Source organism: Haloarchaeobius sp. FL176 (assembly GCF_024609245.1).
Classification (GTDB): Archaea; Halobacteriota; Halobacteria; order Halobacteriales; family Natrialbaceae; genus Haloarchaeobius.
Genome location: NZ_JANJYH010000008.1, coordinates 113,700 through 157,599, shown reverse-complemented (window position 1 = coordinate 157,599; position 43,900 = coordinate 113,700). Strand labels below are relative to the sequence as shown.

At 61.0% G+C, this 43,900-nt stretch carries 31 protein-coding genes and 5 pseudogenes; 20 read left to right on the top strand and 16 right to left on the bottom strand.

Annotated elements, in window-relative coordinates:
- Positions 1-86: 86 nt before the first annotated feature.
- Entirely contained in the window at positions 87-581 is a 495-nt protein-coding gene (locus NO978_RS20005) for a histidine kinase N-terminal 7TM domain-containing protein (protein ID WP_369684149.1), read from the bottom strand.
- Between the two features lie 171 nt (positions 582-752).
- Between NO978_RS20005 and NO978_RS15040 the strand changes: the two genes are divergently transcribed.
- From NO978_RS15040 to NO978_RS15015, 6 genes and pseudogenes are all read left to right on the top strand, one after another.
- Entirely contained in the window at positions 753-13,505 is a 12,753-nt protein-coding gene (locus tag NO978_RS15040; RefSeq protein ID WP_257300412.1) for a hypothetical protein, read from the top strand.
- Complete coding sequence (locus NO978_RS15035) at positions 13,498-13,944, top strand: hypothetical protein (RefSeq protein ID WP_257300411.1); 447 nt, start codon at positions 13,498-13,500, stop codon at positions 13,942-13,944. Before NO978_RS15040 ends, NO978_RS15035 begins: the two co-directional genes overlap by 8 nt.
- Before the next feature lie 168 nt (positions 13,945-14,112).
- Positions 14,113-15,790, top strand: a pseudogene (locus NO978_RS15030) (transposase).
- A gap of 596 nt (positions 15,791-16,386) precedes the next feature.
- Positions 16,387-17,082, top strand: coding sequence for a nucleotidyltransferase domain-containing protein (locus tag NO978_RS15025; protein ID WP_257300410.1), 696 nt, complete (start codon positions 16,387-16,389; stop codon positions 17,080-17,082).
- A complete protein-coding gene (locus NO978_RS15020; protein ID WP_257300409.1) occupies positions 17,075-17,584 on the top strand; it encodes a DNA-binding protein in 510 nt (169 codons plus the stop codon). The genes NO978_RS15025 and NO978_RS15020 overlap by 8 nt, the downstream gene beginning before the upstream one ends.
- Before the next feature lie 25 nt (positions 17,585-17,609).
- Positions 17,610-18,030: pseudogene (locus NO978_RS15015) on the top strand (site-specific integrase); the annotation flags it as partial.
- A gap of 495 nt (positions 18,031-18,525) precedes the next feature.
- On the opposite strand, the gene NO978_RS15010 reads toward NO978_RS15015, so the two are convergent.
- Positions 18,526-19,203: an IS6 family transposase gene (locus NO978_RS15010; protein WP_257300408.1), complete on the bottom strand. Its 678-nt coding sequence runs from the start codon at positions 19,201-19,203 to the stop codon at positions 18,526-18,528.
- Between the two features lie 247 nt (positions 19,204-19,450).
- Between NO978_RS15010 and NO978_RS15005 the strand changes: the two genes are divergently transcribed.
- Positions 19,451-20,899, top strand: coding sequence for a cytochrome ubiquinol oxidase subunit I (locus NO978_RS15005; protein WP_369684148.1), 1,449 nt, complete (start codon positions 19,451-19,453; stop codon positions 20,897-20,899).
- Entirely contained in the window at positions 20,892-21,887 is a 996-nt protein-coding gene (locus tag NO978_RS15000) for a cytochrome d ubiquinol oxidase subunit II (protein WP_257300406.1), read from the top strand. The genes NO978_RS15005 and NO978_RS15000 overlap by 8 nt, the downstream gene beginning before the upstream one ends.
- A gap of 61 nt (positions 21,888-21,948) precedes the next feature.
- Here NO978_RS15000 and NO978_RS14995 read toward each other — a convergent pair.
- Positions 21,949-22,544, bottom strand: a pseudogene (locus NO978_RS14995) (hypothetical protein).
- Positions 22,545-22,692: 148 nt separating this feature from the next.
- On the opposite strand from NO978_RS14995, the gene NO978_RS14990 reads away from it, so the two are divergent.
- Positions 22,693-23,019 (top strand): hypothetical protein, encoded by a 327-nt coding sequence (locus tag NO978_RS14990; RefSeq protein WP_257300405.1) that lies wholly within the window; start codon positions 22,693-22,695, stop codon positions 23,017-23,019.
- A 120-nt stretch (positions 23,020-23,139) separates the two neighbouring features.
- Positions 23,140-23,954 (top strand): annotated as a pseudogene (locus NO978_RS14985) (transposase); the annotation flags it as partial.
- Between the two features lie 16 nt (positions 23,955-23,970).
- Here the strand turns inward: NO978_RS14985 and NO978_RS14980 are convergent.
- From NO978_RS14980 to NO978_RS14970, 3 genes are all read right to left on the bottom strand, one after another.
- A complete protein-coding gene (locus tag NO978_RS14980; RefSeq protein WP_257300404.1) occupies positions 23,971-24,897 on the bottom strand; it encodes a MarR family transcriptional regulator in 927 nt (308 codons plus the stop codon).
- Between the two features lie 452 nt (positions 24,898-25,349).
- A complete protein-coding gene (locus NO978_RS14975; protein ID WP_257300403.1) occupies positions 25,350-26,939 on the bottom strand; it encodes an oleate hydratase in 1,590 nt (529 codons plus the stop codon).
- Between the two features lie 186 nt (positions 26,940-27,125).
- Positions 27,126-27,767 (bottom strand): helix-turn-helix domain-containing protein, encoded by a 642-nt coding sequence (locus tag NO978_RS14970; protein WP_257300402.1) that lies wholly within the window; start codon positions 27,765-27,767, stop codon positions 27,126-27,128.
- A 326-nt stretch (positions 27,768-28,093) separates the two neighbouring features.
- On the opposite strand from NO978_RS14970, the gene NO978_RS14965 reads away from it, so the two are divergent.
- Both NO978_RS14965 and NO978_RS20000 read left to right on the top strand, forming a co-directional pair.
- Positions 28,094-28,531 (top strand): hypothetical protein, encoded by a 438-nt coding sequence (locus NO978_RS14965; RefSeq protein ID WP_257300401.1) that lies wholly within the window; start codon positions 28,094-28,096, stop codon positions 28,529-28,531.
- Between the two features lie 627 nt (positions 28,532-29,158).
- On the top strand, positions 29,159-29,239 hold the full coding sequence (locus tag NO978_RS20000) for a hypothetical protein (protein WP_369684150.1): 81 nt from the start codon (positions 29,159-29,161) through the stop codon (positions 29,237-29,239).
- An 88-nt stretch (positions 29,240-29,327) separates the two neighbouring features.
- Here NO978_RS20000 and NO978_RS14960 read toward each other — a convergent pair whose 3' ends face one another.
- The gene (locus tag NO978_RS14960; RefSeq protein ID WP_257300400.1) at positions 29,328-30,443 is read right to left on the bottom strand and encodes an NADH:flavin oxidoreductase; all 1,116 of its coding nucleotides are present in this window, start codon (positions 30,441-30,443) and stop codon (positions 29,328-29,330) included.
- Positions 30,444-31,001: 558 nt separating this feature from the next.
- Between NO978_RS14960 and NO978_RS14955 the strand changes: the two genes are divergently transcribed.
- Positions 31,002-32,678: an ATP-binding protein gene (locus NO978_RS14955; RefSeq protein ID WP_257300399.1), complete on the top strand. Its 1,677-nt coding sequence runs from the start codon at positions 31,002-31,004 to the stop codon at positions 32,676-32,678.
- 123 nt (positions 32,679-32,801) lie between these two features.
- Here the strand turns inward: NO978_RS14955 and NO978_RS14950 are convergent, their stop codons facing one another.
- Together NO978_RS14950 and NO978_RS14945 are read right to left on the bottom strand one after the other, a co-directional pair.
- Positions 32,802-33,296 carry a hypothetical protein gene (locus tag NO978_RS14950; protein WP_257300398.1) on the bottom strand — a complete coding sequence of 165 codons (495 nt, stop codon included), beginning with the start codon at positions 33,294-33,296 and terminating at the stop codon, positions 32,802-32,804.
- Between the two features lie 130 nt (positions 33,297-33,426).
- A complete protein-coding gene (locus tag NO978_RS14945; protein ID WP_257300397.1) occupies positions 33,427-34,110 on the bottom strand; it encodes a sensor domain-containing protein in 684 nt (227 codons plus the stop codon).
- Positions 34,111-34,399: 289 nt separating this feature from the next.
- Here NO978_RS14945 and NO978_RS14940 point away from each other — a divergent pair, with 289 nt between their 5' ends.
- The 3 genes and pseudogenes from NO978_RS14940 (at position 34,400) to NO978_RS14930 (ending at position 37,785) form a co-directional block, all read left to right on the top strand.
- Positions 34,400-35,332, top strand: coding sequence for a DUF5995 family protein (locus NO978_RS14940; RefSeq protein ID WP_257300396.1), 933 nt, complete (start codon positions 34,400-34,402; stop codon positions 35,330-35,332).
- Positions 35,333-35,563: 231 nt separating this feature from the next.
- Positions 35,564-36,394, top strand: a pseudogene (locus NO978_RS14935) (hypothetical protein); the annotation flags it as partial.
- Between the two features lie 212 nt (positions 36,395-36,606).
- Entirely contained in the window at positions 36,607-37,785 is a 1,179-nt protein-coding gene (locus tag NO978_RS14930; RefSeq protein ID WP_257300394.1) for an inorganic phosphate transporter, read from the top strand.
- A gap of 89 nt (positions 37,786-37,874) precedes the next feature.
- Here NO978_RS14930 and NO978_RS14925 read toward each other — a convergent pair whose 3' ends face one another.
- Positions 37,875-38,138 (bottom strand): hypothetical protein, encoded by a 264-nt coding sequence (locus tag NO978_RS14925; protein ID WP_257300393.1) that lies wholly within the window; start codon positions 38,136-38,138, stop codon positions 37,875-37,877.
- Positions 38,139-38,292: 154 nt separating this feature from the next.
- Between NO978_RS14925 and NO978_RS14920 the strand changes: the two genes are divergently transcribed.
- Both NO978_RS14920 and NO978_RS14915 read left to right on the top strand, forming a co-directional pair.
- On the top strand, positions 38,293-38,499 hold the full coding sequence (locus tag NO978_RS14920) for a cold-shock protein (protein ID WP_089735669.1): 207 nt from the start codon (positions 38,293-38,295) through the stop codon (positions 38,497-38,499).
- A 177-nt stretch (positions 38,500-38,676) separates the two neighbouring features.
- Entirely contained in the window at positions 38,677-38,850 is a 174-nt protein-coding gene (locus NO978_RS14915; RefSeq protein ID WP_257300392.1) for a multidrug transporter, read from the top strand.
- An 89-nt stretch (positions 38,851-38,939) separates the two neighbouring features.
- On the opposite strand, the gene NO978_RS14910 is transcribed toward NO978_RS14915, so the two are convergent.
- The 3 genes from NO978_RS14910 to NO978_RS14900 form a co-directional block, all read right to left on the bottom strand.
- Positions 38,940-39,317 carry a winged helix-turn-helix domain-containing protein gene (locus NO978_RS14910; RefSeq protein ID WP_257300391.1) on the bottom strand — a complete coding sequence of 126 codons (378 nt, stop codon included), beginning with the start codon at positions 39,315-39,317 and terminating at the stop codon, positions 38,940-38,942.
- A 157-nt stretch (positions 39,318-39,474) separates the two neighbouring features.
- Positions 39,475-41,013, bottom strand: coding sequence for a bacterio-opsin activator domain-containing protein (locus NO978_RS14905; RefSeq protein ID WP_257300390.1), 1,539 nt, complete (start codon positions 41,011-41,013; stop codon positions 39,475-39,477).
- 70 nt (positions 41,014-41,083) lie between these two features.
- Positions 41,084-42,130 (bottom strand): HAMP domain-containing sensor histidine kinase, encoded by a 1,047-nt coding sequence (locus NO978_RS14900; RefSeq protein WP_257300389.1) that lies wholly within the window; start codon positions 42,128-42,130, stop codon positions 41,084-41,086.
- Between the two features lie 427 nt (positions 42,131-42,557).
- Here NO978_RS14900 and NO978_RS14895 point away from each other — a divergent pair, with 427 nt between their 5' ends.
- Complete coding sequence (locus NO978_RS14895) at positions 42,558-42,752, top strand: hypothetical protein (protein ID WP_257300388.1); 195 nt, start codon at positions 42,558-42,560, stop codon at positions 42,750-42,752.
- 15 nt (positions 42,753-42,767) lie between these two features.
- On the opposite strand, the gene NO978_RS14890 is transcribed toward NO978_RS14895, so the two are convergent.
- Positions 42,768-43,022: a hypothetical protein gene (locus tag NO978_RS14890; RefSeq protein WP_257300387.1), complete on the bottom strand. Its 255-nt coding sequence runs from the start codon at positions 43,020-43,022 to the stop codon at positions 42,768-42,770.
- Positions 43,023-43,385: 363 nt separating this feature from the next.
- Between NO978_RS14890 and NO978_RS14885 the strand changes: the two genes are divergently transcribed.
- The gene (locus NO978_RS14885; RefSeq protein ID WP_257300386.1) at positions 43,386-43,517 is read left to right on the top strand and encodes a hypothetical protein; all 132 of its coding nucleotides are present in this window, start codon (positions 43,386-43,388) and stop codon (positions 43,515-43,517) included.
- 1 nt (position 43,518) lies between these two features.
- Here NO978_RS14885 and NO978_RS14880 read toward each other — a convergent pair whose 3' ends face one another.
- A complete protein-coding gene (locus NO978_RS14880) occupies positions 43,519-43,692 on the bottom strand; it encodes a hypothetical protein (protein WP_257300385.1) in 174 nt (57 codons plus the stop codon).
- A gap of 30 nt (positions 43,693-43,722) precedes the next feature.
- Positions 43,723-43,899 (bottom strand): hypothetical protein, encoded by a 177-nt coding sequence (locus tag NO978_RS14875; protein WP_257300384.1) that lies wholly within the window; start codon positions 43,897-43,899, stop codon positions 43,723-43,725.
- Position 43,900: the final 1 nt, after the last annotated feature.

Below are 43,900 nucleotides of genomic sequence, written 5' to 3'. Positions count from 1 at the left end.
ACGGGATGGGCTCCGCGACGGAGCCCATCCCTGTGGATCATCACGAACCTCCGCTGCCAGCTCATACAGCCCGATTTGTGCGCCTCCTATGAGATGGTGGCGAAATCAGCTCGGGCTAAACACATACGGACAATCCATCTCTCGAATGTCACGTTCAGTACGGTCATCGGGCCCTGATATACGATCCCGTCGACTGTCTGGAGAAATTTAGGGTTGAGGGCCGTCAGCGTGCCGATTACGAGAACGTGGGCAAAAAATAGGCCCCAGACCACTCGAATACGGCGTTGGCTCGACTCAGCATACGCTAATGCAAACCACACTAACGACCACGTAAACAGCGGAATGAGTACCACGAGAGTGAGGTGCAACAGCCACACTGTTGGCGATAGGCCCGTGAAGAGGCGTCTGAGAACATCTGCGAGTTGCCAGAGCGCGATTGCGGTCATTAGCATGGTGAATGCTAACACTACCTGGCGACGACCCTCTCGGAGGTACAGAACACCTCCGTACCCTGCCAGTGAAGCCGCGAGCAGGAAAATAGGAATATTGACCAATAGCGACGGCGTAACCTGGAACGACATTGGTCCCCACGTTAGACTATGGAAATATCAAACTACCTGTAAACGGAGACTAATTCGGCCAACTTCGTTGAATGGGGTCTGCGATGTGATCCACTTACTCAAGTGTTAGTTCTGGCTTTAGCTACAGTAATCTGATATTTATATACTCGGGTCGGCTTAAAACTCGTAACAGTGAATACTTCGCTACGATTGGGAGTCGCTTTTTTTACACTCATTCTGATCCTCACGGGTGTCGTAATCGGTAGTTCCGTTGCTGCAACTGATACTGACGGCGATGGATTGACTGATGAGACTGAAATCGAACTCGGTACCAATCCTAACGCTGTCGACAGCGACGGGGACGGCATCAACGATAGTGTTGAGACGAACAACGGATCTGCTATCGATACAGATGGCGACGGGACTATCGACGCATTAGACGACGATAGTGACGGTGATGGGATCCCCGACAGTACTGAAGGTGCTGGAAAAGCCGATGATGATGGGACAGCGAACTATCGGGACCTCGACTCTGATGGAGACGGTATCGACGACGAAGACGAGGACGCCCTTGGCACCGATCCGTACGATTCGGACTCCGACGGCGACGGGATTCCCGACGACGTGGAAACGACGCGACTAGACGGAACGGGCCCCGGCGAGGCAGTCGACACGGACGGCGATGGCACCATTGACGGACTTGATACCGACAGCGACGGCGACGGCACGGAAGACACGAACGAGGGCACTGGCGACAACGATGGTGACGGTACTCCCGATTACCGCGATCCGAGAGATGAGGACGGTCCAGACGGCGATCTTGACGGTGATGGCCTGACCAACAGCCAGGAACGAACGCTCGGTACTGACGGCAACGACGCCGACAGCGACGACGACGGCATTCCCGACAACGTCGAGACGAACGATGGAAACAACGTCGACACGGACGGCGACGGCAGGCTTGATGCAAAAGATACGGACAGCGACGGGGATGGTATTCCCGATAGTGAGGAGGGGACAGACGATCCAGACGGTGACGGCACCGCGAACTACAGAGACGAAGATTCCGACGGTGACGGCATTCTCGACAATACCGAGGGGACCGGCGACACTGACAGTGATGGCACGGCGAATTATCTGAGCACCGACGCGGACGGCGATGGCATTGACGACTCGGTGGAGGGAACTGGCGATCCTGACGGCGACGGAACGCCGAACTACGCGGACCTCGACAGCGATGGCGACTTCCGGAACGATGCAGAGGAGGGGACCAGCGACGCTGACGGCGACGGGACGCAGAATTACCTCGATACCGACAGCGACGGAAACGGTGTCCCGGACAGCAGGGACAGCGACGGGGACAACGACGGCGACGGGTTTCCGGACTACCTCGACACCGATGATCAAGACGGTCCGGACGGGGACCCCGACGACGATGGCCTGACCAACAGTCAGGAGAATTCCTTGGGCACAGACAACCAGGACAGCGACACCGACGGCGACGGGTTCAGCGACGGGACGGAGGCACCCGATGGAACGGGCGTAGACACGGACAGTGACGGAACCATCGACGCGTTGGACACCGACAGCGACGGTGACGAGCTGTCTGATAGTGTGGAGTCGAATCTAGGAACGGATCGAACGGATAGCGACTCCGATGGCGACGGGATTTCGGACGCTGTCGAGACGAACGACGGAAACAGTGTCGACACGGACGGTGACGGGACTGTCGACGCGCGCGACACCGACAGCGATGGCGACGGGATCGCTGACAGCACGGAGGGAAGCGGCGATGCCGACGGGGAAGGAACGGCGAACTACCGTGACGAGGACGCCGACGGTGACAACATCCCGGACCGTATTGAAGGAGCAGCAGACGCCGACGGTGATGGGGATGCGAACTTCCTCGATACCGACAGCGACGGCGACGGTATCGACGATGTTGACGAGTACACCAACGACCCAGGTGCCGGTAACAGCGACAAGGACACCGACGACGACGGGGTTCCGAACTTCCTCGAAACGGACAGCGACGCAGACGGCATCCCGGACACGACTGAGGGGCAAAGCGACTCTGATGGGGACGGCATCCCGAACTACCTTGATGCCGACAGCGACGACGACGGCGCGTACGATCTCAACGAAGGGACCGGTGACGACGACGGCGACGGGACGCCGAACTACCTCGACCCCGACAGCCAGGTTGGGGGTGGGTTTGATCCCAACGGCGACGACGACAACGATGGCATCCCGAACCTCGTCGATGGATTCGGTGACGCCGACGGCAATGGGGATCCGAACTACCTCGATACCGACGCCGACGGCAACGGTATTCCCGACAGCACGGAGGGCAGCGACGACGCCGACGGCGACGGAACCGGGAACAACGCCGATATCGATAACGACGGCGACAGGATCGACGACGACGTCGAGGGAACGGACGACGAAGACAACGACGGGACGCCAAATTACTTTGACCTCGATTCGGACGGTGACGGCATTGACGACGAGGTCGAAGGCGAGTCCGACAGAGACGGCGACAGCACACCGAACTTCCTCGACCTCGATTCGGACGGTGACGGCATCGACGACAGTGCCGAAACTGCGGGCGATGCCGATGGCGACGGCACGCCGAACTTCCTCGACACCGACGCCGACGGTGGTGGGATTCCCGACAGCACGGAGGGAACCGGCGACCAGGATGGAGACGGCAGGCCCGATTACCTCGACAGCGATACGGACGGTGACGGCATTGGAGACGGGACCGAAGGATCGAACGATCTCGACAGCGACGGGACGCCGAACTACCGGGATGACGACTCGGACGGCGACGGGATTCTGGATAGCACCGAATCAGCTCTCGGAACCGACCCGTACGACGAGGACTCGGATGGCGACGGTATCACCGACGACGTCGAAACGACGCGCCCAGACGGCACAGGACCCGGTGAAGCAGTCGACACCGATGGCGACGGGACCATCGACGCGCTCGATACCGACAGCGACGACGACCGAATCTCGGACAGCACGGAAGGGACTGGAGACCCCGACGGCGATGGAACGGCGAACTACCGTGACGAGGACGCCGACGGTGATGGCATTGCCGACCTAGCCGAGTCCGACGGTGGACGGTCGGTCGACACGGACAGTGACGGGACGGACGACTATCTGGACACTGACAGCGACGGCGACGGGATCTCCGATAGGGCCGAAAGCGAAACGAACCTGGCCGTCTCGAACCCACCGGGATACCTCGACAAGGACGCCGACAACGACGGAGTTCCGAACTACCGCGACACGGACGCTGATGGTGACGGCATCCCTGACAGCACCGAGACCGATGATGACGCCGACACGGACGAGTTGGCGAACTACCTGGACCGGGACTCGGACGGTGACGGAATCAGCGACCGCGAGGAGACGGACGCCGATACAGACGGGGATGGGAATCCGAATTTCCTCGACATCGACGCCGACGGCGACGGTGTTGACGACGCGACCGAACAGACGCTCGGCACCGACTTCCTGAACAGCGACTCGGACGGCGACGGTATCGACGACGGGACCGAGACGTCGGACAACAACGGGACGAATCCCGGTCAGACCATCGACACCGACGGCGACGGGACCATCGACGCCCTCGACACGGACAGTGACTCCCCCGGCCTGCCCGAGGTGAGTCCGGACAGCGAGGAGACCGACGGTGACGAGGACGGCGACGGTATCCCGAACTACCGGGACACGGACTCTGACGGCGACGGCTTCGACGACGACGTCGAGGGGGACGATGACCTTGACAACGACGGGACACCGAACTACCTCGACACTGATTCCGACGGCGATGGGATCAGCGACACCGACGAGGACACCATCGGGACCGACCCGTTCGACGAGGACTCTGACGGTGACGGCATCGACGACGGGACCGAAGGTGCCGGCAGCGAGACCGACACCGACGGCGACGGCACCATAGACGCGCTGGACGACGATTCTGACGACGATGGTGTCCCCGACGCCGACGAGGGAGGTGGCGACAAGGACGGGGACGGCACACTGAATTTCAGGGACGACGATGCAGACGGAGACGGCGTCCCGGACAGCACCGAGGGGACGGTCGACACGGACGGCGACGGGACCGCCGACTTCCTCGATACCGACTCCGACGGCGACGGTGTGAGTGATAGCACCGAGGCATCGTCTGCGACCGACCGAACGGACAGCGACACGGACGGAGACGGTATCGACGACGGGACCGAGACGACTCGCGTCGACGGAACCGGTCCCGGCGAATCTGTCGACACGGACGGTGACGGGACTATAGACGCCCTTGACTCGGACTCAGATGGCGACGGCATCGACGACTCGACAGAGGGCGCGGGCGATGCGGACGGTGACGGCACCGCGAACTACCGGGACCGGGACAGTGACGATCCCAACGACCAAGCGGGTGATGGCTCTCTCGATGACGGCTCTGCCGAGGAGGGGACGACCGATACCGACGGCGACGGGACGGCCAACTACCTCGATTCGGACAACGACGGCGACGGCGTCACCGACGGCAATGAATTATCGCTTGGAACCGGTGTGAACGATGCCGACACCGACGGCGATGGTATCGACGACGGAATCGAGACAACGACTGTCAGTGGCACGGGGCCCGGTGAGGCCGTCAACACTGACGGGGACAGCACCATCGACGCGCTCGATGCTGATTCGGACGGCGACGGCATCTCAGACAGCACCGAAGGAGCGGGCGACGCGGACGGTGACGGGACTGCGAACTACCGTGACGGCGACAGCGACGACGCAGACGACCAGAGCGGTGACGGCCAACTGGACGACGGGTCAGCGACGGAGGGGACGACCGACACGGACGGCGATGGGACGCCGAACTACCTCGACGACGACAACGATGGCGACGGCATCCCCGACGGCGACGAGGACGAGAACGGCAATGGGTCACTCGACGCTGGCGAGACCGATCCGAACGACGCCGACACGGACGACGACGGGCTCTCCGACAGCACCGAAGGAGCCGACAGCGAAACCGACACCGACGGCGACGATACCATAGACGCTCGGGACACCGACTCCGACGACGATGGCATTGACGACAGCATCGAGGGAACAAACGATCCAGACAGTGATGGTATCCCGAACTACCGGGATACTGACTCGGACGGCGACGGCATCCTCGACACCAACGAGGACGAGGATGGAGACGGTGTGCTGGATGCCGGCGAGACAGATCCGTACGACCCAGACACCGACGGCGACGGACTCTCGGACATCACAGAAGGAGCCGACAGCGAGATCGATACCGACGGTGACGGCACCATCGACGCGCGGGACACCGACTCCGACGACGACGGCATCCCCGACGACACCGAAGACCAGACCGCCGACGATGGGCAGGCAACCGACACCGACGGCGACAACACTCCAGACTACCGCGATGACGATTCGGATAATGACGGCATCCCCGACAGTATCGAAGGGTCCGACGACACCGATGGCGACGGCACGCCGGACTACCTGGATGAGGACAGCGACAACGACGGTATCCCGGACACCGACGAGGACGAGAACGGCGACGGCGTGCTCGATGCCGGCGAGACCGATCCGTACAACCCCGACACAGATGGGGACGGCCTCTCCGACAGCACCGAGGGTGCTACCAGCGATACGGACACCGACGGTGACGGCACCATCGACGCACAAGATGGCGACTCCGACGACGACGGCATCGACGACAGCATCGAGGGAGACGGTGACCCGGACGGGGACGGCGTCCCGAACTACCGTGACGGTGACAGCGACGATGCCAGTGACAGTACGTTCGACGGTGATGGCGAGCTCGACGACGGCTCGGCGACCGAAGGGACGACTGACACGGACGGCGATGGCACCGCGAACTATCTCGACGACGACAATGATGGTGACGGCATTCTGGACACCGATGAAGACGAGAACGGCAATGGGTCACTCGACGCTGGCGAGACCGATCCGAACGACGCCGACACCGACGGCGACGGGCTCTCCGACAGCACCGAAGGAGCCGACAGCGAAACCGACACGGACGGCGACGGCACCATCGACGCCCGAGACACCGACTCCGACGACGACGGCATCGACGACAGTACTGAAGACCTGACCGCCGACGATGGAGAGGCGACGGATTCCGACGGCGACGGCGTCCCGAACTACCGCGACGGCGACAGCGACGATGCCAGTGACAGTACGTTCGACGGTGACGGCTCGCTCGACGACGGTTCAGCGACTGAAGGGACGACCGATACTGACAGCGACGGGACACCGAACTTCATCGATTCTGACAACGATGGGGATGGTATCCTGGACGGTGACGAGGACGAGAATGGGGACGGCAGCCTCGATACCGGCGAAACGGACCCGAACGACCCCGATACCGACGGCGACGGTCTCTCGGACAGCGTCGAGGGTGCCGACAGCGAGACCAACACCGATGGCACCGGCGATATCGACGCCCGAGATACTGACTCCGACGACGATGGCATCGAGGACAGCGTCGAGGACGTAACTGCCGACGACGGTAGCGCGACTGACACGGACGGGGATAACATCCCCGACTATCGCGACGACGACTCGGACGGTGACGGTATCGCCGACAGTATTGAGGACCAGACTGCCGACGACGGTGACGCCACCGACACGGACGGCGACGGCACGCCCGACTTCCAGGACACCGACAGCGACGACGACGGCATCACGGACGACATTGAGGACGACACGGCGGCCATCGGCGACTCCCCGACAGACACCGACGGCGACAACACGCCGGACTACCTAGATACCGACTCCGACAACGACCGTATCGGCGACGATACGGAGGACCTGACCGACGACGATGGTCCGGCGACGGACACCGACGGCGACGGCACGCCGGACTACCGCGACGGCGACTCGGACGGGGATGGCATCTCTGACGATGTCGAGGATGACGACAACACGGTGGGCAACGGCCAGGCCACTGACAGCGACGGTGACGGCACCCCGGACTTCCAGAGTACGGATTCAGATGGCGACGGGATCCCGGACGCCGATGAGGACACGAACGCCAACGGCGTGCTCGACCCGGGCGAGACCGACCCGAACATCGCTGACACCGACGGGGACGGTATCGATGACGACACCGAGACGACCCGCGTCGACGGGAGCGGTCCCGGAGAATCGGTCGATACGGACGGTGACGGAACCATCGACGCTCAGGACACCGACTCCGACGATGACGGTATTCCGGACAGCACGGAGGGCGATGGGGATGCCGACGGCGACGGGACCGCGAACTACCGGGACCGGGACAGCGACGATCCGACCGACCAGGCCGGTGACGGCCGGCTGGACGACGGCTCAGCCACCGACGGAACGGTCGATACCGACAGCGATGGCACCGCGAACTACCTCGACGACGACAACGACGGCGACGGCATCCTGGACACCGACGAGGACGAGGATGGCGACGGGATCCTCGACACCGGCGAGACCGACCCGAACGATCCCGACACCGACGGCGACGGGCTCTCGGATAGTCTGGAGGGTGCCGACAGCGAGACCAACACTGACGGCACCGGCGACATCGACGCTAGGGACAACGACGCGGACGACGACGGTATCGAGGACAGCGTCGAGGACCTCACCGCCGACGACGGTAGCGCGACTGACACGGATGACGACGGCACACCGGACTACCGCGATGCCGATTCGGACGGCGACGGTATCGCCGACAGCATCGAGGACCAGACCGCAAACGACGGTGACGCCACTGACACTGACAACGACGGTACACCCGACTTCCAGGATATGGACAGTGACGGGGACGGAATCGAGGACGATGTCGAGGACGACACCGGAGCGATCGGCGATTCCCCGACCGACACCGACGGCGACAGTACCCCCGATTACCTCGATACCGACTCCGACGACGACGGTATCGACGACAGTACCGAGGATCTAACTGCCGGCGACGGCCAGGCGACGGACTCCGACGGGGACGGCGTCCCGAACTACCGTGATGGTGACAGCGACGATGCCAGTGACAGCACTTACGACGGTGACGGCCAGCTGGACGACAGCTCAGCGACCGAGGGAACCACAGACACAGACGGCGACGGCACACCGAACTACCTCGACGACGACAACGACGGTGACGGTATCTTAGACGGTGAGGAAGACGAGAACGGCGACGGTTCACTCGACACCGGTGAGACAGACCCGAACGACCCCGACACCGACGGCGACGGACTCTCGGACAGCGTCGAGGGAGCCGACAGCGAAACTGACACCGACAGTGACGGCACCATCGATGCGCGGGATACTGACTCCGATAACGACGGCATCCCCGACAGTACGGAGGGTGCTGGCGATGCCGACGGTGATGGAACTGCGAACTACCGCGACGGCGACAGCGACGACCCGACCGACCAGGTCGGCGACGGTTCGCTCGACGACGGCTCGTCCACAGAGGGAACGACAGACACTGACGGTGACGGGACGCCGAACTATCTCGACGACGACAACGACGGTGACGGCATTCTCGACACCGAGGAGGATGAGAACGGCGACGGCAGTCTCGATACCGGCGAGAGTGATCCGAATCTCGCCGATACCGATGGCGACGGGCTCTCGGACAGCACTGAGGGCGCCGACAGCGAGACTGACACCGACAGTGACGGCACCATCGATGCGCGGGATACTGACTCCGATAACGACGGCATCCCCGACAGTATCGAAGGGACGACCGATACCGACGGCGACGGCGTCCCGAACTATCGAGATACCGATTCAGATGGGGACGGCATCCCAGACGGTGAGGAGGACAGCAACGGGAACGGATCCGTCGACACCGGTGAGACCGACCCCTACGCCGTCGACACGGACGGCGACGGCATCGACGACGATATCGAGACGACTCGCGTCGACGGGACTGGCCCCGGCGAAGCAGTCGATACGGACGGCGACGGCACAATCGACGCACAGGACGACGACTCCGATGGCGACGGCATCGATGACTCGACAGAGGGCACTGGCGATGCCGACGGCGACGGGACCGCGAACTACCGTGACATCGACAGTGACGACCCGACCGACCAGGCCGGTGACGGCCAGTTGGACGATGGCTCGTCCACAGAGGGAGCGACAGACACTGACGGTGACGGGACGCCGAACTATCTCGATGACGACAATGACGGTGACGGGATCACCGACAGCAACGAGGACGAGAACGGCGACGGCGCGCTCGATAGTGATGAGACGGACCCGAACGATGTCGACACGGACGGCGACGGTATCGACGACGATACGGAAGGCGCTGCCAGCAACACCGACACTGACGGTGACGGGCAGATCGACGCCCGCGACACGGATTCCGACGACGACGGGATTCCCGACAGCACGGAAGGAACCGGAGACGAGGACGGCGATGGGACGGCGAACTATCGCGACGACGACTCAGACGGAGACGGTATCCTCGATTCTACGGAAGGGGCCGGCGATGTCGACGGTGACGGGACGCCGAACTACCTCGATACAGACAGCGATGGTGACGGGACCTCCGACTCCGAGGAGGGAACTGAAGATGACGACGGCGATGGTACCCCGAACTATCTCGACGCGAACGATGAGGACGGTCCAACGGGTGACACAGACGGTGACGGTCTGACGAATAACGAAGAAGAGACGCTCGGAACAGATCCCACCGATAGCGACTCCGATGACGACGGAATCGATGACTCCGTCGAGACTGATGGAGGAACTGCCGTGGACACCGACGAAGACGGCGACATCGACGCCCTCGATACGGACTCTGACGACGACGGCATCTCAGACAGTGCTGAAGGAACGACCGACACTGATGGCGACGGAACACCGAACTACCGTGACACCGATTCGGACAGTGATGGTATCCCCGACAGTACCGAGGGTACGACTGACTCTGACGGTGACGGTGTCCCAGACTATCTCGATTCAGACAGTGATGGCGACGGCATCCCCGACAGCACCGAGGGGACCGATGATGTCGACGGTGACGGCACGCCGAACTATCTGGATACTGACAGCGACGACGGAATCCCAGACGGGACTGAAGGAGCCACAGATGCCGATGGTGACGGAACACCGAACTACCTGGACACGGACAGCGACGGAGACGGGATTCCAGACAGTACAGAGGGCACTGGAGATGGCGATGGCGACAGCACGTCGAACTACCTCGATACAGACAGCGATGGTGACGGGATCTCCGACTCCGAGGAGGGAACTGAAGATGACGACGGCGATGGTACCCCGAACTATCTTGACCCCGACGACGACGATGGTCCGGACGGTGACAGCGACGACGATGGGCTGAGCAATACCGAAGAAGCAGCACTGGGAACCGATCCCGACAGTGCTGACTCGGACGGAGACGGAATCAACGACTTCATCGAGACCGACGAGGGGAGCCCTGTCGACACTGACGGCGACGGCACCATCGACGCGCTCGACACCGACGCCGATGATGATGGCATCGATGATGGCACGGAAGGCACAGAAGACAGAGACGGCGACGGCACGCCGAACTACCGGGACACCGACAGCGACGCCGACGGAATCACCGATACTACCGAAGGAGCGACCGACTCCGACGGCGACGGTGTCGCCGACTACCTGGATACCGATAGCGATGGTGACAGCATCCCCGACAGTACAGAGGGTGTCGGAGACGCTGACAGCGACGGGACGCCGAACTACCGCGACACTGACGCGGACGGTGACAGCATCCCCGACAGTACCGAGGGAACCGGCGACGCCGACGGCGACGGGACGCCCAACTATCTCGACCCTGACGACGAGGACGGCCCGGACGGCGATAGCGACGACGACGGCCTGGACAACGACGAGGAACGGGCTCTGGGTACCGACCCGAACAGCGCCGATTCGGACGGTGACGGTATCGACGATCGTATCGAGACCGACGGCGGTGATACGGTCGATACCAACGGCGACGGAACCGTCGACGCCCTCGACACTGACAGCGACGACGACGGAGTTCCCGACAGCACCGAGGGGACGGCGGACACAGACAGCGACGGGACGCCGAACTACCGCGACACCGATGCCGACGGGGACAGGATTCCCGACAGCACGGAGGGAACGACGGACACGGACGGCGACGAGGTGTCGAACTACCGGGATACTGATTCAGACGGCGACGGCATCGCTGATGCGGACGAGGGGACTGATGACGCCGACGGTGACGGCATCCCGAACTATCTCGACCCCGATGACACCGATGGACCCGACGGCGACACCGACGACGACGGACTGACCAACGGTGAGGAGACGACACTCGGGACGGACCCGAGCGACGCTGACTCAGACGGAGACGGAATCAACGACTTCGTTGAAACTAACGGTGGCAGCGCCATCGACACGGACGATGATGGGAGCATCGACGCGTTGGACACGGACGCCGATGGAGACGGTATCCCAGACAGCACGGAAGGCACCACCGACGCAGATGGCGACGGTACGCCGAATTACCGTGACACCGATAGTGACGGTGACGACATCCCCGACAGCACCGAAGGGACAACCGACTCGGACGGTGACGGGACGCCAGACTATCTCGACCCCGATACGGACAGCGACGACGGAGATGATAGCGGAAACGACAGTGGAGACGGAGATGACAGCGATAGCGGAGACGACGGCGGTGACGGCGGAGATGACAGCAACGACAGCGAAGACAGCAGTGACGGTGACGATGGGAACGACCCGCCGGTGGCCGATGACGACAGCTTCACCACCGCCGAGGACAGCACCTCTGGGCCGATCGATCTCCTGGATAACGACATCGATCCCGACGGCGACACGCTCTCGGTCGAGTCGATCGTCGGCACCCCGCTGACCCCGGGTATCGCCCAGACCATCGCCGTGCCCAACGGCACGGTGAACGTCTCGGACACCGGCGAGGTGACCTTCACCCCGGATGCCGATTACAACGGGCCGGTCAGCTTCGACTACGTCGTCTCCGACGGCAACGGCGGCACCGATACCGGCACCGCCAACGGCATTGTCACGGCGGACGACTCGCCGGCGCCCGCCGACGACAGCTTCACGATTGACGAGGACGCCACGCTCAGTGACGACGTGTCCGGCAACGACCCCGGCCTGGGTGACGCGCCGGTGACCTACAGCGTCGCTGCCGGTGACGAGCCGGTCCACGGCACCGTGAACATGAGTGGCGACGGCACCTTCGACTACACGCCGAACGCCGGCTACAACGGCAGTGACAGCTTCACCTACACGGTGACCGATGATGACGGCGACAGCGCCACGGCGACGGTGAATATCACGGTCAATCCGGCAGACGATGTCAGTGACGGTGATGATGGGGACGATGGCAGTGACGGTGACGCCGACGGCGATGGCGTCCCCGACTCAGAGGAAGGTGACGGTGACCTCGACGGCGACGGCACGCCCAACGACGAGGACACCGACACAGACGGCGACGGCATCCCCGACGCCGAAGAAGGCACGACCGACACCGACGGTGACGGCACGCCCAACTACAAGGACTCCGACTCGGACGGCGACGGCATCCCCGACGCCGAGGAAGGTACCGGTGATGTCGACGGTGACGGCACACCCAACTATCTTGACCCCGACGAAGGCGATGCCGGCGCTGGTGATGATGAGAGTGACGGGAGCGAGGCGGGGACGACGGATCCCGGTGAGAACGACGATCGAGAGGACTGTGAACTGTTCGGAATCAGTTATGGCTCCTTCATCATCTGTTGGTATTGGTGGCTCCTCATACCGATCGTGGGCCTGTCGCTCGTCGTGTATCAGACCTGGCACCGAGGTATGTTGAGACAACTCCTCGGGATAAAAAACGACGACATCGGAGGTGAGACAGATGAGTGAGCGCTCCGACACCCTTACCGATGGCCTCCGATGGGGAAGTCGGCTCGCTGTAGTGGGTATTTTGATCGCAGCGCTGTCCCTGGCAATCTCTGCCGTCGGTATCGGTTCGGCTAATCCGCTGTACTGGGCTGGTGTATTCCTCTCGATCATCGCAGTTACCGGGGCCGCAATTCGTGGAGCGCGCACGACCGACACTGATGGTGACGGCGTCCCCGACTCTGAAGAAGGGACGACCGATACTGACGGCGATGGTACCCCCGACTCAGAAGAGGAGTACTCGGTTGTCCGCCACGCTGGGGGGGTGATCTCGGCGATGGTCGGTGTATTCGTTATCGGATTCGGCGTCGAGAACGGGAATCTCTTGATCATACTGGCCGGTGTCGGTGTACTCATCGTCGGTGTACTCGGGGTGATTTTCGACACTCAGCGAACAGAGTGAACTGGCCGTTCAGTATGCGGAATGCTGTTGGATTGAGACAGAAGCCGCCGCAGAAGCAGTTCTTGAGTAGTAAAGATATAATCGGGGTAACCATCGAGGAGTCAACTGATGAGCAGGTCCCTGTCGAGAGGACGGTGTTCTTGATCGAGTCGTACTTAGCGTCTCGTGGTGGCACCGACTCTCAATTCTTGCCGGACTGTCTTTCGACAGATCGCCAGCCAATCATACACTGACTGGCCAGTATACGAATCGACGCCGTTGTACGATCGGGCATCGCTCCCCGCACTGGAATCGGACATTCGGATCGTCGCACAAACGTGGTTCAGACACGACGACCATACCTCCATTGAGCAGTTCGTCTGTTCACTCCCGCTGGCGTATTTCAAATTCAGCACACACGATCACTATGCAGGGTCGACCAGCTACGGGATGGATACCCTCTTTCGGCTGTTCGTGCTAAAAGAATACTACGGATGGGACCACGAAACCGCGCTCGTCGAGTACCTCAACCGCCATCCTTTGCTCTGCGATCAGTTAGGGTTAGAGACGGTCCCCGGGTCAGTCGACGTTGTGGCGGAGTTGGAACAATCGGTTCACTGCAGATCTTCGCGAAACCGTCGAGACAGCCGGTCGGACAATTCTCATTAAAGCCCAAAATGCGGGTGTTTCGGTTCCACGCGATCCTCAGCGGAAGCTCCGGTACCGCGATAGCGACAATGTAGATCCGAGACCGGACGAGCAAAGTATTCTGGAACAGGCGGCGAGGATTACAGACCACGTTAGCCGCGTTGTCTTCCCGGCATTCTCGCTGGCCCGAGGTGAGGGCTGTGAGATTCACGAGAACGCCTACTGGGGATTACAGACGTATCTGGGGCTTCGCGAGAATCTGGCTGCCAACGAGGGTGCTCGCAGCTTCGTCTACGAATCAAACCGAGATCGGACACCGTTGGGCCACGCCCATCGCGACCACATCCGTAAGCTCTCCATCGAGAAGATTCGCGAGATGTACCGACAGGCCGTCGACAGGCTCTTGAACGAGGTAGCGGAGACAGAGCAGTTCTTCCGGGCCGGAATCGTCGCTATTGATATCACAGAAGCGGACCCGTTCACAGGCGATCGGACCGGCCTCGAGGACGAGATCATCGGGACGAAAGAGAACACTGACGAGTACGCCTACCACTGGGCGACAGTCCAGTTGGTCGGCAATGCGGTGCCACTCGTGCTCGATGCTCGTCCGGTACGGAAAGGCGAATCACGCAAAGCAATCGTCGAGGACTTGCTGGATTCAGCTGAGAACCTCGTCCACGTCGATAATGTGCTGATGGACCGGGAGTTCGATAGCCAGCACGTTTTGGAGATGCTCAGCCAGCGTGGACTCTCGTACGTCGTCCCAAAGCGGATGCAGACCAGCGAGAAAGCCCAAGCGAAGCGGTTAATCCAGCGCGACCAAGATCGGTACGAGACCGACCGGAAGCTCCACCTCGGAAAGAACGAGTGGCACGAGACGACGTTGATCTATCGACGGGAAGAGGACGCAGAGCATGATGACCATCGACAGTATTCGGTGTTTATGTCGAATCGGGGGAGCGGGCACCTTACAGAGTACGGCTACAGGTGGGAAATCGAGAGCGGGTACAGGTCAATCAAGCGGTTCATGGCCGCGACGACGTCGAAGCATTTCGGGCTTCGGTTCTTCTACTTCGCGTTCGCGTGTCTCCTGTACTCAATTTGGCGAGCGGTGGACCTACTCGTACAGGTCGAGTTGACCGGTGAATACGAACATGCGCCGATGGTGACCGCCGACAACACGCTCACGCTGTTGAAGAAACAGACGGGAATCGGATAGACACCCCTCCAACGCGGTCGGTCGCCTTACTCAATAGCGGCAGCGCTGCGCAGTCCCGTGCTCAAGAGCAGCATCGGTTGGACTTCTGAGGAGAATCAACGGTTGGCGCAGTGTCCGAGGTCGATCGTCATCTGCAATTCGCCCGAAACCACGCATGCTGACCCCGCTAAACCCGCTGTAGTCTCAACTCCCCGCGATCTCGCTTTGGTATAGCCATATACAGTTTATAAACTGGATTTCTCGACCATTAGCACCTCTACTACTGGAATTGGATACTTTGGGCGAATATACGTTTGGACATGATTACTTCAATAATCACGACCACTTTGAGGTACCCCGACGCAGTCGGGGAAGTACGAATGCTGCAACTGCCTCATATCACCGTTTCCCCCAGGGAGAGCCGTCAAGAACAGGGTCCGAGATTACTCTGGGTCTCTTCAGCCGAGCTCGCGTAGGCGGTGAGGATAGCCCTCGTGATAGACCAGGGGCCTGGTGTCGATTTATTTCTCCACACGTCCGCTGCTGTTAGAAGAGATATTTAGGGTAAATCCGAATCACATATAATGTTTTTATAGTAGTGGACCGTGATACGGCATATGAACCGTGAGGCGGATACTGAGAATTCACCCGGGGCAGCAATTTCGCTTTCAATACCCCCGCAAGACCCGACGTTATTCAAACACAAGGCGACGAGCGACGTCCTCCTATTTTTAACAAACCACCGATTCAGTAACTTCTCACTGCGAGAGCTCGCAACACAGATCGGTCACCCACACCAGTCCGTCCGACGGGCAGTGAACGTTCTCAGCGCGAACGACTTGCTCGTCGAATCTCCCGAAAGCAACCAAAGACTCGTCCGAATCAATAGACAGCGCCTGTCTATCCCAGATGATCCACTCCTCCGTATTCCCCAATCGGAGTATCACCAACCAGTCAAAGCTGCGGTCACGGAGCTCCGCGAGAACATCAACGACGTCGTTGGCATCATCCTGTATGGGAGTGTGGCTCGAGGCGAGGCTGACCGACGGAGTGATATAGACCTCTGGGTGCTAACCCGTACAGGGCGCGCCGAAAGCCAACGCGAAGCGAACGCCATAGCCCGTGACCTCGAAGACACGAAGTTCGATGGTAACCGATACGCCTACGATATCGACGTCGAGGCTGTCCAGGCAATCCCGGCGTACACCGAGGATATTCGGGAAATCGTTGTTTCAGGAATTCCGGTCTACAAGACGAACGACTTCGAAACCGTCGAAAACCTCCTCCTGGAGGCAGGAGACGACGATGAGTAACGGCTCAGACCCGGATGCCGTACTCGAAGCACTCGACCGCGCACAGGATGCCTTCGAGAGGGTTGGACGCGGCCGACCAACCTTCGAAGATGGGATTAGTTCTGATGAAGACTGGAAGACACAGCTGACGAAAGCGTGTCGCCTTCTTGAAGTCGTTGACACCCTCCAAGCACAGGACGGGTACTACACGGCCGTCATCGAGGTCTGTTTCGGCGGTATCGAACGGTCAATTGAGGCGTACGCGCTCGCAATGACGAAGGATACGCTTCAGGACTTTCAGGACCACCAGTTCAGCTACGAGCGCGCCCACCAGATCGGGCTATTTGAGCGGGAGACCGCAAAGGCGATGAAGGACCTCTACAGCGAGAACCGGACAGAGAGTTATTACGGCGGTGGGCGTCCAACTGAAGAACAAGCGGAAGCAATGACCGACCTCGCCAATGCTGTCCATCAGTTCGCAGTGAGCCAGATACGGGAAGGCGGCGTCTGTCTGTGTGACTGACTGCGTTCAACACTTCACAAGACTATGGACCATGATTGTCCCTGAAAATGCCGACTTGGACCTCGCTTTCGAGAATCTCGACGAACGCGTCTTCCGCGAATACGCTCAGGATTTCGCCGGATGACCGTGGACTCAAGCAGAACACCGTCCAAACCAATTATCGCTATATCTCTGTGTGGTGTGGCTGGTGTGTCAACGAGAGGTATCTTGAAGTCCAGTACGCGCACCGGGCAAGTGCGATGGCGCGCTGCCTGAAGACGACGGCCCCAAGCCCGGTGATCAGCAGGCCTAGACGTCCAAACAGCGCCACGCTCTCACCCGACCACTTCGACGAAATGATCTGCGACGCCATCGAGACATCTACTACACTCCCGGAGTTCTAACCCCTCAACAAGCAGCGAGCGCTCTACGCGGCGCTGGAGATGGCTCGTAACCGGGTTCTGCTGTAACTCGGGGTCTATGGGAAGGTTCCTCCTTGACAACGGAAGTATGACTTCGACTCGAAAACTGCGACTGCAGTCGGATACCGCATTATCTTACCCAGTTATTTCGCTGCTCCTAATTTTGAGAATTTGATGGGCCCGAAATCGGAATTGTGGACGGTATTTCTGGTGATTACTTTGAGGGCTGGAAGACCTGAAGTGCAGCCAATCTTGGTAAAAACGCATTCTACCTTGCCCAATGTTTACTTATTACCATCCCGAATTATTAGGTATGAATAGACGCTCCCTGATAACCGGATGCCCCGCTATGATTGCTACCTTAGCAGGTTGCGTCAACAAAATTGGGAACTCATCCAATGATAGAGCAACCGAAGAAAGTGAATCAAGTTGTAATGATCTTCCAAGTGAGCACCTTCATCTAAGACTCAGAAATCACACTAGCTCTCTTGTTGATATAAACACATTAGTAACGGGAGAGGATGGTGAGGAAGACACTGTCTAGTTTAGAACCTCGTCAGCTGGCGTTCGATCATCGAGCGATTGGTGCGGTCTGAGACGGTTATAATAATGCGCAAATAGCGCAAGCCACTGGCGAACGCTCCGCCGACTGCCCACCCACGAATTGTGGAAACGGTCGAGCCGCATTTTAAGCGTGTGAAACCATTTTTCAATGAGGTTTCGGTCGGTATAGTCAACCCGACCGTTTAACCCTAATCGTGCAATTGCAGTCCGATAGCCGAACTGATCGACGAGAAGCGTTGCGTTCGAGAGATCGTGTTTCTCCGCCAGTCCAGACAGGAACGCAGCCGCCGGATCCGTGCCATGGCGTCCGAACAATGCAACGTCAAGAATGAGTTTTGTGTCGGTGTCTATTGCAGCGTACAACCAAGACCACTCGCCGTTAATTTTGACAGCAGTCTCGTCGACCGCGACCCGCTTCGGCTGCGCCTCAGGCGGGCCGGGTGCGCTGTCAGACAGCCGATGCACCCATTGCCAAACTGCTTGATGAGAGCGTTCAACGCCTAATTCCGCGAGAATCGTTGTTGTCTCTCTGAGAGAACAACCGGTCGCGTGAAGCCGGACAGCAAACGCCCTGACGGGCGTTGCTGTCCGCTCACGCTCCCAAGTTTCTTCTAAATCCGCCGCAAAGCACTCGCTGAGCAGGTCTGCGAGCATTTGAACCAACTAACTCAACGACCTGCTCGCTTCTCAAACTGGCTTAACTAGACAGTGCCACGAAAAGAGTCACGTAAGCCGTATGAGACGACGAGTCTCAACCTCTGTATCCACCAGTTATCGTATCTGATACGGCGATTGAGGTGTACAAAGAGTATAGTTCTAATAATCAAAAATGTTGTGGTGAATACTCCAAAGTGGAAACCATGTGGCTACTCAAAAGCTATTGTGTCGTAGCGCAAGGTGAATGAGTCCAATCACACTACTGAGTGCCGTCGACCCAGTATGGGTGGCGTTCCTATCTCCGGAAGTCGCGAGTCGTATGCAGTTCGGATGGACGATCTCCGTTCACATCATCTTCGCGTCCCTTTCGATCGGGCTCGCACCGTTTATTATCTACTTCACCTGGAAAGACGTGCGGACGAACGAGCAGCGATATGCGCGATTGCGCTCGTTCTGGGTGAAGGTTTTCGCCGTCGGCTTCGTGATGGGTACAGTCACCGGGATTCCGATGAGCTTCCAGTTCGGCACAAACTTCCCACAGTTCGCCGAGGTGGCGGGTGAACTGATCGGCGGCCCGCTGGCCTTCGAAGCGAAGATGGCGTTCTTCTTAGAGGCCGTCTTCCTCGGCGTGTTGCTGTACGGCCGTGACCGCGTCGGGGACCGAACATACGTCATCTCTTCAATACTTGTCGGCTTCGGCGCCTGGCTGTCGGGGTTCTGGATCCTGATCGTCAACGCTTGGATGCAGACCCCACGGGGCTACGAGATGGTCACCCGCAACGGGATGGAAGTCGCCAAACTAACCGATCCGTTCGCCGCGTTCCTCACCCCGCGAATGCCCTGGATGTACGTCCATATGATGAACGCATCGGTAATCGCGGTCGCACTGCTGGTCGCAGGCGTCTCGGCGTACATCGTCTGGAAAAAGCCCGACACTGAAGCCTGGAACACCGCACTCAAGCTGGCTGTCGTACTCTTGATAATCTCCGCACCGTTCCAAGCGGTCCACGGCGATGCCTACGGCCGCCACGTCGAGGACACCCAGCCACAGAAGTTTGCCGCGATGGAGGCCCACTACGAGACGGGGCAGGCCGACCTACACCTGCTCGCGTTTCCAAAGTCACCTGAAGCACTTACCGACCCGCGAGCCGAGAACCTCGTCACCGTGAGTCTTCCCGCAGTCGGATCGTTCCTCGCCAGTGGCGGGGACTTCGACGCCGAGGTCATCGGACTGAACGAGTACGAGGAGAACCCCCCAGTAGCACTCGTGTTCTGGTCGTTCCGCTTCATGGTCGGACTCGGGTTCCTGTTCATAGGACTCGCGTTCTGGGGCGGATTCCTCACGTACCGAGGCCGGTTGGCCGACAGCACACGCTACCTGAAAGCGATGATCGCTGCATCGCCGTTCGGCTACGCTGCGTTGCTCACCGGCTGGTACGTCACGGAGATCGGCCGGCAGCCGTGGGTCATTCAGGGCGAGCTCAAGACGAGCGATGCGGTGTCATCGACGCTCACCGGGGCCGAGGCGACACTAACCCTGGTCGGGTTCGTCGTTCTCTACGTCGGGTTGATGCTGACTGCGCTGTACATCCTGAAGTGGCTGGTCCGGGAAGAACTCCGATCACTCGGCGTCCAAGAGTCGAGTAGCGGCCGCTGGCACGGCCCGATTCCGTGGGTGAGTAGCGATGACTGACCCGCTATTGCCCGTCGACGCGTACCTCGTCGAATCGCTGCCCGAGATATGGTTCGGCGCCGTGCTGTTCGCGTTGGGGATGTACGTCGTCCTCGACGGGTTCGACTTCGGTATCGGGATGCTATACGCGACCCGGACGGACGAACGCGAGCGGGAGACGTTCCTGGCGGCGTTCGGACCGGTTTGGGATGCGAACGAGGTGTGGGTCGTCGCCTTCGGGACGATGCTGCTAGCGGCGTTCCCGCGCGTGTACTCGCGCCTGCTGGCGGACAACTATCTGCTCGCGCTCGGGTTCGTCGTCGCGTTGGTGTTCCGCGGCCTCGGTCCGGAACTCCGCGAGCAGCGCGACGACGAGCGCTGGAAGCGCTACACCGACTTCGCATTCATCGGCGGGAGCGTGTTCGCGCCGCTCCTGTTGGGGATGCTCGCGGGTCGTTGGCTGTTCGGCGGGGCGACGCTACCAGTGGCGTTGACTGGCGTCAGCCTGGTCGCCGTCTCGATAGTCACGGGGGCGGCGTTCCTCGCAGCCAAGACCGAGCCCGGTCTGGCATCGGAACTGCGAGCGTACGGCATCGGTGCGACACTAGCGTACCTTGGCGGTGTGGTCGTGCTGCTGGGAACTGTCGTCCTGACCGATGCGGGCGGCGCTGCCGACGCGGTGCTCTCGCTGCCCGTCGCTGCAGTCGTCACTCTCTCGGTCGCCGTCGGGCTGGGCGGGAGCGTACTGGCCAGACGCGGCCGGTACCGAGCCTGGCTCGCGAGCGCGCTGGCGCTGCCCACACTGTTGACGATCTTAGTCGCAGTTCTGCTGTACCCGACGATTTATCCGCCGACCGGGCTATTGGTTAGAGAAGCGGTCGTGTCGCCACTAGCGCTGAATCTCGTGACGGTCCTCGGGTTTCCGGTCCTACTGCTGGTACTGTGGTACTTCAAGTTCCTCTACGGCGTGTTTAGCGGCCCAATCGAGGGTGAGGGCTACGGGGGATAACCCCACCCACCTCTCGTCGTCCCGTTCTCCGCTCAGTACTGGGACTCTCCGATCGGGGATGTTAGAGTGATCGGTCGAGATTGTGAGCAAGGCAGGCGATAGTGAGTTCTCGAAACTGTTTCCACCAGAGCCGTGACCGGACGAACGCACCGTACTTGCGTTTGAGTCGTGCTTTCGTGTCGTCGTTACGTGTACGTCGATAATCGCGTTCGACCTCGTGTCCACCAGAAGTGTCATCTTCAACTGCTGAATAGTTAGCTTCGTTCGCTTCGTGTAGTGTTTCGAGGCGTGACTCCGGTCAAACCCTGAAGCGTTGATCCCAACGATACCGTTAGTCGGGAGAAGCGTGACCGAGAGGGTAAGCAGAACACGCCAGACAGCCATATCGAGTCGATTGAACGCTTTGCACAACGTTGAGGGTGACGGGAGTTCGTCCAAGTTGATGGCGTTCCGAATGCGGGGAATCTCGATGAGTTCGTCGAGGAGCGTCCGATACGTCGTGTTCTTCCGAACTTTGAGACAAAGTAGAACGATGTGCTGGTGGAGTGTGTAGCGTCGTTTTGAGAACTTCGAGGAGTAGCGGGCGACAGCTCGTTGAGCCAAGTGAAATGCCTGCTCGACAAACCGGAGTAACCGCGACTTCGGGAGGGCCTGCATCTGGTCACACTATCAGGCGGACGTGTAACCCTCTGAGGATTTCAACAGAACCGGTGATCCCAAAGAGATCAGGGTGGATCAACTGTTTAGTTGGTGTGCAAAATGTGTACCAAAAATTTATTTAGAGATTGTAACCTGAAGTGCATTTATGCGTGCTCTCCAAAAGTCCCTGAACACACCGACACTCTCCGAGTCGAGTATCGTTCTGATTGGTCTCCTCCTGACGATCGTTGGCCTTACATTCGGAGATACGGCCGGCATTACGTCGCTGCTTGCCGCAGTAGGGATTGGACTCGTGATTGCTGGAACAGTCTACATCGCTGTCGAGGCATCCGAAGTCGTCCGCCTCTCGCTGGCCTTTATTGCACTCGTTGCAATCCCACTGCTTGCCTATGGCGGTATTGTTCAATGGATTGGCGGACTCATGATTGGGACTGTCGTCGGTGGTGCGCTGTACAGTCGGGTTTCGAAATAAGCGAGCGGCCCCCTCTCTGTGCTAACCGATTGGTATAACCGAATTTTTGGTCATTTCAATGTAACATTTGTATTGAGCAGTTGGACGGATACTTGACCGTCCCGTGGTCGGCCTCTCGTCGTGGCCCGGACACGTGAGTCCCGCTGTACTGTCTTCCGCCATATCGCCCAGCTATCCTACGTTGACTGGCCAACGTACGCGACTACCCCGCTGTTTGAGCTCATCCCTTCCCGCGCTGGAATCGGACATTCGCTCGTCGCAGAAGCGTGGTTCAACCAGGACGAACACGAGCCCGTCGAATCATTCGTCCACGCAGTGCCGCTCGAATACGTCCAATTCGATGCCCACGACCGATACGCAGGCTCGACGAGATATGAGATGGAGACGCTGTTTCGCCTGTTTCTGCTGAAAGAACTCTATGGCTGGGACCACGAGACTGCCCTCGTCGAATACCTCACCCAGTACCCCGACCTCTGTGATCGATTGGGTTTGGAGTCGGTGCCGAACCAATCAACCCTGTGGCGCAGCTGGCACCATCGGTTTACGACCGATCTCCAGAACACCGTCGAGACCGCAACGCGAACCATCCTCATCAAAGCCCAGAATGCGGGTGTTTCAGTCCCGCGCGAGCCAGACCGACAGAGCCGAAGATACGATAACGAGAATACAGAATCGGATCCTGATGACCAGACCGTCTTAGAGCAGGCCGAGACCGTTACTGAGCAAGTGAGTCGCGTCGCCTTCCCGGCGTCTCACTGGACCGAGGTGAGGGCTGTGAGATCCACGAGAACGCGTATTGGGATCTCCAGACCGATCTCGGACTTCGCGAGAACCTTGCCGTCAACGAAGGGGCTCGCAGTTTCATCCACGAATCCGATCGGGAGCGGACACCACTCGGCCACGCCCATCGGGAGCACGTACGCACCCTCTCAATACGTCCAAATGTTGGTCTCATGATGGTAGTGTCACCTCGTAGTCAGCCGCCAGCTCCTCGAACTCGTCCCACTCCGGGAGCCGGTCGTCGTCGATCTCGCCGTGCGTCTCGAGGTAGCCGAGCAAGGCGTCGATATCATCTTCGAGGCCATAGTTTGTCGCCTGCTCTCGGAGGCCTTCCTCGTCGACGTCGACGTGGCTGAGTAGAAGGAGACAGTACGAGCGGTGGCGGCTGCCGTCGTCGATCAACAGCGTGTGACAACACAGCTCAGCCGGCGAGACGGCGTCGAGCTCCTCGGAGTAGAAGTAGTAGCGGTGTCCGGTGAGCAGGAACTGGAGGTCGAAGGCCGCGAATCGAGCGAGGCCGGTTTCGTGGAACGCCTCCGCGTCGATCTCCGTCTCGGTCTGGGCGAGGAATTCGTCGTAGTCCTCCCAGAGAATCGTGCCCTTCGGGGCAACAGCTTCGAGGCGTTGGCGATGCAGATGGTGTGCGAGTTCCCGGGCGAACTCGTGGAGGCGGTCGAAATCGGCGTTGAAGTCATAGCGGCTGTCGTCCGTCCCGACGAGACCACGGTCGCGAAACCGCTTGAGGACGCGGTTGACCGTGTTGCGATAGTTGTCGCTCCGGGCGGCGATCTCGGAGACAGTTCGTGGCTGGTCGAGGTAGTACAGCACCTCGAGTGCCTTCCCGGTCAGCAGCTCGGGGAACTCGATGTGGGAGTGCTGGCGGACGAGGTCCCGATAGCGTTCGACGGCGCGAGCATCCGATGGGACAACTCGTTTTCGCCGGCCATCGCGTTCCGTGTAGACGAGTCCCTTTTCGTCGAGGTCGCCGACGGCACGAGAGAGATAGCTCTCGCTGTGGTCGAGCTTCGTTGCCAGCTCGGAGATCGTGTCGCCGCGGTCGACCGTGGCGAGGACCTCGAGTTCGATGCGCCGGAGCACGGTGTAACATAGTACGAAACTACTGTATAAAGAAGTTTCGAGCAGTGTTACAGTCAATAGGCGCGAGAACCGTCTCCATTGTCTTAAGGTACAGATCCGGCCCGTGCATATCGGTCGAGTTACCGGTGACGACTTGCAGGTCCCTTCGCTACACTCTCACTCACAGCGGTGCCTTTCCCTACATCGTCGGGATCAACACGTAGACGGGATTCGCAGTCTGGAGAAACTGCAGCAGGTACTGGAGGCGATTGAGATGTGGATTCTGGCATAGACCACTAGAAAACCGCTCCGCCTCACCTTTCAATCCTTATCTGAACACCGCCGACACCGGCACCCGAATCGAGACAGTGCTGCGGCGGGAGCGTGATTCTTTGGGAGGTGAGGAATTCGACGGGCAGCGACCCGTGGGACACCGCTGGACTGTTCCCCGGAATGGCTGCCACGCCGCGGCCTCACCGATAGGCGGCTTCGATGGCGTTCGTCAGGACGCCGGGTTTCCGGTAGTGTTTGCTTACCGACGGTACGTCTTCGTCGAGATCCAGCAGGTCGTAGACCGCCACCATCGCCGACCGAACGGAGTACTCGACGGTGAACACTACGTCCCTGTCGACCTCCGAATACTGGCCCAGGAAGGCCAGGTTGTTCGAACCGTCGGGGACGACCGCCGGTCGGTCGCCGGGTTCGCGCGGCTGGAAATGCGCCGTGATGAACGGCATCATCGCGGGGATGCAGTTCACGCCCTCCAGCAGCTCCGGCAGTCGGTCCTCATACTCCAGGTGGTAACACAGCTCCTGGAGGATCTCCCGGCCGGTACACTCCGACATCGGCTTCTCGACGTAGTTCCCTTCACGGTCGGGGAACAGCCCGTAGCCCCAGAAGATCTTCACGTCGTCCGGCTGGTTCGCGAAGTGGGGCTGGGCAGCGACGACGGTCGACAGCAGCCAGTTCGACCCGAGGTAGGTCACGAGCCCGTTGCCGGGCTCTTCGTCGGTGAACTCCACGATGTGGTCGAACAGGTCGGTGTTGTGCAGCGTGACGGTGAACGACTCCCACTTCGTCTCGGTGACGTTGTCGGCGAACACGGACGGGTTCCCGAACTGTGGGTTCCCGTCTGCGATGGACTTCCATAGCTCCCAGGACGCGCCGGTCTCGTTCAGCTCGGGGGCTTCGTCCATCGCACCGAGCGAGCTCCCGTCGGTCATCGAGCCGTTCGTCACGAACACCAGGTCCGACGGCTCGACCGGAATCGTCTCCGTCCCGCTGTCGGTCTCACAGTGGATCTGCGTGACCGTCCGGCCAGCCCGGGAGGTGACGATATCCATGTCGACCACCTCGTGACCGTACTCGAAGGAGACACCGCGGTCCTCAAGCCAGCGTCGCAGCGGGAGTATCATCGAGTCGTACTGGTTGTACCTGGTCCGGTCGACCCCCTCCATAGTGTGCAGTCTGGGGAACTCGTGAAGGAACCGGTACATGTACCGGCGGACTTCGGCGACGCTGTGCCAGGGCTGGAACGCGAAGATCGTCGCCCAGACGTACCAGAAGTTCGTCTCGAAGAAGTCGTCGGCGAACCACTCCTCGATCCGTGCATCGCCGAGTCGCTCTTCGGGAGTCAACAGCAGCTTGACAATCGAACGGCGGTGGCGTCCGGTGAGTCCGTAGTTCGAGGCGTCGATCCGCGTCGAACCGTCCATCAGACGCGTCTCGGCGCAAGACTCGTGAACCTCGTTGAACTCGTCCATCTCCGCTTTGACCGACCGCGAGGGATCTTCGAGCGACGGAATCGTGCGGAACAGATCCCACGTACACTCGTAGGTGGGGAAGTTGAACATCCTGCCCCCACGGATGACGTATCCCTCGTCGGGGTCGCCTGCGCCGTCCATCGCCCCGCCAACCACATCCAGTTTCTCGTAGATATGGATGTTCTCGCCGGGCATGTTCCCGTCTCTGACGAGGAAGGCTGCGCCGGCCAGTGATGCGATACCACCGCCGGTGAAGTGCGCTTCGCGATCGGTGACGTGTGGTTGCTGGTGAATGGTCATTGGGATTCCCTCCGTTCGAATCGGGTCACCGTGTGGTCTGTCGTCCGTTACATGTAGGAGTACGATGGTGCCGGCGGTAACGCTTTGCAGGATAGTTCCCGCCATTTATAAGCAGGGGCGAATCAGCGGGGGATTCAGGCATCGACGAGCAGAAACCTGCTGCCGTCGACAGTCCCGTGACAGGGACTACTCCGTACTCGCAATCGTCTCGGCGACGAGTTGCTCGTGCCCGCGTCGAAGGCGTTCGGAGAGCGCGGACGTGGTCGTGTCGAGTTCGTTCGCGAGCGTGGCGAGGTCCGTCTTTCGTGGCACCTCGAAGTAGCCCGTGCGATAGGCGACACGCAGTGCCTCCCGCTGGGGTTCGGTCAGGCCGTAGCTCTCGGCACCGCCCTCGGCCTCAAAGAGCCGACGCGGGTTGAACTCGATGCCACTGTTGCGGCAGGTGTCACTGAACGCTTTGAGTGCGCTTCGATCTGCAAACTGCGCGGTGACCTGCCACCCGTGCGCGGTCACGAGCGCACCGCTTGGATACGTCTGGCGGTCGACCAGTTCGCCGTAGATTCCGACGTGTGCCGTATCCAAGACGACCCGGTAGCGAGACTCGACGAGCGTCGACTCGAGGGCGACGAAGTCCACGACCGAGTCCGCCTCGCTCAGGGCCGCTTCGACGTCGTCCGGGTCGACACCGGTCGTGGAGAACACTAACGCCGGCTCTCCGTCCGTCCCCAGCACGGTGTTGTCGACTGTCAGTATCGTATCGACCGTCGCCGCAACGCCACAGAGCGGGAGCGCTGCCGATTCCAGCTCGAACTCACAGATGACTCCCATACTGGGCTGTCCCAGCAGGGCACTGTAATACTGTGGATGTGCTGTCATTGGAGTGCCGAACTGTCCCAAACGGCCCGATACAATCCTTGTGATGGATGGCATCGGGCGCCGGTACTGCGTGGTATTGTATCGGTGGCCCGAGCCTGTCTCAGCAATAATTTCTGGCACTAACGCCGAACTCCGCCACAGAGTATCGGTGTCTTTATTTCAATAATGAGTACTATGGTTCGTAATAGGATGGGCCTCGGGACCAAGTTTCCTGTCAACAGCAGACGAGTGGCAGATGAACTCAAATCAATCGGTCCACTCCGTCTTCATCATCTAAGATGACTACTCGAAACTCTCCGACGAAGCGAGCAGCGCTCGTCGGTGGCGTCGTAGGGATATGTATCGGCCTGGTCTCGCATTTCCTGTTGCTGGAGTATTCTGTCGTCTCTGTTACAATCTGTCTCCTGTACGCTGTCGGAATTACGCTCATGGTCGACTATTTCAGGATCCTCCGACAGACGCCCCACGATGGCGGGAGCTGGTGGACGATTGCCTTCGGTGCCACCACCGGACTGGTTCTGCTGGTTATACAGCTGGTCTACCGCCCGGTCGTTACTGACAAGATTGCAGTACAGCGGGGGCCAGACCTTCCGGAAGGAGTGACAACCGTTCCACTCGACCTGATCCTTGTTCTGTGGCTTCTCGTGTTCGGTGTCGCGTTAGTCTCACTGACGTACGGGCTCGGAATGGCAGTAACGGACCTGTCCGAAAGCTAATACTCTCTGCTCTCGTCATCCGTCGCGACCGTTGATTCGACAGCGGTGTCGGGGCATGGAATGACCGCCATCATTGGAGCCAACGGGGACGGGTTTTCGAGCGATTTTCAGGCAGGTTCGGCTTACGTGTTCGGGACAGGCCAGCGACCGCCTGTGACAAGCACTCCGACAGAGGGTGAGGACCCGACCGATGGTGAGCCAGACGAAGATACTGGTCGGAGCATTCCCGGCTTTAGCCTCGGAAGTGCACTGGCAGGACTGGCCGGAGCGGGCTATCTTCGCTGGCGCGACGGTCAGTAACGCACGGCTGGATTTTACACATCTCTGACATGTTTCGATTTTCAGTCGAGTCCTCTTTTCGAGGCGTAGAACTGGTGCGTGAGACTCCTTATTCAGTTTCTACGACGGGTGAGTTCGCATTAGTAGTGGAGTCGGCGGGAACGATCCACAGCGGTTCGGACGAGTCCAGAACGCGATCGAGATGGGCCGATTCGAGATCGAACGCGCTGATGGTTTTCTTATCGGGTGCGAATTCGGGTGTCTTGACTGGGAACACAATCGTTTCGGATCCAACACAGAGGCCTGCTTCGTCTGGTTCAGTATCCGTACTTCACCGCACCCGACCTCGTGGAGTATCTCGATGTCTCACACCGGACTGCCTACAAGGTCGTCGACACTCTCGAAGCGGATGGCCTCGTCGAGGAGTAACCGGCAAGCAGCGCGGGAGGGAGTACAAGGCGGTCGATATCTTCGATGTCCTCGAAGAGCGGATTACCGAACGCACCGCATCGAGGGCTCAGTCGTCGACGGACGAGGCATCGATCAGGAGTTCTTCGTCGCCGACAGTGGCCTTCGGCTCCAGCAGTCGCGTCCGGTCGAACTCTGCGAGCTCCTCGCCCGCCGCGACCCGCGACGGCCAGTCGGGGTTCGCGAGAGCACTCGTCCCGAGGGTCAAGAGGTCTGCCCCATCGTCGAGCACCTGGCGCGCTGCCTCGGGCGTTCCCAGGCTCCCGTTGGCGATGACGACCGTATCGTCGACCACGTACTCGACGGCCGCTTCTGCAAGCGACGGTCCATCCTCCCCGAACGTCGGCTCCGTGGCGTATCGTTCGGTCGTGTGGATGTAGTCCGCCCCGGCACTCGAGAGCGCCTCGAAGAACACGGCCGCTGCCGCTTCGCCCTCGGGCCACACGTAGCCATAGTCGGTTACCATCGACTGCGATACCCGGACGCCCACGACGAAGTCGTCGGGCACGGCCGCAGCGACTGCCTCGACGACTTCGGCAGGATACCGGACGCGTGCCTCCGGCGCACCCCCGTACTCGTCGTCACGCTGGTTCATCTTGTCCGAGAGGAACTCGTTGAGCAAGTAGCCGTTCGCAGCGTGCAGTTCCACACCGTCGAAGCCGGCCTCGTGAGCGTTCATCGCCGACGCGACGAACCCCTCGCGCGCGGTCTCGAGGTCTTCCTTGGTGGCTTTCTTCGGCCTGGGATACGGACCGTCGCCACCGTAGGCTTCGTTCTTCTCGCCGTCCGGCTGGACTGCCGACGGCGCGATGGTTTCCTGGTCCGCATCCTGCGGAATCCCCTGGTTCTGCGCACCGCTGTGCATCAGTTGCGCGAAGATCGCCCCGCCGGCGTCGTGTACGGCGTCGGTGACCTGTGTCCACGCCTCGACGTGGTCGTCGGTGACGAGGCCGGGCTGTTTCCGGTAGCCCTTGCTGTAGACGTTGTCGGTGTAGGTGCCTTCCGTCACGAGAAACGAGAACCCGCCCTCGGCGAACTTCGCGTAGTACTGGGCCATCCTGTCGGTCGCGCACCCGTCAGCCGTCGCGCTCACCCTCGTCATCGGGGCCAGGCCAACACGGTTATCGAGCGTCAGGTCGCCAAGCGACGTCGAGTCGAACAGCATATTGCGAGGGACTTGGAGCCCAGCCCGAATAATCGCTCGGGTTTGGATACCCGAGAGAGCTGCCGAGCCCAGCAGTGGCCAGTGCGTGCGTTCGTCGACGCCGTCGAGCGACTGATTCGTCTGTGGGGACTGGGGCTTGCCGTCGACGAACGCCGACTAGACCGGGGGCCGATGGGGCGACGACGAGACCGAACACGGACGCACTGGCGAGCCGAGCTGGGTCGCCAAACACGACCGCGCCCTTCGAGACGGGTACCGGCGCCGAGAATTCGCCCGAGACGAAATCTTTGTCGACACGGCCCCTCTTCGTTGTTCTACCGGTGTCGAGCTCGTGTTTTCGGCCAACGGCAGGAAGCGCGCTCGAAGGACCCGGTCAACTGAATCCGTCGACCCCGAGTCCAGTTCGATGGTGCAGTGGCCTTCTCTCTCAGAAACACCGACTGGGCTTTTAAGTCCATGCCAGGAAACGTAGGTATCAGAGTACGACCGACACGTCTCATCATGGAAACCATGGCCTCGCAACGAGTGCAAAGGTAACCCCTATACAGAATTAACATAATGATGATATCTTTCACGCTTGTAGCCTCGCTCGCACTCGATGGTGTCGCTATCGTGCTGCTAGCGTTGGTGACGTGGCGCGCAGTTACGAAGCGAGATCGCCCGAATGCGACCGCCTTCGCCGCTATCTCCGGGGGCCTACTACTGTGGGCAGTCCTGTCGTTCGTTTCCGAATTCCCGGACTCGTGGCCCGTCAGCGGAGGACTAGCTGGGGTTGCACAGATTCTCCCGATCGTCTTCATTCCTGCACTCTGGCTCGTGTACGTGCTCGGCTACACTGGTCGCGGGACGGACTTGACCCCCGTCAGAATAGGGATGTTCGTTCTGCTCGCACTTCCGTTGGTCGGCTCGGCCGTCGTCATCGCCCTTGGCGGCTCTCTGGAAACCGTAGAACGTTCGCTTGCCTCGCTCATCGGAACCGAACTACTCCTGCTGTTCATCGTGTACGTGTACGCAGCGGTGCTCTTTCTCAGATACACCTGGAATCACGACCGAGTCTCGAAGACGCAACTCGGCGCGCAGCTCGGTGCCATCTCGGCACCGTACGTCGTCGGTCTGTGGATCGACGGGAATCAGATCGTCGACGGGGTAACCGGTGGGCTGTTGCTGTCAGGGCTGTTGTTGGGGGTTTCGCTTCGACGATACCCGGTGTTGATCGGGTTTCCGAAAGCAGATTACGTGGCTCGCTCCCGCGTCTTCGAAGAGCTACAGGAAGCGGTCTTCGTCGTCGACTGGGATGGCCACATCCTGGATACAAACTCGACGGCAGAGAACCTGTTCGATAGCTCGACGCAGCGGATGATAGGCACATCAATCCGGTCAGTCGTCGAGGGGATGAGCGGAGCAGACCTGTCGACCGGAACGACCGGGACGGTAACGCTTCGAACTTCGAAGGGACGTCGGCGGTTCCAGTACACCGTCTCAGCCGTCGGAGCGGAAGGCGGTGACAGGGACAGCCCACCAGTTGCGAGAACGATTCTCCTTCGGGACATCACGGACGAGCGCACGCGGGAGCAGCGCCTCTCTGTCCTCAACCGCGTCCTGCGACACAACGTCCAGAACAAGTTGGACGTGATCCTTGCGCACTCCGACCGCATCGAGGATGACACCCATCGCACCGCGATTCAGGAGAGTGCCGACGACCTACTTTCGATCAGTCAGAAAGCGCGGGACGCCGAAGCAGTAATGACTGACACCGTCGGGTCCCCATCACGGATCGACCTGGTGACCGTGGTCCGTACTGTGGCGAGGAATACCCGCGATGAACACCCCGAAACCGAGATCTCAGTTTCCGCACCCGAACGCCTTCAGCTCGTCTCTCACCGGACCATCGTGCAGCGTCTCGCGGCGGAGCTCGTCGAAAACGCGATCGTTCACTCGGCTGCTCCCGGCAGGGTCGAAATCGAAGTTGACACTGCCACCGACGGGACTCCGCGGCTTCGAGTCGGCGACAACGGCCCCGGGATCCCGGACCGGGAGCGTGACCTCCTGACCGGAACTGGCGAAACACAACATCGGCACGGACTCGGTGTCGGACTGTGGTTCGTCAACTGGGCGGTCAGCCAACTCGGCGCCGAACTCGAATTCGAGCGCGCAAACTCCGAGGGAACTGTCGTCGTCGTGGAGTTCCACGGGTACGAGCGACAGGACGAGCCCGAACGGTCTATAGACGCCTGAAACTGGTTCGGTGAATAGCGTACTCCCGCTCAAACTCGACAGGTAGCACAGGCCGAACGACTGGGGCTCGACCCCAGGCGGTTCACGGCTACGGGAGACGACTGGCCACCGCCGCGTGGTACTTCACTGACTCTCGCTCGTCTGCCCGAGTTCGGAGAACGACTCGCCCACGCGGAAAGCGATCGGCTCGCTCTCGTCGCCGGACCCGATAACGATAGCGAGCATTTCCGCTTCGGTGTCGTCGATGGATATCTCCCTGCGCGCCCGTGAAACGCCCTCGAGTTCGATGTCGGTGAGCACGATACTCACCTCGTAACTTCCTGTGTTGGTCCAGATGTCGGGGTACGCGACGATGTTACTCTCGCCATCGGATTCCGTGGACGGGGCGGTGAATGCCGTGTCGAGACGGGTATCACCTGCGGGGTCGATAATTTCGATCGACCCGCTGATCTCCCGGTTCAGTTGATTGAGGATGTTGACTTCCTCGAGAACCTGCTCACCGACGAAATCGAGGACCGCCGAGCAACCAGCGGTAGCGGTCAGGAACGTGGTCCCGCCAGCCGCAAGGAGCTGGCGTCTCGTAATCGACCTCTGTTTGCGGGCTTCGTATCGGCTCATATGGCAGTAGCAGTTCATCTGATGCCACACGGAATTGTAAACGTAGGCCGCGTGTGTCAGAATATGAAACAGGTAATAGACACGTCATGAAAATTTGTCGCGGAAACGCCGGCTCTATCCGTTCCAGTACTCACTCTGAAGTGGATAGCAGTGACTCGGTGATGTCGGCGTACACCTGCGTCGTGAGGTTGACGAGGTGGAGACCAATGACGGTGGTGACGATGCCAAGGAGTGAGACCAACAGCGCTTCGGGCACGGTATCGATGACCAGTTGCTCTTCACTGACCGAGACGATTCCAAGTTCGACCGGCCCTGAGGCAGTGAAGTACTGGACGTTGTCGAACCGGTAGGCTGCCGGGGCGATGACGAAACTGAACGAGAGCGCAAACCAGACCACGAGACCGACGAACAGTACGTTGCCAGTAGCGAAAGAGACGAACGCCAGTAGCAGGAGTAGGTAATTGTGTGGATCTGTCGCGACCTGCTTGAGGTACGGGACGACCGGTGTGTCGTTCGGGTTGGTCGGTGTCCAGACGATATCCCGTCCGAGTAACGTCCGGAGGAGTGCGGCCTCGACGACGCCGACGTAGCCGGCGACCGAGAGCACACCCGCGAGGATCGGGACTCCGATCAGTAGTGGCACGAGCGATACGCCCAACGAGAGCAACGTCACGAAAACTATCAGGTAGGCGATGCCGAGTGGGAACCGTACCAGAAGGTAGAGTAAGTTCTTGTACGTCTGCGGGTCGGCAGCAACCCCGAAGATTCGACCGAGTAGCGAACTGCTGGTTCGCCCTGTACTCTGGGCCGTCATCTGCCGGAAGAAGGTTTCAGCGGGGTAAAAAATGGAAGCCAGCGTTTCATCGCCTGAAACACCATCGGAGCCGTCATATCAGATTCAGCCCCATTCGTCAGAATCTGTTCTGTCGTTCCTGGTCTGGGCTCCCCAGCCCATGTCGGCGCTCATCAACTGGAGACGCCTGCCGCCATCGGTCGCCAGAGAGCTTTCGCGTGCGGCATCCCGACCGAAAGTAGGCGTCACAGGCAAAAGACGGGTCGACCTTTTTGCTCCGGGAACGAGAAGCCTCTCGCAGGAACACCGGATGGCAGGCCTCGCAACGACCGCACGACTCGTCGGACCGACAGAGCTCAGAGCCATCTGGCACGCGTTCCGTGGAGACGCGGGACGGTTCGCACCACCTGGCTCTCCGGACCCGGCACTGGTCGAACTCGTCGAAGCACCGTTCGAGTCGGTCGGCGATGCCGAACAGCGACTCGGACGACTGGAGTCCCGGCTCCGCCAGCGCGACGACCGCAGAGCCGTCTTCCTCACCATCTACGTCAGGATGACCCGTCAGGTCGAGGAGGGAATCGATGAAGGCCTGTTCACCGACCCGGAGTGGATGCGCCGATATCTGGTCACCTTCGCCGACTACTACCGCCGGGCGTTCCTCGCCTTCGAGCGTGGCGACATCGCGGCAGTCCCCGACCCCTGGCGTGTCGCCTTCGGGGCCGCGGTCAACGAAGAGACGCTGGTCATGCAGGACGCGTTCCTCGGGGTGAACGCCCACATCAACTACGACCTCGCACTCAGTCTAGAAGCGGTCGGTATCGACCCCGACAGGGACCAGAAGTACGCGGACCACCTCGCCATCGACACCATCCTCGCCGGCCTCGTGGACGCCCAGCAGCGGGCTCTCGCCGACCTGTACGCGCCGGGTGTCGACGACATCGACGCCCTGCTGGGCCAACTAGACGAATCGCTGACGTTACGCTCCATGACTGAGGGCCGGGAGCAGGCGTGGCGGGTGGCAGCGGTCCGGACCGACATCACCACACCACCGGTCCCCTCGCTCGCGCAGTGGGTGCTCCGGGCGACTGCGACCGGCGCGGCCCTGTTCATACTGAGTCCACAGCTCGAGCCAGGCGTCGAAGCACAGCTCAGACACGTAGAGCGGGAGGGCGTCTCCCTCGAAGAGATGCTCGGGCGTGTCGAGACCGAGCTCGCAGCCACGGAGTTCCACCCTTCGTCCTGAAGCAGTCCAGCGACACTGGCATTCAGAGGGTGAGCAGGCAGCTCGTGTCGACCCGTCTCTCTCCACGTGGGCCCGTGAATTCCCGGTCGCGACTGCTCCGTGCACCACGGTCCTGCTTTGCGAAACTACTTGACTCGCAGGCCGCATTAACTAGTACGTGAATTTTTCAGCTTTCAGCCGCCGACGGACTACGCTCGCATCTGACCGACCCGGGACACTCCCGGGTGGGCTGTGAACCCGAGTCGGGTCGACTCCCTCATCGATCTCGCTTACGGACTTTTGATCGCGATTTCGGTCGGACTGATCGTGGTCGCAGGCAACGCCATCGGGTTGGCGTTCGGCTTCGGTGTCCTGATATCGTACGTCTTCCACGTCGTGTGGAAGATGGCCCGGTTCGACCCCGACTGGATGACCACGGCCGTCAAGGAGACCGTGGAGGAGACGGTCGACGAGACCGTGGACGAGAAGGTCGGAGAGACGGTGGAGAAGACCGTCGGCGAGACGGTCGAAAAGACGGTCGAGGAAACCGTCGAAGAGACCGTTGGAGAGACCGTGAACGAGACTGTCGAGGAGACAGTGGGTGAAACCGTCGAAGAAACAGTCGAAGAGACAGTCGAGAAAACCGTCGACGAGACTGTCGAGGAGAAGGTCAGCGAAACCGTCGAAGAGACAGTGGGCGAAACCGTCGAGGAGACAGTGGGTGAAACCGTCGAAGAAACCGTCGAGGAGACAGTGGGTGAAACCGTCGAAGAAACTGTCGAGGAGACGGTCGAGAAAACCGTTGACGAGACTGTCGAGGAGAAGGTCAGCGAGACCGTCGAGGAAACAGTAGGTGAGACCGTCGAGGAGACAGTGGGTGAAACCGTCGAAGAAACTGTCGAGAAAACCGTTGACGAGACTGTCGAGGAGAAAGTCAGCGAGACCGTCGAGGAAACAGTAGGTGAGACCGTCGAGGAAACTGTCGAAGAGAAGGTCGGCGAGACCGTCGAGGAAACAGTAGGTGAGACCGTCGAGGAAACTGTCGAGGAGACGGTCGGAGAGACAGTCGAGAAGACCGTCGAAGAGACGCTGGAGAGGGAACTCGACGCACACGGCGACGGGGCGCAGCAACCTGCGGGGCGAGACGGCGACCCCGCTGCCGGTCAGTCTGGGGAGGCGACCTCGGAGGAGGAGTGGGAAGACGAGGACGCGAGCGAGGTCTGGGAGGACGAGGACGCCGAAGGCGGAGAGGAATCGGAGACGAAGGACGCCGAGACAGCTGAGGAAGACGCCTGATGGTCGAAGCGCTCCTCGTCGTCGGCGTGCTCGTCGCGATGTTCGTGGCCTACAACATCGGAGGCTCGACGACCGGCCCGGCCTTCGGGCCAGCCGTCGGTGCGGACGCGATTTCGAAGACGGCCGCCGCTGCGCTGATGGGAGTCTTCTTCTTCCTGGGTGCCTGGACCGTCGGCCGGAACGTCGTGACGAAGCTCGGGAGAGAGCTCGTCGTCAGTACCAGCGTCTTCACGCTCGAATCGTCCATCGCGGTGCTGTTCTTCATCGGCGTCGCGCTGCTCATGGGCAACCTCTTCGGCGTGCCGGCCTCGACATCGATGACCGCCGTCGGCGCGATCGCCGGGCTGGGCCTCGCCGGGGGAGTCCTCGACTTCGCCGTCATGGCCGAGATACTCACCTGGTGGATCGTCTCGCCGATCATCGGCTTCTGGGTGTCGCTGATCATCGGCCGCTACTTCTACGCACGACTCAACCGATTCGTCGCGATGGAGCGCAGCAGCGGTCCACTGTTCGACGTGGACCGCTCGGGACTGGTGCCGATTCCGCGCCTCCACCGGACGACCAACCGCCGCGAGCTGGGCGGAACGATAACCGTCGTCGCGATCGGCTGTCTGATGGCGTTCAGCTCCGGCACCTCGAACATCGCCAACGCCGTCGCGCCGCTGGTCGGCAGCGGTGAGCTGGCGATGAACCCGGCGATCATCTTCGGCGGGATCGCTGTCACAATCGGCGCGTTCACTATCGCCAGACGGACCCTGGAGACGATGGGGAGCGACATCACTGAGCTACCGCTGACGGCCGCCATCGTCGTCGCGTCGGTCAGTTCGACGCTCGTGATCTTCCTCTCGGCTCTGGGTATTCCGGCGAGCTTCGTCATCATCGCGACGATGGCCATCGTCGGGCTCGGCTGGGGTCGAGCGACCAGACCGATGACCGTCCCCGAGGCCGTCTCCAGCGAGGAGGGCCCACCGGTAAGCGTCAGTGCGCTGGCAGCCGACGAGGAGGGTGAGGAGCTCCCCCCGATCGGCGAAGAGGAACCAGAAGATATCCCGCGTGCGGCGGAGCTGTTCAACCCGGCGACGACTGCACGGGTCGTCCTGATGCAGAATATCGTGCCTGCTATCGCGACCCTCGGTGCGTATCTCTGCTTCCAGTTCGTGCCGGTATTCGGGTTCTGACCCGTTCAAAACCTACGGGCTGGCGGGCTGGCGGGCCGTCGGCTCGGTCAGTTGAGCTCGATAAGAGGTTTGACGAGTCGGTGTGCCGGTCAGGTCGACACGTGATCGCACGTCCAGCCAGGGTCCTGGCCGGTACGCTCGATGATGTCGGACCGACACGCCGGACAGTAGTCAGGGGAAACCGTCTCGGGGACGTACACCGCGCCGCCACACGCCACGCACGAGTCGACGTCGATTGTGACGCAGTCCGCACAGATGTTGAAGTCGTCGGCCGTGAGCTCACGCAGAGGTTCGAGCTTTTTGTCCAGGAGATACTCGTCGATGACCGTCTGGCAGTTGTGGCACGGTTTCATGGCGATGCATGTCACACCTTGTGATGGTCGTTTAAATACCTGTCTGCCACTGCAAGAGACGTTTCCAGACAGTTGAGCCGGGGGTTCGAACCCCAATCGTGGTAACTCTACATTCGCAAGCGTTATCCCTCGGAACACTCAACGTATGGTTGTAATGGCAACCGGCAAAGTTGACTTCTTCAACGACACAGGCGGCTACGGGTTCATATCGACTGACGACGACGCTGTTGACGACGACGAAGACGTGTTCTTCCACATGGAGGACGTCGGCGGTCCCGACCTCGAGGAAGGGCAGGAAGTCGAGTTCGACATCGAGTCGTCCCCGAAGGGACCCCGCGCATCGAACCTCACCCGCAAGTAACGACTCCGTCCGCCTGTCGTTCGTAGCGATAGTCGGCTTACGTTCTTTCAGACAGTTACCGCCCGAGTGACTTCTGGGTCTACTGGGCAGTGACGGATGGAGAGAGCAGCCACAGCACTGTTTCGCCGAGTGAAACACGACGCCACCATTGATACTTCCAGCAGCGAAGTTCGTCGCATGCCACGATCAGCCAGCGAAACGACAGTCGGCGTGCTCGTCGCACTCGCCGCAATCGTGGGGACCCAGTTCTTCGGCTGGGAGTGGGGTTCGGCACAGACCGTTCCGACGGTTATCGGCGTCATCGTCGCCATATTTGCCGTCGCGTTCGTCGCACGGCGCGCCATCCGCTGAGCTCACTGCTCCCGGCGACCAAGACCGAACGTCACCGGCGAGAATCTTGCTCTCGAACGGGCCGAGGGGATTGCTCGACGCTGCCCATCTCACAGGGCTGTCGCCTCGACGGCGATATCACCCTCCTCGAACGAGAGTCGGAACTCGTTCTGTTCCGCGAAGTAGTGTTTGCGGTGGTGGCCCTCCGAATGGTAAGCCATCGTCGTGTCCACGAGTCCGGCGTCCTCGAGCCGGTTGAGACGACGGTACACCGTCGCCCGTGACAGGTCGGTTCGCTCCGCGATGTTCCTCGCCGGGCGCCCCTGCTCGCTGATCGTCTTCAGGATCGCTCTCGCGTGGTCGTCGCTCAGCAGGGCCAGGAGTTCGTCAGGGTCGACGCTCTGCTCCTCTTGGCCGGGGAGTTCAGGACGGCCGTTCGACGGCTTCGTAACCTCGGTCGCGCGGTTCTCGAGTGCTGAGTTCGACATCGTCGTACCTCCCACTTTGGACGACTCCTCCCTGTAGGGAGACGCTATCAATCGGAACCGTCGTGAGAACCGGGCTCTAGTAATACAGATCGACCCGTCGTGCCGCCATCTGATGCGAGGAGGTGCGAGGACCCAGCAAACGAGCAGGCTTGCGAATTCACCCGTCAGTCGGGGTCTCCGGATCCGTCTCGAAGAACGATTCCAAGAGCTTTCGCTGGCCGCGTCGCAGGTGATAGAGGATAGTCGGTCCGGTCACGTCGAGCGCGTCGGCGACCTCCTCGGATGAGCTCCCCCGGGGCGACGTGAAATAGTCCGAAAGGTACGCCGTCCGGAGCACCTGTAGCTGCTTGTCGGTGAGCGACTCCTTCAGGTCGCTCCGGAACGCGTCGACGCTCTCCGGGTCGCGCTGTGTCTCTGCCTTCCCCACGACATCCGTGCCTGCGGCGACGCTGTCGACGCTACCGACGAGCCGCCTGAGTTCCACATCCGACGGTACCTCGGCGACGATGCGGGCGCCGTCTCCACCGTACGTAGCACTCCTGACGGTCGCACCCTGTGCAGCGAGTCGTGCGACGGGTGTCCGGCCACTCAGTTCGACTTCCAGGAGCTCGTCCTCTTCGCTGACGACCCGCGCATCGAACACCTCGTCGTGGGCAGTGAGCGTCTCGACGACGGCCTCACTGCCCGGCACCCGAACGTAACACACCACGGTGTCGTCATCCCGGTGCACGGCACCGGAGAGCACTACCGACCGCTCGTCATCAGCGACGGTGGCCAGCGGTAGGTCGTCGTCGCGGATGTCGAGCGTCAACTCCGTGACGGTGTCGGCGAAGAGGAGTTCCTCCTGCCGGATCGCGTTGATCGCGAACCCGCCGATAGCGCCCAACGTCTCCAGACTCGCCTCTTCCGGTTCGCTGAACCCATCCTCGCGGGCGGCGTACACGCCGAGCACCCCGTACACCGTGTCGCGATACGCGAGCGGGACGACGATACAGGACTGCAGTCCCCGGCCGAACGCAGCACGGCGGACTCCCTGGGGGATCGCCTCGTCGTCCGCGAGCGTCTGGACGACCTGTGTCTCCGCTCTCCGCACGGCCGTCTGTTCCGGGAGCCCGGCGTCGGTACCGAGGTGCTCGACGAGTTGGTCCCGCACCTCGGGGGCCTCACCGGCAGCGGCGACGACTTGCAGGTGGCCGTCGGTCAGGTCCCGCTCCCCGAGCCAGGCGAACTCGTACAGGTCTGTCGTCCCGAGTCTCTCACAGATGGTTCGGGAGACCTCCTCGCGGCCGGACGCTTCGATGACCTGTCTGAGCACGGTCCCGACGAGGTCGTCGATGGTTTCCATCCGCTCCAGTCGCCGTTCCAGGGCCTCGACCCGTTGGCGATGTTCGTGGTGACTGTCCCGGTCGCGGACGTACACGTTGACGTGCTCGTCGGCCGGGACCACGTCGACAGCCAGCCAGCGGTCGATCCGGGGGTAGTACTCCTCGAACGACCGTTCGTCGGGACCCTCACTGTCGAAGCTCTCCCGGAATGATCCGGTGGCCGATTTTGGAAACGTCGACTGGATCGACGACTCGAGGTCCGAGCGGTCGAACTCCAGGAGCGACATGGCCGCTTCGTTGGCCGCCTCTACGACCCCGTCGGTGGTCGTTTCGAGGACGCCGATCGGTGCGTTCCGCAGGTGTTCCTTCATGCTGAATCCGTGTTGACTGTGCGTACGGCGCGCCTCGTGCTCGGATGTCTTAGTTCCCGGTCCTCTCCGCTCAGTCCGGGGTGCTCGTGTGAAACTCGAACCGCGCTCCACCGTCGGTCGCAGGCGGAATCGAGACCGTCCAGCCGTGGGCCTCGGCGACCCGTTCGACAATGGTGAGCCCGAGGCCGGCACCACTGTCGCTCGAACTGTAGCCTGGCTCGAACACGCGGTGGCGGTCCTCCGCAGGGATGCCGACGCCGTCGTCGGCGACGAAGAACCCACCGTCGGACGTGGTGCCGACCCGGACGTCTAACGACGGCTCTCCTGAGCCGTCTTCCACGCCGTCCTCGCGGGACGGAGTCGAGGGGGTGCTGGTGGAACCGTGTTCCACCGCGTTCCGGAACAGGTTCTCGAACAGCCGCTGGAGCCGCGAATGGTCGGCTTTCACGGTCGGCAGGTCGGACGACACGTGGAGCGACGCGTCACTCGTGTCGACGGTCGACCATGCCTCCCGAGCGACGACCCCGAGGTCGACGGATTCGGAGGGACTGATGGTCCCGTCGCCCCGTGCCAACGTAAGCACGTCCTCGATAATCCGCTCCATGCGGTCGTGTGCGTCGTCGACACGGTCGAAATGTTCTGCCTTCCCTCGCTCGCGGGCCGCACGGAGGTGCGCTTTGGCCACGTCGAGCGGGTTGCGAAGGTCGTGGCTGACGACCGTCGCGATGTTTTCGACGCCGACAGAGTCCTCCGCCGCCGGTTCGACCGTCTCCAGTGTGAGGAGTCCCACGTCGTCGTCCGAATCCGGCGGGTCGGCAGCTCGGAGCCGCAGGGCGTCCTCCTCCGAGGACTGACTCCTCATGTCGACGGTGCCAGTTTCGGCAAGCGACGAACAGATGGTGTTCGCGTCATCCGCGTCGAGGCCAACCTGCTGCTCGTCCAGGCACTTCCGGAGTGGCGTTCCGGCCTCGGGCCGTCCGAACGTCGCATCGAAGGCTCGGTTCGTGTGAGTCACCAGGAGGCCGTCGTCGCGAACCTCGTACAGGAGCGACGGGTGGGGGACGGCGTCGAGTGGCACCGATACCCTGCCGTCAGCGTCGCCGGGTGCGCCGTCCACGAGTTATCTACCTCCTCGCCGTCCGTGTCGGGCCCACCAGCAGAACGACCGCCATGTGGGGCAAGTTCCAGGGCGATCGGGTGTAAGGTTCATCCGTACAACCTGCAAGTTCCTGTGCCTTGTTAGAAGTTCCTTCTAGTAACAACGAGACGTACTCTAGAACGCCCCGAACGAGGTACTCCCGGTCTCGGTGAGGTGCCGACTGAACGCACCGACCTCGAAACGGGGCGCGGCCGGGGGACCGTCGAACAGGGGACCGACCGCGGGCACAGAGCGTTCGACCCTCGCGTATCAAGGCTGACGGACCGACGCGGTCACGAACTCGGGCAGGCGGTGACGTTGCTGGACATCACGAACCCGAGATCAAACGCCAGCAGAACGAACTACTGAACCGGATTCTGCGGCACAGCATCCGGACGATCTCAGCGTGGTCGGGGCACGTGCCGAAGCCGCCATCGAGGGCGTCGGTGGGGAGCCACAGGACCACGCGAGCAGCCTGGGTCTCTGGAGGACCAGCTGGGCGGTACAGGCCCTTGCTGGTGAGTTCTCGTTCGACGAGAGCGACCTCGGGGGGCGGCCGTCACCGCTGACCTGCCGTCATCGTGAGAACCAAAGCGGCTGACGCGATGGGAAGCGTTCAGGGGGAATCGTGGTGGTGACCGACGAGAAGCGCGATCAGGTTCGACCCGAGCAGGACGCCGAACGCGAGCAGGTCGGCGGTCGAATCGAGACCGGTGAGAAGCAGGGGAAGGTGGACGAACGGGAGGCTCACTGCCGCCCAGAACCCGATGGTCCTGAGCCCGTACTGCGCGGACTCGTATCCCTTCTGGAGGGCCGAAACGTAGTCGGGGGTGTTTAGAGGCGTCCCCGAATCGAACGCTGAATCGGACATCGTCGGTACACTGCACTATACACTGCCCTCCCCTGTAGCCAGGCTCTATCAATCGAGGGAGTGCACTGGGCGCCGGCCTAGCTATCCAAACTCGGTCGTCAGAACGACAGTTTGCAGTACAGCCGCTGGCTCAATAGAGTCACCACGGGGGAAGTCGAAGCGTCTCAATCACTCGACCTGTCGACCCGGGGCCAATCGTCGAGACCGGCTAGTGACATGCCAAACGGGAGTACGTACACGTGGGACGCTCACGGACGAAGGGTACGTTCTCGAAATTACCCGACGATGGGCCCGTACTCCCAGGGGCCGAACTCGTACCGCTGGACGCTGAGACGAAGACTGAGACGGATTTTACTCACGGGCATGGACTCGGAGCTGTGCCAACTGAAGTGGGGCGTCACGAAGCTCAACGGGTCGCTCCCGTTCGACACGGCTCACGGGGCGACCGTCAGGATCACCGTCCCGAATCCGGCAGAGAAGGCCAAGCGAGGATGATTTAGCAGACGTCGGACGTATCCAGTCCAGTCGTCGAGGTAATCCACGCGTCGGGGTTCTCCGAATCGTAAATCACCAGTCCGTCCTCCAAGGTGACATCTACGACGGTCTCGTCCGGTGCTTTGGGTTTCGGGTCGGGGTCGATGCGCGCCATCTTTTCGTTGTTGGTCGACATCAGTTTGGTTCACTCCATCTCGGTTTCGTGTCAATCGGGTGCCTGTGTCGCCTGCACGCGGGGGTAGTCTTCTGGACGGGCGTTCGGGTCGGCGGCTGGCAGCAAGCGGTCGCGACGCAGGTAGCGCTTCGCCAGGCCCATTCCAGCTATCAGTGTCAGCACGACCGTCGCGACGGCGGGATAGCTCGCAGCGACGACGAACGCCATC

Bases quoted from the DNA above. Each gene is read 5' to 3' on its own strand.
- NO978_RS14945 (WP_257300397.1), bottom strand. From the start codon at position 34,110: ATGACGGCCCAGAGTACAGGGCGAACCAGCAGTTCGCTACTCGGTCGA.
- NO978_RS15025 (WP_257300410.1), top strand. From the start codon at position 16,387: ATGAACCGTGAGGCGGATACTGAGAATTCACCCGGGGCAGCAATTTCG.
- NO978_RS14940 (WP_257300396.1), top strand. From the start codon at position 34,400: ATGGCAGGCCTCGCAACGACCGCACGACTCGTCGGACCGACAGAGCTC.
- NO978_RS14970 (WP_257300402.1), bottom strand. From the start codon at position 27,767: ATGGGAGTCATCTGTGAGTTCGAGCTGGAATCGGCAGCGCTCCCGCTC.
- NO978_RS15000 (WP_257300406.1), top strand. From the start codon at position 20,892: ATGACTGACCCGCTATTGCCCGTCGACGCGTACCTCGTCGAATCGCTG.
- NO978_RS14875 (WP_257300384.1), bottom strand. From the start codon at position 43,899: ATGGCGTTCGTCGTCGCTGCGAGCTATCCCGCCGTCGCGACGGTCGTG.
- NO978_RS14965 (WP_257300401.1), top strand. From the start codon at position 28,094: ATGACTACTCGAAACTCTCCGACGAAGCGAGCAGCGCTCGTCGGTGGC.
- NO978_RS14930 (WP_257300394.1), top strand. From the start codon at position 36,607: ATGGTCGAAGCGCTCCTCGTCGTCGGCGTGCTCGTCGCGATGTTCGTG.
- NO978_RS14955 (WP_257300399.1), top strand. From the start codon at position 31,002: ATGATGATATCTTTCACGCTTGTAGCCTCGCTCGCACTCGATGGTGTC.
- NO978_RS14880 (WP_257300385.1), bottom strand. From the start codon at position 43,692: ATGTCGACCAACAACGAAAAGATGGCGCGCATCGACCCCGACCCGAAA.
- NO978_RS15035 (WP_257300411.1), top strand. From the start codon at position 13,498: ATGAGTGAGCGCTCCGACACCCTTACCGATGGCCTCCGATGGGGAAGT.
- NO978_RS14910 (WP_257300391.1), bottom strand. From the start codon at position 39,317: ATGTCGAACTCAGCACTCGAGAACCGCGCGACCGAGGTTACGAAGCCG.
- NO978_RS15010 (WP_257300408.1), bottom strand. From the start codon at position 19,203: ATGCTCGCAGACCTGCTCAGCGAGTGCTTTGCGGCGGATTTAGAAGAA.
- NO978_RS14975 (WP_257300403.1), bottom strand. From the start codon at position 26,939: ATGACCATTCACCAGCAACCACACGTCACCGATCGCGAAGCGCACTTC.
- NO978_RS14915 (WP_257300392.1), top strand. From the start codon at position 38,677: ATGCCACGATCAGCCAGCGAAACGACAGTCGGCGTGCTCGTCGCACTC.
- NO978_RS20005 (WP_369684149.1), bottom strand. From the start codon at position 581: ATGTCGTTCCAGGTTACGCCGTCGCTATTGGTCAATATTCCTATTTTC.
- NO978_RS14990 (WP_257300405.1), top strand. From the start codon at position 22,693: ATGCGTGCTCTCCAAAAGTCCCTGAACACACCGACACTCTCCGAGTCG.
- NO978_RS15020 (WP_257300409.1), top strand. From the start codon at position 17,075: ATGAGTAACGGCTCAGACCCGGATGCCGTACTCGAAGCACTCGACCGC.
- NO978_RS14920 (WP_089735669.1), top strand. From the start codon at position 38,293: ATGGCAACCGGCAAAGTTGACTTCTTCAACGACACAGGCGGCTACGGG.
- NO978_RS14885 (WP_257300386.1), top strand. From the start codon at position 43,386: ATGGACTCGGAGCTGTGCCAACTGAAGTGGGGCGTCACGAAGCTCAAC.
- NO978_RS15005 (WP_369684148.1), top strand. From the start codon at position 19,451: ATGAGTCCAATCACACTACTGAGTGCCGTCGACCCAGTATGGGTGGCG.
- NO978_RS14950 (WP_257300398.1), bottom strand. From the start codon at position 33,296: ATGAGCCGATACGAAGCCCGCAAACAGAGGTCGATTACGAGACGCCAG.
- NO978_RS14905 (WP_257300390.1), bottom strand. From the start codon at position 41,013: ATGAAGGAACACCTGCGGAACGCACCGATCGGCGTCCTCGAAACGACC.
- NO978_RS14960 (WP_257300400.1), bottom strand. From the start codon at position 30,443: ATGCTGTTCGACTCGACGTCGCTTGGCGACCTGACGCTCGATAACCGT.
- NO978_RS14925 (WP_257300393.1), bottom strand. From the start codon at position 38,138: ATGAAACCGTGCCACAACTGCCAGACGGTCATCGACGAGTATCTCCTG.
- NO978_RS14890 (WP_257300387.1), bottom strand. From the start codon at position 43,022: ATGTCCGATTCAGCGTTCGATTCGGGGACGCCTCTAAACACCCCCGAC.